This window comes from Streptomyces pseudovenezuelae, from assembly GCF_029892565.1.
In the GTDB taxonomy this organism is placed as follows: Bacteria; Actinomycetota; Actinomycetes; order Streptomycetales; family Streptomycetaceae; genus Streptomyces; species Streptomyces pseudovenezuelae_A.
In genome coordinates this window covers 226111-282273 of record NZ_JARXVH010000003.1, presented here as the reverse complement: position 1 = coordinate 282273, position 56163 = coordinate 226111, and the positions used below count along the sequence as shown (strand labels likewise).

Genomic DNA, 56163 nt, shown 5'->3' with positions numbered 1-56163 from the left:
CCGCACGAAGGGCGCGCCCGCCTCCCGGTGGTCGTAGAAGACCGCGTTCGGGATGGCGACGACGCCGGCCCGTTCCGGCAGCGCGCGGCAGAAGGCGAAGCCGTCGCTCTCGCCGAGGGGGCGGATGTCGGTGGTGATGAAGTAGGTGCCCGCCGGCCGGAACACCTCGAAGCCCGCGTCCGCGAGGCCCGCCGCCAGCAGGTCCCGCTTGGCCAGCATGTCCGCGCGGAAGGCGGCGAAGTACGAGTCCGGGAGCGCCAGTGCCTCGGCGACCGCGTACTGGAAGGGTCCGGACGCCACGTACGTCAGGAACTGCTTCGCCGAGCGGACCGCCGTGACCAGTTCCGGTGCGGCCGTCACCCAGCCCACCTTCCAGCCCGTGAAGGAGAAGGTCTTGCCGGCCGAGCCGATGGTCACCGTGCGCTCCCGCATGCCCGGGAAGGTCGCGAGCGGCACGTGCTCGGCGTCGTCGAAGACCAGGTGCTCGTAGACCTCGTCCGTGACGACGAGCAGGTCGCGCTCGACGGCCAGTTCGGCGATCGCGGTGAGTTCCTCGCGGGTGAGGACCGTGCCGGTGGGGTTGTGCGGGGTGTTGATCAGGAGGAGGCGGGTGCGGTCGGTGACGGCGGCGCGCAGTTCGCCGAGGTCGAGCCGGAAGGCGCCGTCCTGCGGGCGCAGGGTGACCGGCACGCGTGTGCCGCCCGCCATCGCGATGCACGCCGCGTAGGAGTCGTAGTACGGCTCGAAGGCGATCACCTCGTCGCCGGGTTCCAGCAGCGCCAGCAGGGCGGCGGCGATGGCCTCGGTGGCGCCGGCCGTGACCAGGACCTCGGTGTCGGGATCGTGGGCAAGGCCGTAGAGCCGCTGCTGGTGCGCGGCGATCGCGGTGCGCAGTTCGGGGACGCCGGGGCCCGGCGGGTACTGGTTGCCGCGGCCGTCGCGCAGCGCCCGTACGGCCGCCTCCCGGACCTCCTCCGGGCCGTCGGTGTCCGGGAAACCCTGGCCCAGGTTGATCGCGCCCGTCCGCACGGCGAGCGCGGACATCTCGGCGAAGATCGTCGTCCCGAACTCGGCGAGACGGCGGTTGAGGAGCGGGCGGCTGCTGGAGGTCATGCCGGTCATCCTGCGCCGAAGCTCTGGAGTTCCTCAACTCTGCTTTGGCCGACGACGTGCGAGGGCATCCCCCGATCACGCAACGAGCGAGGCGCCCACGGGGGGCTGCTTCAGGCGAATCAGAAGGGCGGTGGCGCCATGGCAATCGGCATCATCGTGGCAGCGGTTGTGATCGCGTTCGTGCTGGTCGTCGTGTCGAAGGCGCGCCGGACCAGGAGCACCATTCTGGCCAACCGCGGCGGCCGGCGCCGCGGCTCCGACAACAGCTGGTGGGCCGGCGGGGCGGCCGGGAGCAGCAGCGGGGCGGTGTCCTGCGGCTCGTCCTCGGGCGGTCACTCCGGCGGTCACTCGGGCGGCCACTCCTGCGGCGGCGGTTCGTCCTGCGGGGGCGGGTCTTCCTGCGGTGGCGGTGGCGGGGGCGGATGCGGGGGAGGCAGCTGACACGGGGCAGCTGAGCTCCACCCGGGAGTACGTCACTTCCCTTGCTCCCAGCACTCCCGTCACTCCAGGAGAGCGCCCGCCGGGTACCACGCCCCGCGGGCGCTTTGGCGCTCCGGCGTGCGCCATGGCCGCCGTGGCGCACGCCGTGGTTGAACAGTTGAGCTGTGGAGCCCTCTGAGGGATGGAAACCCCACGAAGTTGGGTAAAAACGCTGTGGTGGCGCCACCGTTCATGATTCCCTCTAAAACACCAACGCAGCCCCTCGGACGTCCTGCACACACACCTTCCGATGATCCGACTGGGTTGACCGGGCCGATCTCCCGGTACCGACCGGGGTGCGCCGGACCCCACCTCCCCACCTCCCTTTTCTTTGCGTGCTAGCGGAGCCGATCCATGCTCACGACCCTGAACACCTCGTACACAGACACGCGCGCGGCCGACCTCGCCTGGGCCCTGGGGCGGGAGCCGCTCCCCGCCCTCGCCACGCTCGACCTCGAACTGGCCGGGGCGAAGCTGCAGTTGAGACTCCTGGGCGCATCCCACCAGGTGCTCCTTGAGGAGGAGCGGGGCAGTTGTTCGGAGACGGTGGCGTGCATCCCCGGCAGCAGCACCCCGCTGCCGCTGGGCGTCGCCAAGCGGGTCGGCGACTGGGAGTACGAGTTCGCGGCCCGCGTCGAACTGCTCTCGCCGGGCTCCTTCGCGGGCCGCGCACAGGAGTTGCTCGCCCTGGTCGCCGACCATCCCAACGGCCTGGCCGGCGTCTTCCCCGGCAGCCCGCACGCGTTCACGGCCCTGCTGGCCCAGCGCCAGGAGGGCCAGGTGCACTGGCGGACCTGGCACGCCTACCCGCAGGACGGGCAGTTGGTGGCGACCCGGACCCGGGTCGGCGTACGGATTCCGGTGCCTCGGCTCAGTCCGTCCGGCGTTTGAGGCATTTCCGCCTCGTGTCGGGCGTTTAGGGCGTCAGATCCACACGTGTGGGTGACGAAGGGTGACCTCAGTGTGACGTAACGTCGCAGTCGTGATCGAACCGCACGCACCGGCCCCGCCCGGCTCCCCGCCCCCCTGGCCCGGCCCCGCGCCGCTGCCGGTGCGGCCGGGCACCGGACGGTTCCTGGTCCTCGCGTGCGTCTTCGTCTGCGCGGCCTGCGGACTCGTCTACGAGCTCGAACTGGTCGCGCTTGCCTCGTACTTGATCGGCGACTCGGTCACCCAGGCGTCCGTCGTGCTGTCCGTCATGGTCTTCGCCATGGGCATCGGCTCGCTCGCCGCGAAGAAGCTGCGCTGGCACGCGGCGGCCGGCTTCGGCGCGATCGAGGCGACGCTCGCGCTGGTCGGCGGGTGCAGTGCGATGGCTTTGTACGCCGTCTTCGCGTGGACCGGCGGTTGGGGCGGGCTGTGGGCGAGCGGGCCGCGCTGGCTGCTGGTCGCCTTCTCGCTCGCCATAGGCCTGTTGATCGGCGCCGAGGTCCCGCTGCTGATGGAGCTGATCCAGCGCATCCGGCGCCAGGACGCGGGCGGCGCGGTGGCGGACCTGTTCGCCGCGGACTACGTCGGCGCGCTCGTCGGCGGCCTCGCCTTTCCCTTCCTTCTCCTGCCCCTGCTGGGCCAGTTGACCGGCGTACTGATCACCGGCACGGTCAACGCGTTCGCCGGCGGCGCGCTGGTCCTCGGCCTGTTCCGCCGCGATCTCACGCGCCGCGCCCGGTGGTTGCTGCTGATCGCCAACGTCGCCGTGCTCGGTCTGCTCGCCTCCGCCGCCGTCCTGGTCGACGACTTCGAACGGGCCGCGCGGGAGGCGGTGTACGGCAAGGACGTCCGCGTGGCGGTGCAGACCGGCACCCAGGAGGTCGTCCTCACCGGCGGCACCCACGGCCGCCCCCTCGACCTCTTCCTCGACGGACGCCTGCGGGTCAGCGGGCGCGACGAGCGCCGCTACCACGAGGCGCTGGTCCACCCCGCGATGAACGGCTCCCACGCGCGCGTGCTCATCCTCGGCGGCGGCGACGGACTGGCCGCCCGCGAGGTGCTGGAACATTCGGGCGTACGGCGCGTCGACATCGTCGAACTCGACGCCGGAGTCGTCCGGTTGGCCCGCACCGACCCGGCCCTCGCCCGTCTCAACGACCACGTCTACGACGACCTCCGCGTCCACGAGACCACCCAGGACGCCTTCCGCTGGCTGCGAGTTGCTCCGCCGGGGGCCTTCGACGTGGTGATCTGCGATCTGCCCGATCCGGGGATCACCGCGAGCACGAAGCTGTACTCGCAGGAGTTCTACGGCCTCGCCCGCCGTGCGCTTGCCCCCGGCGGACGGCTGGTCGTGCACGCCGGGCCGGTCGCCAGCCGTCCCCGGGTCTTCTGGACGGCCGACGCGACGGTGCGCTCCGCGGGTCTGCGGACGGTTCCTTATCGGGTTGGCGGCCGGGACTCGGGGTTCGCGGCGGGGCCCGATCGGGCGAGCGGTGCGTTTCGGGCGCCGCGGGACTGGGGGTTCATTCTGGCGGGGGTGGGGGTGCAGCGGCTCGGGCTGGATCCCGGGGCGCCGCGTCCTCGGACGTTGACGGCGACGGGGTTGGCGGCGGATGCGCGGGCGGTGGGGCGTACGAGGGTCACGGGGATGCGGGCTTCGACGTTGGTCGATCCCCGGTACGCGGACTGAGGTCGCCTCGGACGGGCCCCTTCAACGCGGGTCCTCATCCTTCGGCCAGGCGGTACTTCTGGACGCCGGTCCGCACATTCCAGCCCGTCCGGCGATTGAGGGCGAGGCCGTCCAGGCCGAAGCGGGGTTCTGGGAGCGGCAGCCCCCGGACGACGGCGACACGAGCGCGGGCAACTTTTCGGGCAACGGGGGTGCACCTTCCGCCCACCCCGGTACCCTCGGCCCACATGGAGCATGAGGTGTTCGTTCCGGTTCCCCCCGCCCACCTGCGGGACGCCCTCGCCGACCCCGCACGCGTGGCCCGCGCGGTTCCCGGACTTCAGCAGGACGCCGGCGCGGCCCCCGTCACCGGCCGGCTGAAGGTGCGCGTCGGCAGCCACTCCGTCACCTACCGCGGGACCGTACGCGTCACCGCGCAGGACGACGGTACGTACACCGCCGAGGGCGACGCCTCCGAGGCGCGCGGCACGGGCTCGGTCAAACTCGCCCTCACCCTCCGGGTGTTGGACGCCGACGGCGGCTCCACCCTCGCCGTCGAGGGCACCGCCTCGGCCGACGGCCGCGTCGTGGAACTGCCCGCCGGCTCGGTCGCCGCGGCCGTGACCCGCCTGCTGGACCGCTTCGCGGAGAACCTGGGTACGACGACGGCGGCCGAGGAAGCGGCCCCCGAACCGTCCGTCGTCGACACCGAGATCCCCCCACCGGCCCTCGCGCCCGCGCCGGAAGATGAAGCCACCGAAAACGTAGCCACCGACGGCGAAGTCACCGACGGCGAAGTCACCGACGAAGACATCGCCCAACTCACCGAAGACGTAGTCACCGAAGACGAAGACGTAGTCACCGAAGACGAGGAAGAGGAACCCACCCCGATCGCCACCCCGGTGACCGAGTCCTTCGTCGACCCCTCCGAACCCCCCGCCGAAGCCGCGCACGCCCGCCGCACGATGATCGGGCGCAGCGCGGAGGAGGTCGACCACGCCCCGCCGCGCGGTCGCTACGCCCCCGTACCGGCCCCGCAGGCCATCTCCCCCGGCTCCTCCCTCCGCTGGGCGGCCCCGGCGGCGGCGCTCGCGCTTGCGTCGGCGATCGTCGTCACCCGTGCCCTGCGGAAGCGGCGTTGAGCCACAGAACACGCTGATCGGGCCGAAAGGCCCGACAGTCCGAGAGGTCTGCACCACTGCCTTCGGTCTCCGCGATCACCCCAGTACTGTCATCCCGTGAGCAACGAAGACATCACGCTGACCGCGGGCGACGCGGAGGTGACCGTGCAGCCGGGCAACGGCGGCCGGGTGGGCGGGCTTCGCGTCGGCGGCGTCGAACTGCTGCGCCAGGGCGAGCGGTTCGGCTGTTTCCCGATGGTTCCCTGGTGCGGCCGCACCAGGGACGGCCGGTTCCGCAACGGCGGCACCGTCCACCAGATGCCCCTCAACTCCCCACCGCACGCCATCCACGGCACCGTCCGCGACGGCGCCTGGCGCGTGGCCCGCACGAGCGCCGACGCGGCGGTGATCACGTACGACCTGGTGGAGCCCTGGCCCTGGCCCGGTCGCGTCACCCACCAGCTGGACCTCACGCCGGACTCCCTCACGCTGACCATGGCCGTGGAGGCGCACGACTCCTCCTTCCCGGCGCAGATCGGCTGGCACCCGTGGTTCAACCGGAACCTCGGCGGCGAGGACGTGCGGGTCGACTTCGCGCCCACCTGGCAGGAGGAGCGCGGCGAGGACCATCTGCCCACCGGCAACCGGATCGAGCCGCGGCCCGGGCCCTGGGACGACTGCTTCGGGATGCCCGACGGCGTCGACGTCACGCTCACCTGGCCGGGTCAGCTGGAGCTGAAGGTGGGCAGCCCGGAGGAGTGGGTCGTCGTGTACGACGAGCAGGAGGCCGCCGTCTGTGTGGAGCCGCAGACCGGGCCGCCCGACGGGCTGAACAGCCGGCCCCGTCTCGTCACACCGCTGGAGCCGCTCGAAGCCACCATGACCTGGGCCTGGCGCCGCCTCTAAGCTGGCCGGTATGACGGACGTACGTGGCGCGCTGCTGCAGCAGATCAAGGACAAGGCCGTGGTGCACGGCAAGGTGACCCTGTCGTCGGGGCTGGAGGCGGACTACTACGTCGACCTGCGCCGCGTCACCCTCGACGGCGAGGCCGCCCCGCTGGTGGGCCAGGTGCTGCTGGACCTGACCGCCGACCTCGAATTCGACGCGGTGGGCGGGCTGACCATGGGCGCCGACCCGGTCGCGGGTGCCGTCCTGCACGCGGCCGCCGCCCGCGGGAAGAAGGTCGACGCCTTCGTCGTACGCAAGGCGGCGAAGGCGCACGGCATGCAGCGGCGGGTCGAGGGGCCTGACATCGCGGGCCGTCGGGTGGTGGTCGTCGAGGACACCTCCACCACCGGCGACTCCCCGCTGACCGCCGTCGAGGCGGTACGTGAGGCGGGCGCCGAGGTCGTCGCGGTGGTGACGATCGTGGACCGCGCGACCGGCGCCGCGGAGAAGATCGAGCAGGGCGCGGGGGTGCCGTACTTGTACGCGTACTCCAAGGACGACCTGGGCCTGGACTGACCGGGCCGGACGTCTGGAAAGATGGGGACGACGATGACGTCACTCCCGAGGTCTAGGGCCTGTCCGGCGGATCAGGTGGCTACGAGGAGCGTCGACAACCGACGACAACGCGGCAGATGTGCGTGCCAGACCCCGCGACGCCGACATGATCCGCCGGACAGGCCCTGGGTCAGGGCCGTAGGACGCACCCAGTACGCCAACCCGCACATACCAAGGAGCGGACAGATGCCCATCGCAACCCCCGAGGTCTACAACGAGATGCTCGACCGGGCGAAGGCAGGCAAGTTCGCCTACCCGGCCATCAACGTCACCTCGACCCAGACCCTGCACGCGGCGCTGCGCGGCTTCGCGGAGGCCGAGAGCGACGGCATCGTCCAGATCTCCACGGGTGGCGCCGAGTTCCTGGGCGGCCAGTACAGCAAGGAGATGGTCCTGGGTTCCGTGGCCCTGGCCGAGTTCGCGCACATCGTCGCCGAGAAGTACCCGGTCACGGTCGCGCTGCACACGGACCACTGCCCCAAGGACAAGCTCGACGGGTACGTCCGTCCGCTGCTCGCCGTCTCCGAGGAGCGCGTGAAGGCCGGCGGCAACCCGCTGTTCCAGTCGCACATGTGGGACGGCTCGGCGGAGACCCTCGCCGACAACCTGTCCATCGCGCAGGAGCTGCTGGCCCGCGCCGCCGCCGCGAAGATCATCCTTGAGGTCGAGATCACCCCGACCGGCGGCGAGGAGGACGGCGTCTCGCACGAGATCAACGACAACCTCTACACCACGGTCGAGGACGCGATCCGTACGGTCGAGGCGCTGGGCCTGGGCGAGAAGGGCCGCTACCTGCTGGCCGCGTCGTTCGGCAACGTGCACGGCGTGTACAAGCCGGGCAACGTCGTCCTGCGCCCCGAGCTGCTCAAGGAGCTGAACGAGGGCGTGGCCGCTAAGTACGGTCAGCCGGCCGGCAGCAAGCCGTTCAACTTCGTCTTCCACGGCGGCTCCGGCTCCACGGCGGAGGAGATCGCCACCGCGCTGGAGAACGGCGTGGTGAAGATGAACCTCGACACGGACACCCAGTACGCGTTCACGCGCCCGGTCGCGGACCACATGTTCCGCAACTACGACGGTGTCCTGAAGGTCGACGGCGAGGTCGGCTCCAAGAAGACCTACGACCCGCGCACCTGGGGCAAGCTCGCCGAGGCGTCGATGGCCAAGCGCGTCACCGAGGCCTGCGGGAACCTGCGTTCCACGGGTACGAAGATCAAGTAACCCGGCGTTTCGCGACGAGCCCGGCGCTGTCTACGGCGCCGGGCTCGCTGTATACCTAGGGCATGTCCGATGTGCGGCTGGCCTCGCCCCAAGGCAAGTGGATCCTGCTCACCACCGTGCTCGGCTCCAGCATGGCCATGGTGGACTCGACCGTCGTCAATGTCGCCCTGCCCCGCATCGGCCGCGATCTGGACGCCGATCTGGCGGCGCTGCAGTGGACGGTCAACGCGTACATGCTCACGCTGGCCGGCCTGATCCTGCTCGGCGGCTCGCTCGGCGACCACTACGGGCGCCGCAAGATCTTCGTGATCGGTGTCGTCTGGTTCGCGACCGCCTCCCTGCTGTGCGGTCTGGCCCCGAACGTCGGCATCCTGGTCGCCGCGCGTGCCCTGCAGGGCATCGGCGGCGCACTCCTCACCCCCGGCTCGCTGGCCCTCATCCAGGCCTCCTTCCACCCCGACGACCGGGCCCGGGCGGTCGGCCTGTGGTCAGGTTTCGGCGGTGTCGGCGCCGCCGTGGGTCCGTTCCTGGGCGGCTGGCTGGTGGACGGGCCCGGCTGGCGCTGGGTGTTCCTGATCAACGTGCCGCTGGCGCTGCTCTGTGCGCCGATCGCGGTCCGCCATGTGCCGGAGTCGATGGACGGCCGCAGCCACGGGCGCTTCGACGTGCTCGGCGCGGCCCTGGGAGCCATCGCCCTGGCGCTGGTGACGTACGCGCTGATCGAGGCCCGCGAGGGGTCGCTCGTCGTGGCCGTCACTGCGGTCGCCGGGGTGGCGGCGGGCGTCGCCTTCGTCCTGGTGGAGAAGCGCAGACCGGATCCGATGATGCCGCTGGACATCTTCGGCTCCCGCCAGTTCACGGCGGTCAACCTGGTCACCCTGTGCGTGTACGCGGGCTTCAGCGGCTTCTTCTTCCTGGCCGCCCTCGAACTCCAGGTCGCGGTCGGCTGGTCGGCCCTGGCCGCCGGTACGGCGCTGCTGCCCACGACCGTCCTGATGCTGCTGCTCTCCGCCCGCTCGGGCGCCCTCGCCGACCGCATCGGCCCCCGCATCCCGCTCACGGTCGGCCCGCTGCTGTGCGGGGCGGGCATGCTGCTGATGCTGCGGGTGGGGCCGGACGCCTCCTACCTCGCCGACGTCCTGCCGGCCCTGCTGGTCCTGGGCCTCGGCATGGTCACCCTGGTCGCCCCGCTGACCGCGACGGTGCTGGCCTCCGTCGACGTCGCGCGGGCGGGCCTGGCCAGCGGCATCAACAACGCGGCGGCCCGCGCGGCCGGCCTGATCTCGGTCGCCGCGCTGCCGCTGCTGGCCGGCATGGGCCCGGAGGCCTACCGCTCGGCGACCGCCTTCGACGACGCCTTCCACCACGCGATGATCCTTTGCACGGCGATCCTGGCGGTCGGCGCGGTGATCGCCTTCACGACCGTCCGCCGCCCACCGCCGGACTGCCGCCGCCCGGAATGCCGTACGCACGGCAATGTGCTGGCTCCGCCGCTGGAGGCGGACCGGAACGCGGGGAGGATTTCCTGACCCGCGGACCGGTGGACCCGCTCGTTCAGCCCAGCAGTTCCGTGAAGGCCTGCGGGTCGCTGTCGCGCAGGAACTGGCGGCAGCGCTCCGACTCCTCCTTCTCGTCGATCGACTCGGCGGCACGGGCGAGGGCGGCGAGGCAGCGCAGGAAGCCCTGGTTGGGGCGGTGGGTCCAGGGGATCGGGCCGTGGCCCTTCCAGCCGCTGCGGCGCAGGGCGTCGAGACCGCGGTGGTAGCCGGTACGGGCGTACGCGTAGGACTCGATCACCCGGCCGCCCGTGAACGCGTCCTCGGCCAGCAGCGCCCAGGCGAGCGAGAAGGTGGGGTGCTGCGCGGCGACCTCGGCGGGGGCGAGGGACTCCTCGTCCAGCAGGCGGTAGGCCGCCTCGTCGGCGGGCAGGAGCGTGGGGTCGGGGCCGCCGAGCAGGTTCGTGTGGGTGGTCATGGGGGAAGTCTGCCACCGCCGCCGGCCGGGGTTGCCGTGACGGGGGGCGATTGTGGAGGATGCGGGTGGGGACCGGGGCCCCCGTGTCGGCATCGGCAGGGGCGGACCGCTACCCGGAGCACAACAGGAGACAGCGATGTCCCACGAGGCTCAGGACACCCAAGAGCCCGAGACTCCGCATCTCGACTTCCAGAACACCACTCCGTACGAGGACTACGTCAAGGCGGACGTGCTCACCCACCTCCAGCACACCCTCTCCGACGATCCCGGTGAGATGGTCTTCCTGGTCACCACCCAGGTGATGGAGCTGTGGTTCACGGTGATCGTCCACGAGTGGGAGACGGCGGCGAAGGCGCTGCGCGAGGACCGGGTGCCGGTCGCCATCGACGCGCTGAAGCGTTCCGTGCGGGAGCTGGAGGCGCTGAACGCCTCCTGGAAGCCGCTCGGCCAGCTGACCCCGGCCCAGTTCAACTCCTACCGCGCCGCCCTCGGCGAGGGCTCCGGCTTCCAGTCGGCGATGTACCGCCGCATGGAGTTCCTGCTCGGCGACAAGTCCGCCTCCATGCTGGTCCCGCACCGGGGCGCTCCGCGGGTCCACGCGGAACTGGAGAAGGCGCTGCACGAGCCGAGCCTGTACGACGAGGTCGTACGGCTGCTCGCGCGGCGCGGGCACGACCTGCCCGCCGCCGTCCTCGAACGTGACGTCTCCCTGCGCTACGAGCCCTCGGACGCCGTCGAGGCCGCCTGGGCCGCCGTCTACTCCGGCGACGCGGGCGACGAGGTGGCCCGCCTCGGCGAGGCGCTGACCGACGTGGGCGAGCTGGTGTGGCGATGGCGCAACGACCACCTGGTCGCCACCCGCCGCGCGATGGGCTCCAAGATGGGCACCGGCGGCTCGGCCGGCGTCGCCTGGCTGGAGAAGCGCGCCCGCAAGAACGTGTTCCCCGAGCTGTGGACGGCGAGGTCCCATGTCTGAGTTCGCGGTGCGGGCGGAGAAGGCCGCGAAGGCCGAGAAGCTGGACGCCGGTGACGAACTCGCGGGCGTGCGCGGCCAGTTCGTCCTCGACGAGGTGGTGTACCTGGACGGGAACTCCCTCGGCGCGCTGCCGTCCGCGGTCCCCGGTCGGGTCGAGGACGTCGTGCGCCGGCAGTGGGGCGAGCTGCGCATCCGGTCCTGGGACGAGAGCGGCTGGTGGACCGCGCCCGAGCGGATCGGCGACCGGATCGCTCCGCTGGTCGGGGCGGCGGCCGGCCAGATCGTCGTGGGCGACTCGACAAGTGTCAATGTTTTCAAGGCGCTTGTGGCGGCCGTCCGGATGGCGGGGGAGGGCCGGGACGAGATCCTGGTCGACGCGACCACCTTCCCGACCGACGGCTACATCGCCGAGTCGGCGGCCCGGATGACGGGTCGCACGCTGCGTCCGGTGACTCCGGCGCAAGTGCCGGACGCGCTGTCCGGCCGTACCGCCGCCGTGCTGCTCAACCACGTCGACTACCGCACCGGGCGACTGCACGACCTGCCCGCGCTGACGGCCGCGGTGCACGCGGCGGGCGCGGTCTCGGTCTGGGACCTGTGCCACAGCGCGGGCGCGCTGCCGGTGGGGCTGGACGAGTACGGGGTCGATCTCGCGGTCGGCTGCACCTACAAGTACCTGAACGGCGGCCCGGGTTCACCCGCGTACCTGTATGTGCGCGGTGACCTCCAGGACCGCTTCGACTCACCGCTGCCCGGCTGGAACTCCCACGTCGAGCCCTTCGGCATGCGCAGCGACTTCACGCCGGCCGACGGCGCCCTTCGCGGTCGGGTCGGCACCCCGGACATCCTCTCCATGCTCGCCCTGGAGGCGGCCCTTGAGGTCTGGGACGGGGTCTCGATCGAGGCGGTGCGGGCCAAGTCCCTTGCCCTGACGGACTTCTTCCTGGAGTGCGTGGCCGCGTACGCGCCGGACGGGCGGGTGGAGTCCTTGACGCCGGTCGCGCACGGGGAGCGCGGAAGTCAGGTGGCGCTGCGGTGCGCGGATGCCGGTGACGTGATGAAGCGGCTGATCGAGCGGGGTGTGGTGGGCGACTTCCGGCATCCCGACGTACTCCGTTTCGGTTTCACGCCGTTGTACGTCGGGTTCGCCGATGTCGAGCGGGCGGCAAGGGTGTTGGGGGAGGTGCTCAGGTAACGGGCGCTCCACCTCTCGGCGACCCGGCGGGGGTCCGGTACAGAACCGTTTATCCCTCACCGAGCGTGACATCCGCGTGTCCACGCACGTCACGGGCCTGATAGCGTCCCCGCCAACGGCCTGTTTCACACCTGGTCCGCCACGTAAACCCCCTTCGTCGCTGAGAGGTTGGAGCATGCCGGACGACGCCGCAGCATCCCGGTCCGCCGCGGAGGAGGAGTCGGCCTTCTCGCATCCGGCGGTCGACCCCGACTCGACCGGGACGTACGGCGACCACCCCGATCAGGTGATCGACTTCTACGCCCCGCGCGCCGAGCAGATCGTCGGCGTACCCGCCCCGCTGGTCGTCGTGCTGCACGGCGGCGCCTGGCGGGCCCCGTACGACCGCCGGCACCTCTCGCCCTTCGCGGACTTCCTGGCCCGCCGGGGCTTCGCGGTGGCGAGTGTCGAGTACCGGCGGGGGAGCGTGCTCCCCGCGCAGGGCGGTGCGGGGCCGGTCGCCGGGCGCTGGCCGGACACCTTCGACGACATCGCCGCCGCGCTGGACGCGCTGCCCGGCCTGGTCCGCGAGGCGCTGCCGCAGGCCGACCCGCGCCGTACCGTGCTGGCCGGCCACTCGGCGGGCGGTCACCTGGCGCTGTGGGCCGCGTCCCGGCACGTCCTGCCGGCCGACGCCCCCTGGCGCACCGGCGCCTCCGCCACGCTGCGCGGAGTCGTCGCCCTCGCCCCGATCGCCGACTTCGAGGTCGCCGAGAAGCTCGACGTCTGCGGCAACGCCTCGCTCCAACTCCTCGGCGGCGCGGAGCACTTCGCGGAACGCCGGCCGTACGCCGACCCGGCTCTCCTGCTCCCCACCGGCATCGCGACCACGCTGGTCCAGGGCCGCAGCGACCTCGTCGTCCCGCAGGCGGTCGCCGAGGCGTACGCCGACGCGGCGGCGAAGGCCGGCGAGGTGGTGGGCATCACGCTCCTGGAGGACGTCGGCCACTTCCCGCTCATCGACCCGGTGGCGGACGCGTGCGCGGTGGTGGCGGAGGAGATCGCGCAGCTGGCGTTCTGAGCCGGCCCGCACACCGGGGGTGGCGTGCGGTACCCGCGTACAGGATGAGCCCGTAGTACCTGAGACGGAGGTCGCAGGACCCTCCTCGCTGGTGACGACCGGGACGCCGGGCACGCTTACGTTTGTTCCCGTGACCGAGACGACCCAGACGCAGACGAAGATGCCGGGCGGGGCGGCGGCGCGCAGCCCCGAGTTCCGGCTGGCCGCGGACGCCCTGCGGGGGCTGCGGCAGGACCTGTTCCACGACGCCTTCATCTTCCGCCCGCTGCCCCGCTCCGCCGCCTACGGCCCGGTGACCCGGCGCCTGAGGGGCCGGGCGCGGGAGTACGCGGCCTGGAGCCCGCACGCCCTGATCATCGCGGCCGGCCTGCTCGCGATGTTCATCGCGACGAACGACGAGGCCCGCCCCGCGGGCAGCAACGTGGTCCTCGGCCTGCTCACCCTGGTGCCGGTGCTGCTGACCATGGTGCGGCCGGTCGGCGCGTTCTGGCTGTCCATGGCCGCGACCCCGGTCGCCACCGCCCTGGCGACCGAGTTCAACGACGACTGGCCGTGGCGGGGCGGCAGCTTCGCCTGCCACCTGTTCGTGCTCACGATCGTGGCGATACGCACCCGTCCGCGCACGGCCGCCTGGATGTGGGCGCTCACAGCCGTCTACGGCATCGGCGCCGGCACCTTGGCAGGCGGCCATGCCTTCGGCTCGAACACCGCGCAGATGCTGTTCCTCTCCGCCGTGGTCCTGCTCGGTGTCGCCGTCTGGCAGATCCGCCGCGAGGCCTGGCAGGAGGTGACCGCGCAGCAGACGGTGACCGCGCACGAGCGCTCCCGGCGCACGCTGCTGGAGGAGCGCACGACGATCGCCCGCGAGCTGCACGACGTGGTCGCGCATCACATGTCGGTGGTCGCCATCCAGGCCGAGGCCGCGCCCTACCGGGTGGAGAACCCGCCGCCGGAACTGGAGCGCGCGTTCATCACGATCAGGGAGAACGCGGTGGCGGCTCTGACCGAACTCCGCCGGGTCCTGGGCGTCGTACGCGCCGAGGACTACGAGGCCCCGGACGCCCCGCAGCCCACCCTCGCCGACCTGGACGGCCTGCTCGCCAACGTGCGCGACGCCGGGCTGTCCGTCGAGAAGGTCGTCACCGGAGCCGTGCGCGAACTCCCGCAGGGCGTCGAGCTGTCGGCGTACCGCATCGTCCAGGAGGCGCTGAGCAACAGCCTCCGACACGCGCCGGGCGCGAGCGCGCGGGTGGAGATCGGATACGTCCTCGGCGGGCTCGGCGTGCGGATCGTCAACGCGGCGCCGCCCGCGCCCTCCCTGGTCAAGCCCTCGCCCGGCGCCGGCCACGGCATCACCGGCATGCGTGAGCGCGTCTCCATGCTGAACGGCGAGATGACGGCGGGCGCGACGGCCGACGGGGGCTACGAGGTGGCGGTGTTCCTGCCGGTGCCGGTCGCCGCGCTGGGCGAGGGCGAGGGGGAGGCATGACCATCCGCGTCCTGATCGCGGACGACCAGATGATGGTGCGCGAGGGCTTCTCGGTCCTGTTGAACGCCATGCCCGACATCGAGGTCGTCGGGGAGGCGGTGAACGGCCGCGAGGCGGTGCAGCGGGTGCGTGAACTCGCCCCGGACGTCGTCCTGATGGACATCCGCATGCCCGAACTGAACGGCATCGAGGCGACGAAGGAGATCGTGGCGGCGGACGCGACCGCGAAGGTCCTCGTCCTGACCACCTTCGACCTCGACGAGTACGTCTACCAGGCGCTGCGCGCGGGTGCCTCCGGCTTCCTCCTCAAGGACGCCTCGGCCCACCAACTCGCCGAGGGCGTAAGGGTGGTGGCCTCCGGCGAGGCCCTCCTCGCCCCCTCGGTCACCCGCCGCCTGATCACCGAGTTCTCCAAACTCTCCGACACCCCGCGCCTGATGCCGTCCGCTCACGCGGCCTACGGCGACCTCACCGACCGCGAGACGGAGGTCCTGGTCCTCATCGCCCAGGGCCTGTCCAACTCCGAGATCGCCGGGCGCCTGGTGGTGGCCGAGTCGACGATCAAGACCCATGTCAGCCGGGTGCTGGTGAAGCTGGGGCTGCGGGACCGGACGCAGGCGGCGGTGTTCGCTTATGAGGCGCGGTTGGTTACGCCGGGGTAGGGACCTCAGGCCGTCGCCAGTTCGCACCACACGTACTTGCCGCGGTTGCCGAACCTGGACAGGGGCTGCCAGCCCCAGAGGTCGGCGCAGGTGCGGACCAGGAGGAGGCCTCGGCCGTTCTCCATCTCGGCGAGGTCCGCGGGCTCTGCCAACTGGCGTGGGGGCGGAGGCGGTTCGGGATCCGCGTCCCATGCGCCGACCTGAAGGACACCGGGCGCCCAGCGCACCCGTAGCGCGGCGGGGCCCTTGGTATGGCGTACGGCATTGGAGACCAACTCGGCTGCGAGCAGCTCCGCTGTGTCGACCAAGGCGATCAGGCCGTGCAGGGTGAGGACCAGACGGACGGTACGGCGGCAGACGGTGACGGCGCGGGTGTCGTTGGGGATGTAGAGGGAGTACTCCCAGGGGTCGGATCCGGGTTCGGTTTCGGACTCGGGCATGGCTGACTCCTGTGGGGGAGGGGGGAGTTGAGAGGGGTGGCCGGTGGCATTGCCGCGCTCGTCATGGCATGACGGTGCGGTGCGCTTCCGGTGCCCCGGGGTTTCGCAGAGTGTGCGTCGCGTCACCGACGGTAGAGCAATAATTATTCCTGTCGCAACTGGTTGGCGTAACCTGACGCCCGAACGAGGCATCGCGGCAGGGTTGTTGAGGAGGGCGAATGGCGCCGAGGAGTCACGCCACGGCTCGGCAGGTGCGGCTGGGCACCGAGCTGCGTCGACTGCGTGAGGCGGCCGGGCTGAAGGCTCGCGAGTTGGCCGAGTTGCTGAGTTCGACCTCTGCCCAGATAAGCCAGGTGGAGCTGGGCTTCGCCGGCGTCAGCGAGGAACGGGTACGGCGTCTCGCGGCTCACTGCGCCTGCACGGACGAGGCGTTGATCGACATCCTCGTGGCGATGGCGACCGACCGTACGCGAGGGTGGTGGGAGGAGTACCGGGGAGTGTTGCCGCCGGTGTTCCTGGACACCGCCGAGGCCGAGCACCATGCGACGTTCCTGCGTGAGGTCGTGATCACGCTCGTTCCCGGGCTGCTACAGACCGCCGACTACGCCCGCGCGGTCTACGCGTACATGCGCCCCGAACTTCCCGAGAGCGAGGTGGAGATCCGTGTGGAGCACCGGCTGAACCGGCGCGTTGTCATCGAAGGTGACAACCCCACCCCGTACGAGACGGTCATCCACGAGTTCGCCCTGCGTGTCCTGGTGGCGGATCGCGGCGTTGCGCTTGCTCAACTCCGCCGCATCCTGGAGCAGGTCGAGGAGGGGCATGCCGTCGTGCGTGTCATCCCCGTCGACCAGGTGGGTTTCGCCGGTGCCGGAGCATCGATGATGTACCTCGGCGGTCCGGTGCCCCGGCTGGACACCGGGTTGCGTGACTCGCCCACCGGCGTCGGTTTCGACCATGCGGAAGCGCAGTTGGAAAAGCTCCGCACCCTGTTCCTTAAGGTGAAGAGCGCGTCGCTGGAACCGGTGGCGTCGCGGGACTTCATTCACCGACTGGCGAAGGAACTCTGATGAACTGGCAGAAGTCGACGTACTCCAGCGGCGGCGACGGTGACACCTGCGTCGAGATAGCCACCCTCCCCGCGCGCACAGCCGTCCGCGACAGCAAGGCCCCGAACCGAGCCACCCTCTCCTTCCCGACCGCCTCCTTCACCGCGCTCGTCGACCATCTCAAGGCCGGTCACTCGTCGAAGTAGGCCTTCGCGACCGCGTACGTGTCCTCGTACAGGTGGTAGCGGGTGATCCGGCCGTCCTGGACCGTGGTGTGGAGGGCGAACGCGGTGTCGATGTCCCGGCCCGTCTTCTTGATCTCGGAGACCATGCGGCCGATGAGGACCACGTCGTCGCCGTCGGTGATGACCTGGCGGAGGTCGAACTCCTTGGCCTGCACGTGGGTCCGGAGCAGGTCGAAGAACGTTCGCATGTCGTCGGCCGAGTCGACCTCAGGGACCCACGGAATGCCCGGCGGGTGCGGGATCGAGAAGGACACGGAGTCGGCGAACAGGGCCGCCGCCTCCGTGCTCTTGCCCTCGGCGAGCAGTGGGAACAGGCGTTGTACGGTCTGGGCCGGTGATTCCGTCGTCATGGAGCAGACGCTACCGTCGGCCCGGCCGTTCCGTCAGAAACCGTTCAACGGCACCGAGAACAGCACCCGTTCCGGAATCGGGTCATCGATCCAGTGCGAGTTGGCGTCCGCCGCCCACTCGGTCTGGGACCACATCTGCTGGGTGCTCCACCACAGGGACGCACCCTCGGCATGCTGGGCCCAGCAGGCCTTTTCCGAGTCGGTGCCGCTGCAACCCCGCCACGTCGTCGTGCTGTTCCTCAGTTGCCACAGGATGCCGTGCTGGCCCCGGCCGCCGCGCGCGTCGTCGGCGTAGAAGACGTTGTCGTGCGCGAGTACCGACTGCAACCCCACCGCCTTGGTCTTGAAGGCCTCCGACACGGTCGCCTTGCCGCCGGAGGTGACCAGCGGCATCTCACCGCCGGGCGCGGCGAGCTTGTAGCGGAAGATCCGGGCGGGCGTGCTGCCGCCGGACGAGAACCACTCGTTGGCCACGATGGTGAACGGGCTGGTGCTGCGATCCAGCGTGATCGAGGCGACGCACGGCAGGTTGTCGGAGGAACTCGAGTCGCAGTCCGCGTCCAGGCTGTAGGAGCCGATCGCGGGCATTATGTACTGGTAGCCGTGCGCCGAGTAGCCGCCGCTGACCTTGCCGATCTCGTGGGCGTTCACCGAAGCCTGGAGGATGTGCGCCATCGAGAAGACGTACAGCGCGTTGTGGCTGCCGTCGGTGTTGTACGCCGTGACGAGGAGCTTGTCGCCGAACCAGACGGCCCCGCCCACGTGCGAGCCGAACTTGGCGAAGTTGTCCCCGCCCTCGGTCGGGATCACCGGCAGCACCCAGCGGTACTTGAACGCGCTGGAGTTGTTCGCGTCGATGAACGCGAACCGCGCCAGGTGCCCGTCCTCTTCCGGCCAGGAGTAGTCGGTGCTGTCGTTGTGCGCCCACGCCGAGATGATCACCTTGTTGGTGCCCCACAGGCCGTCGTCGTCGGCGTCGCCGGACGAGGTCAGGCCCTGGGGCAGGAACTCCCTGGTGGTGTCGTCGCCGGTGTCCCAGCAGTAGGCGTTCGACGCGGCAGGCTGGACGGGCAGCGCGCCGGTCTCCGTGGCCCGGCACGACGACCTGTTCCGCATCGGGTGGTTGGCACTCTTGAGGACCTCGTCCACACCAACGCTGTCAAGGTGAGTGCCGAGCTTGCTGATCGTCGTATCCAGCACCTGGTGCTGGGTCAACGTCAGCTTCGCCAGGTCGCTCGCCGAGGTGATGGTGGTGATCGGCCCGGGATCGTCCCCCGGAGCGGCCTGCGCCGGCGTGCCCGCGGCCAGCATGGCCAAGAGGGCAACTGCCACCGTGCCGACACTTGTTCGCCACTTTCTCAACGGATCCCCCGCATGTCTCTCTGATCAAACGAAGGGCTCATGGTGCCATGTACATGGCGTATTTCGGGTAGTCCGGACACAAAGGTTGGGGCAAGAGGGAGTCAGGCGACGCCACCCCGCACACCTCGACCCCCCTGGTCAGGATGGGTGCCGTCGATCTAATGTCCGCGTATGGCAGCCTTCGATCCCTGGGCCCCGGCGTTCCTCGCCGACCCCTACCCCGCCTACGCCGAACTGCGTTCCCGGGGCCGCGTGCACTACTACGAGCCCACGGACCAGTGGCTGGTGCCCCGGCACGCGGACGTCTCGGCGCTGCTGCGCGACCGGCGCCTCGGGCGGACGTACCAACACCGTTTCACCCACGAGGACTTCGGCCGCACGGCACCCCCGGCGGCGCATGAGCCCTTCCACACCCTCAACGATCACGGCATGCTCGACCTGGAGCCCCCGGACCACACCCGGATCCGGCGCCTGGTGTCGAAGGCGTTCACCCCGCGCACGGTCGAGCAACTCAAGCCGTACGTGAGCCAGTTGGCCGGTGAACTGGTCGATGGGCTCGTGCAACGCGGCGGCGGTGATCTGCTCACCGATGTCGCCGAACCCCTCCCCGTCGCCGTGATCGCCGAGATGCTCGGCATCCCGGAGTCGGACCGCGCGCCCCTGCGCCCCTGGTCGGCCGACATCTGCGGGATGTACGAGCTGAGCCCGTCCGAGGAGACCGCGGCGAAGGCGGTCCGCGCGTCGGTCGAGTTCTCGGACTACCTGCTGGAACTGATCGCCGCCCGCCGCAAGGAACCCGGCGACGACCTCGTCTCCGGCCTCATCGCGGCCCACGACGAGGGCGACCGGCTCACCGAGCAGGAGATGATCTCCACCTGCGTGCTCCTGCTGAACGCGGGGCACGAGGCGACGGTGAACGCCACGGTGAATGGTTGGTGGGCGTTGTTCCGGCACCCGGAGCAGTTGGCCGCTCTCCGCGCCGACCACTCCCTGATCCCGTCCGCCGTCGAGGAGTTGATGCGCTACGACACCCCGCTCCAGCTCTTCGAGCGGTGGGTGCTCGACGACATCGAGATCGACGGCACGACGGTGCCCCGGGGCGCGGAGATCGCGATGCTCTTCGGTTCGGCGAACCACGACCCGGACGTCTTCACGGACCCGGACCGCCTCGACCTGACCCGCAAGGACAACCCGCACATCTCCTTCTCCGCCGGCATCCACTACTGCATCGGCGCACCCCTGGCCCGCATCGAACTGGCGGCTTCGATGGGGGCGTTGCTGGAGAGGGCCCCGACGCTGAGCCTGGCGGCGGAGCCGGTCCGTAAGCCGAACTTCGTGATCCGGGGGTTGGAGGGGCTCAGCGTCGAGGTTCGGTGATCACCCGCTCTCGCGCCCTGCGTCAGGTCGTCATGTCCCGCCGCCGCAACCCCGCCAGCCCTCCGCCCACCAGCACCACGGCAACACCCAGCAGCACCAGCACCGGCCCCCACTCCATCTCCCCACCCGGCAACTTCGGCAGATGCCCGAAGGGGGAGACGTCCAGGACTGCCTGCGGGATGTCCAGTGCCGGGCCCACCCAGCCGATCAGCAGGACCGCTCCGGCGACTCCCCACGCCGCCGGGGCGAGGCGCGGGGTCAGGCCATAGAGCAGGACCGTCAGGCCGCCGATCACCCACACACCCGCCACCTGGACGACGCACGCGCCCAGGATCGGCCCCACCTCCTTGCCGTAGCCCGCCGCGAAGCCCAGGCCCGCCAGCAGCATGATCAGTACGGAGCCGGCGAAGGCCACCGTCAAGTGGCCGGAGGCCCACCGCACGCGGCCCACCGCGTTCGCCAGGAGGGGTTCCGCGCGGCCGGAGGTCTCCTCGCCGTGCAGGCGCAGGACGGAGGCGACGACGTAGAGGGCGGCGACCAGGCCCAGCATGCCGGTCATCGAGGCGAGGAACGCGTCCGTGATGCCGCTCTGGCCACCCATCCGCTCGAAGATCTCGCGGGCCTGCTTGTTGTCGCCGACCAGGTCGGCCGCGCCGTCGGTGAGGCCGCCGTAGATCACCCCGGCCAGGAAGAAGCCGATCGACCAGCCGAGGACGCTGCCGCGTTGCAGGCGCCAGGCCAGGGCGGCCGCCGTGCCGAGAGAGCCGGTCGGCGGGCCCGGGCGGGTGGGCAGGAAGCTCATGCCCACGTCCCTGCGGCCCGCCAACACGTAGGCCACCGTGCCCTGTAGCGCGACCGCCGTCGCGAACAGGCCCAGTACCCACCAGCGTTCGGCCGCAAAGGGGCGCAGGTTCTCCAGCCAGCCGAGTGGGGAGAGCCAGGTGAGGACCGACGAGCCGTCCGTCGACGCCGCGTCGCCCGCCGCGCGCAGTACGAAGGCCCCGCCCAGGACCCCCGCCGTCAGTCCCCGGGTCAGGCGCGCGCTCTCCGTCAGCTGCGCGACGATCGCGGCCATCGTGGCGAAGAGCATGCCCACCGCCGCCAGGCCAAGACCGAAGGCCACCGCACCGGTGGCGCCCTGACCGGCCAGGCCCGCCGCAACCAGCAGTCCCAGTACGGCACTTGCGACCGCCGCCGCCAGCAGTGCCGCCGTCAGCGAGGCCCTGCGCCCCACCGCGCCGGAGGCGATCAGCTCCTGCCGGCCGCTCTCCTCCTCGTCACGGGTGTGGCGTACGACGACCAGGAGGGCGGTGACGGCGCCGAGCGCACCCGCGTAGACGCCGACGCGCCAGGCCGTGAGGGCGCCGAGGGAGTCGTCGAAGACGGGCCCGATCAGCGCGCGGAAGGAGGAGTTGGTGGCGACCTGGTGGACGAGGTCGGTGCGCTCGGCCTCGGTGCCGTACGTGCTCTTCAGGGTGTTGGGGATGGAGAGCACCATGAGGGTGTTCACCGCCACCCACACCGGGATCATCACCCGGTCCCGGCGCAGGGAGAAGCGGAGAAGGACCCCGGTGCCGGTGAACGTCGTCATCGGGCCGCCACCTCACCGGTATCGGCGTCGGCGTCGGCATCCTGGTAGTGCCGCAGGAACAGCTCCTCCAGCGTCGGCGGCGTCGAGGTCAGCGAGCGGACGCCCGATGTGGTCAACGACCGCAGGACGGCGTCCAGTTCGTTGTTGTCGACCTGGAGCCGGACCCGCTTGCCCTGGCTGTTCTGAATTCGCTGGATGGCCAGGTCGTGCACGCCGGGCAGGGACGCCAACCCGTTGGGCTCGCCCGCCAGTTCGGCCGTCACGCTGGTGCGGGTGAGGTGGCGCAGGTCGGCCAGCGAGCCCGTCTCGACCGTGCGGCCGCTGCGGATGATGCTCACCCGGTCGCACAACTCCTCGACCTCGCTGAGGATGTGGGACGAGAGGAGGATCGTGCGGCCTCGGTCCCGCTCCTCCTCCACGCAGCGCTGGAAGACCTCCTCCATCAACGGGTCCAGGCCCGACGTCGGCTCGTCCAGGATCAGCAGGTCCACGTCCGACGCGAACGCGGCGACCAGGGCGACCTTCTGCCGGTTGCCCTTGGAGTAGGTGCGGCCCTTCTTGGTGGGGTCCAGCTCGAAGCGGTCGATCAGTTCGGCGCGGCGCCCGGTGTCGAGTCCGCCGCGCAGACGGCCGTAGAGGTCGATGACCTCGCCGCCGGAGAGGTTGCGCCACAGGGTCACGTCGCCGGGGACGTACGCGATACGGCGGTGGATCTCCACGGCGTCCGCCCACGGGTCGCGGCCGAGGACCTGCGCGGCGCCGGAGTCGGCGTGCAGCAGGCCGAGCAGGACCCGGATGGTGGTGGACTTGCCGGCGCCGTTGGGGCCGAGGAAGCCGTGCACCTCGCCGGTGTCGACGTCCAGGTCGAGGCCGGTGAGGGCGTGCGTCCTGCCGAACGACTTGTGCAGTCCGGAGACGGTGATTGCCTTCGTCATGGTTCAGAACGTACGCTTCTTTCAGAAATTTGTGAAGTTAAGGAAGCGTATGAAGCCCGGATAGGGTGGTGGGTATGACGGATCAGGCAGGGAGGGACCGGGAGGCGGTCTCGAAGTTCGTGGAGGGCTTCGCGGCACAGCTCGTCGAGGCCGGGATGCAGCGGATGCCGGCCCGGGTCTTCGCCGCGCTCCTGGCCTCCGACGACGGCGTGCTGACCTCGGCCGAGCTGGGCGAGCAGCTGCGGATCAGCCCGGCGGCGGTCTCCGGGGCGGTGCGCTACCTGTCCCAGACGCACATGGTCTCGCGCGAGCGGGAACCCGGCTCACGGCGCGAGCGCTACCGCGTGCACAGCGACCAGTGGTACGAGGCGCTGACCAACCGCGAGGCGATTCTCAAGCGGTGGGCGTACGCGCTGCGCGAGGGCGTCGAGAACCTCGGCGCCGACACGCCCGCGGGCCGCCGGCTCGCCGAGACCCAGGCCTTCTTCGAGTTCATCGACGGTGAGATCTCGCTGATGATGGACCGTTGGCGCGTCCACCGCGATCAGGTCTTCGGCGAGGGACGACGCCCCGCCGAAGACCCCTGATCTGCTGACGAGTTGCTGCTTGGAAGTTCCTGCCTACGGCTTCATGCTCGTCGAGTTCCTGCGCCTGGCGAGGACGACCAGCCCGCCGCCGAGCAACAGCGCGCCCGCGCCCCAGGCGGCGGCCACGCGCACGGCGTCGCTGCTGCCGGTGGAGGCGAGGGGGCCGGTGCCGGTGTCGTCGGCGGAGGAGACGGTCTGCGTGCTGGGATTGTTGCCGCCGGTCCCGGTCCCGGACACGGGGGACGCCGAGGCGCTCGGCGACGGGGTGCCGCCGCCCTTGACCTCGACCGTGACCGCCGCGGTGTCGTTGCCGTGATTGTGGTCGAACGCCATGATGCTGCCGTATGCCGTGGTCGCCTTGGCCTCACCGGTGGTGGTCTTGGCGTGCGCGCGGATCCGCAGACCGAACTCGAAGCTGCGGCTGTCCCCGACGGTGAACTCGCTCGGACTCGACTGGCAGATGTACTTCGGTGCGCCCGGCGTCTGTTCGCCGGAGGGGCCGTCGATGTTCCACACGCTGCAGTGCTCGGGGATCTCCACGGCCTTGGCGCCGGTGGGGACGGTGAACATGAGCGCCGGCTGGTCGTCGCTGGCGTTGTAACCGACCCAGCCCGGGCCCTCGTTGGTGAGGGAGACGGTCACGTGCACCAGGTCGCCATGCTCGCCCTTGGCGGTGTCGCCGCCCGCGACCATGTCGGCGGTGCTGTCGGCGTCGATGTGCTGCCGGTCGATCTCGGTGCCGTCGGTGGCGGCGGCTCCGTCGGCGACGAGGGAGAGCACGGGACCGTTCCCCGACCGCGCGGTGGAGCCGGGCCCGGACAGGGGCAGGGCCTCGTGGCTGAAGTACTCGAACAGGGCCTGCTCGGTCACGTCCAGCCCGACCGGCTGGTCAAGGCGGTACTTCTTGCCGGGCTCGACGACCGTGTCGAACGTGCACACCGCCTGCTCGGTCAGGCCGTAGGGGTCCGGACTCTCCTTGGAGTACACGCAGTTGGAGAAGTGCTCCGCGTACGCGAGCCCGATGGTGGTGCGCATCCGCAGCTGGACCCCGTCGGAGGGCAGGGTGCCGACGTTGCTGATCGTGATCGGGGTGTCGATCGTGGATCCGGGCTTGTCGCCCTTGCGGGTGGGCAGCTGATTGACCGTCAGGTCGTTGGTGCCCACGGTCACCTTCGCGGTGACGGGCACCACGGTGCCGTTGGTGGACGTACCGCTGAGGGTGACCGTGCCGGTGGTGCCGAGCGGGGTGCCGGGCTTGGCGCTCAGGCCGATGAGCGAGCCGTCCCCCGGGCCTTCGGAGACGTCACGGGTGGGCCAGGTGTAGATGTGGTCGGCGGGCACGGTCGCGTCCGGGGTGACCCAGTCGATGACGTTGCTCAGGTCCGCACGGATGGTGACGTCCTTCGCGGTGCCCGGACCGTCGTTGTCCAGGCCCCAGTTCACCTGCGGCGGGTCGTACGTGTTCGGCGGCAGAGGCAGTCCCAGGTTGTCGTCCTGGAGATGGATGCGTACGACCGGGCCGTCGGCCTCGGCGGCCTGGGCGGACGTGGCGGGCAGCCATGCGGCGACCGCGGCCGCGAAGACTGCCAGCACGGCCCCTAGTCGGTACCGGCGGTTGGTCATTGGTGGCTCCCCTCGGCGGAGCGACGATCGCTCCCGCCACGCCACTTGAGACACCCGAGGCACACCAATGGTTGTCCGGGAGTTCACCCGCCCGCCGAACCGCACCGGTCACCGGCCCCCACGCCCACCGGTGACCGGCCCCAACGCCTACCGTTCCTTCGTCTCCTCCAGCACCGTCCGCCCCAGCAGCGCGTACCGCTCGGGCGCCCGCCGCTTCAGGTACTGCGCGTAGCCGATGCCCGTCGCCGCGACCAGCGCCACCAGCCACGGCGTCGCCTTCAGCACCAGCGAACCGGACTCCGCGCCCGCCGCGACCCCCATGTTGGAGACCAGCAGCACGACCACCGCGAGCATCGCGATGCCGCCGACGAGCGGGGCGGTGAAGGTCCTGAACCAGTGCCGGCTCTCGGGGTGGTTCTTGCGGAAGTAGGCCAGGACGGCGAACGAGCACACGGCCTGCACCACCAGGATCGCCATCGTGCCGAGGATGGCCAGCAGGACGTAGAGCGCGTTGTACGGGTCCTTGCCCGCGACCCAGAACGCCCCGATCAGTACGGCGGAGACGATCGTCTGCACCAGGCCCGCGATGTGCGGGGAGCCGTGCCGGGCGTGGGTGCGGCCGACGGTGTTCTTCAGGGCGGGGATCACACCCTCGCGGCCGAGCGCGTACATGTAGCGGCTGGCGCAGTTGTGGAAGGCCATGCCGCAGGCGAGCGAGCCGGTGATCATCAGCCACTGCATGACGTCGACCGCCCAGTGGCCGACGTAGCGCTCGGTGGGGTTGAAGAACAGGGCGAGGGGGTTGTCGGTGGCGACCTTCACGGCGTTCGACTCGCCCGTGCCGGAGATGGCCATCCAGGAGACGAGGACGTAGAAGACGCCGACGCCCAGGACGGAGATCATCGTCGCCTTGGGGATGATCTTCTTCGGGTTGCGGGACTCCTCGCCGTACATGGCGGTCGACTCGAAGCCGACCCACGACCAGAAGGCGAAGAAGAGGCCGAGGCCCGCGCTGGTGCCCTTGAACGCGTTGACCGGGTTGACCGGGTCGAAGCTGAAGCCGTTCGGGCCGCCGCCGTGCAGGGCGACCGAGATCGCCATCGCCGCCAGGACCGTCACCTCGGTCGCGAGGAGCACGATCAGCAGCTTCTCGGCGACCGAGACACCGAACCACGTGCCCGTCGCGTTCACGGCCAGCATCACGATCGCGAAGACCCACCAGGGGATGTCAAGTCCCGTCTGGTCATTGAGGGTTCCGGTGGCGAAGGTCGAGAAGATGCCGATGAGGGCCGGCTCGAACACGACGTACGCGAAGGTCGCCAGGAGGCCTGAGGCGAGTCCGACGGTGCGGCCGAGGCCGTAGGAGATGAAGCCGTAGAACGCGCCCGTCGACGTGATGTGCTTCGCCATCGAGGTGAAGCCGACGGAAAAGATTGCCAGGACGACCATTGCGACGAGGTAGCTCGCCGGGGCGCCTATGCCGTTGCCGGACGAGACCATGAAGGGCACGTTGCCCGTCATCGCGGTGATCGGCGCGGCGGTCGCGACGGCCATGAAGACCACGCCCAGCAGGCCGATCGCGTTCGGCTTGAGCCGGTGAACGGCCTCTTCCTCGCCCGTTTTCGCCGCCGGGGCGACTCCCTCGTCCACTGCCATCGGGGTGGCCCCTCTCCTGCTCGTCCGCTGGTGTACCGGAGCGGAACTCTGTCGCCCGAATGAGTCGCCCAAGGGTGTCGGGACGTTAAATGCTTGTCAACCAGACCTTTAGAAATCTGGCCGCAACACGCGGCTCGTACGGTCACCGGCATGAGCGCCTACACCTCCACCCTCGGCGGCGAGCGCCACCGTTTCGACTCGCTCGCCCGCCTCCTCGCCGCCGCGAGCCCCGAGCGCTCCGGCGACCGGCTCGCCGGACTCGCCGCCGGCAGCGCCCGCGAACGGGTCGCCGCCCGCTGGGCGCTGGCCGAGGTGCCGCTCGCGGCCTTCCTGACCGAGCCGTTGATCCCGTACGAGACCGACGACGTCACCCGGCTCATCCTCGACACCCACGACACGGCCGCCTTCGCGCCGGTGGCCGGGCTGACGGTCGGGGAGTTCCGGGAGTGGCTGCTGTCGGAGGCGGCGGACGCGGCGACGCTGGCCGCCGTCTCGCCCGGGCTGACGCCGGAGATGGTCGCGGCGGTGTCGAAGCTGATGGGCAACGCGGACCTGGTCGCGGTCGCGCGCAAGGTGCGGGTGGTGACGGCCTTCCGCTCGACGATCGGTCTGCCGGGGCGGCTCGCCACCCGCCTCCAGCCCAACCACCCCACCGACGACCCGGCGGGCGTGGCCGCGGCCCTGCTCGACGGCCTGCTGCTGGGCTCGGGCGACGCGGTGATCGGCATCAACCCGGCGACGGACAGCCCCAAGGCGGTACGGGACCTGCTGCAACTCCTGGACGGAGTGATCCAGCGCTACGCGATCCCCACCCAGTCCTGCGTCCTGTGCCATGTCACGACGAGCGTGGACCTCATGGAACGCGGCGCCCCCGTCGACCTCGTCTTCCAGTCCATCGCCGGTACGCAGGCGGCGAACGCGTCCTTCGGCGTGACGCTGGGCCTGCTCGACGAGGCGTACGAGGCGGCGCGGGCGCTGGGCCGGGGCACGGTCGGCGACAACGTCATGTACTTCGAGACGGGCCAGGGCAGCGCGCTGTCCGCCGACGCGCACCACGGAGTGGACCAACAGACGGTGGAGGCAAGGGCGTACGCGGTCGCTCGTCGCTATGACCCGCTCCTGGTGAACACGGTGGTGGGCTTCATAGGCCCGGAGTACCTGTACGACGGCCGCCAGATCCTCCGCGCCGCCCTGGAGGACCACTTCTGCGGCAAGCTGCTGGGCCTGCCGATGGGCCTGGACATCTGCTACACCAACCACGCGGACGCCGATGACGACGACATCGCCACGATGCTCACCATGCTGGGCGTGGCCGGCGCGTCCTTCGTGATCTGCACGCCGGGCGGCGACGACATCATGCTGAACTACCAATCGGCCTCGTACCACGACGCGTTGTACCTGCGCGAGGTGCTGGGGCTGCGCCCGGCACCGGAGTTCGAGGCGTGGCTGGGGTCGATCGGGCTGCTGGACGAGCGGGGCGCGATCGCTGCCGCGCCGGGGGCGCACCCACTGACCGCCATCGGACGGGAGCTGGCGGCATGACGGACAGTCAAGTGTCCTTGGGTACGGAGGACTTGGCACTGTGGTCGGCCCTGCGCCGGCACACCCAGGCCCGCATCGGCCTCGGCCGCGCGGGCTCCGCCCTCCCCACCCGGCACCGCCTGGAGTTGCAGACCGCACACGCCGCCGCCCGGGACGCGGTGCACTCGCCGTTCGACCCGGACCTGGTCGCCGCGGGGCTGACCGGGATGCCGACGGTGCGGGTGCGCAGTGCGGCCGGTGACCGGCTGACGTATCTCCAACGCCCCGACCTGGGACGCCGGTTGCACCCCACCGACCGCGCCCATCTGCCCACCGGCGACTGGGACGTGGTGTTCGTGATCGCGGACGGCCTCTCCAGCCGGGCGGTGCACGAGCACGCGGCGGCGATGGTCCGGGAGACGGTGGCGCGGCTGGGGTCGTGGCGGATCGCGCCCGTGGTGTTGGCCGAACAGTCCCGCGTGGCCCTCGGCGACGACATCGCGTCCACGATGCGCGCCACCACGGCGGTCGTCCTGATCGGCGAACGCCCCGGCATGTCCGCGGCGGACTCCCTGGGCGCGTACCTGACGTACCGCCCGACCCCCGGAGTGACGACGGACGCCGACCGGAACTGCCTGAGCAACATCAGGCCGCCGCTGGGGCTGACGTACGAGGTGGCGGCGGGGAAGTTGGCGGGGTTGATGGGAAGGGCACGGGAGTTGGGGGCGACGGGGGTAGGGCTGAAGGACGATGCGGACGTGCCGCTCCTTGAGCACTAGGGTCCGCCAATTCAGCCCCTCCGGCGTTTGAGGAGCGGGGGCCCGGGGGGCAGCCCCCCGGAGACGGGGGTCGAAGGGGGCAGCGCCCCCTGGGGATGGGACGGGTAGGGGCGGCGGGGGCGAGATAACCCCCCGACTCACGCCGGCAACGTAAGCCCCCAAGCCCCCTCCCGAACCACCCACGTCCGAGTCCGCACCGGCCCCCACACCCCCGCATCCGCCCGGTACCGGAAATCCGCCCCCGACACCGTCACCGTCCGCCCCCGCGCCACCAGCGAAGACGCCTCCGCGCCCACCGACACCGGCCGGACCTCCACCTCCGCGAGACCCGAAGCGCACGGGGTCACCGAGATGCCCTCCACCGGCTGGTCGAGGTCCACCAGCGTCACCCCGTCGACCTCGATTCGCAGCCGCGCCGGGCGGGGCCGGGGGAGGACAGCGAGGGGGTCGCGGACCGGGCGGGCCGGTACCAGGGTTCGTACCAGGGACTGGCAGGTGCGCAGCCAGGAGGCGTGCCCGTGGCCGTCGGACGTCGACGGCAGCGGTTCCTCCAGCGGAGCCTCCCGCAGGGAGACCGGCGGGATGCGCAGGGCGCCGAGCACCACCCCGTCGCTGTCGTCCACCAGCAGATCCATCCGCCGTGCGACCCCGTCGAGCACCGCCCGCGCCGCGGCCACCGCCCCGGTGGGCACCCCCAGGGCTCCGGCGAGGGACAGCGCACTGCCCACCGGCACCACCGACAGCACACATCCGGCCAGCTCCCGCTGCCGGTGCAGCAGGGCCACCGTGCGGATCAGCGCCCGGTCGTCGCCGATCACCACCGGCCGCCGCGCTCCCCGGCGCGCCAGTGCCCGGGCGAATTCCTCCGGTCCGTCGGGCAGGCACACCTTCGTGGTGGCACCCGCGCTGAGCACGTCTTTCGCGATGCGTACCGACTCCCCGTCCGTCTGCCGGGCGACCGGATCGATCACCACCAGCAGCTGTTCGGAAGTCGCGGAAGTCGCCACCTCGGTCCTGCCTCGCTTCCTCGGGTAGCATCTTTGTGCAAGAGCCCCTTGCGCTATTGCGCCAGGGGCTTGGTCTATTCCGGGGCATCCGGGTCCGACAGTTCGCGGTCGAAGACGACCGCGGCGCACACGGCGGTGAACCGTACGCGTGCGCCCCTGACCTTGGACATGCCCCGCCCGGAAGGGGTGTACGCGCGTGCCCGCACTTGTGCTGCTCGGTGCTCAGTGGGGTGACGAAGGCAAGGGGAAGGCGACGGACCTGCTCGGCGGATCCGTCGACTACGTGGTCCGCTACCAAGGCGGCAACAACGCCGGCCACACGGTAGTCGTGGGCGATCAGAAGTACGCCCTCCACCTTCTCCCTTCCGGAATCCTGTCGCCCGGATGTACTCCTGTCATCGGCAACGGAGTCGTCGTCGACCCGTCGGTCCTGTTCTCCGAGCTGAACGGACTGAACGACCGCGGCGTCGACACCTCCAAGCTCCTCATCAGCGGAAACGCGCACATCATCACGCCGTACAACGTGACGGTGGACAAGGTGACGGAACGCTTCCTCGGCAAGCGGAAGATCGGTACCACCGGCCGCGGCATCGGCCCGACCTACGCCGACAAGATCAACCGCGTCGGCATCCGGGTCCAGGACCTCTACGACGAGTCGATCCTCACCCAGAAGGTGGAGGCGGCCCTCGACGGCAAGAACCAGCTCCTCACCAAGGTCTTCAACCGCCGCGCCATCGAGGTCGGCCAGGTCGTCGAGGAACTGCTGGGCTACGCGGACCGGCTGAAGCCCTACGTCGCCGACACGGTCCTGGTGCTCAACCAGGCCCTGGAGGAGGACAAGGTCGTCCTGTTCGAGGGCGGCCAGGGCACGCTCCTCGACATCGACCACGGCACGTACCCCTTCGTCACCTCCTCGAACCCGACCGCGGGCGGCGCCTGCACCGGCGCCGGCGTGGGCCCGACGAAGATCAGCCGGGTCATCGGCATCCTCAAGGCGTACACCACCCGCGTCGGCTCGGGCCCGTTCCCGACGGAGCTGTTCGACGAGGACGGCGAGGCGCTGCGCCGCATCGGCGGCGAGCGGGGCGTCACCACCGGCCGCGACCGGCGCTGCGGCTGGTTCGACGCGGTGATCGCACGCTACGCGACCCGGGTCAACGGCCTCACGGACTTCTTCCTGACCAAGCTCGACGTCCTCACCGGCTGGGAGCAGATCCCGGTCTGCGTCGCCTACGAGATCGACGGCAAGCGCGTCGAGGAACTCCCGTACTCCCAGACCGACTTCCACCACGCGAAGCCGATCTACGAGAACCTGCCCGGCTGGAGCGAGGACATCACGAAGGCCAAGACCTTCGCCGACCTCCCCAAGAACGCGCAGGCGTACGTGAAGGCGCTGGAGGAGATGTCCGGGGCGCCGATCTCGGCGATCGGGGTCGGCCCGGGCCGCACCGAGACGATCGAGGTCAACTCGTTCCTGTAGGCGGCACTCGCTGTCGGCGGCACTCCTGTGAGCGGTATCGCGCCCGCCTCTTCGACAACCTGTCGAAGCGGCGGGCGTGACCGCAGACAGGACGCCGATGTCGCTTCCGTATCGCGGACATTTACGCTCACCGGCATGACCCCTCAGCCAAATCCCGAGGTCGGCGCCGCCGTGAAGGCCGCGGACCGCGCGCATGTGTTCCACTCCTGGTCCGCGCAGGAGCTCATCGACCCGCTCGCCGTCGCCGGCGCGGAGGGGTCGTACTTCTGGGACTACGACGGCCGGCGGTATCTGGACCTCACCAGCGGGCTCGTCTACACCAACATCGGCTACCAGCACCCGAAGGTCGTCGCCGCGATCCAGGAACAGGCCGCGACCCTGTCCACCTTCGCGCCCGCCTTCGCGATCGAGGCCCGGTCGGAGGCGGCCCGGCTGATCGCCGAGCGGACGCCGGGGGACCTGGACAAGATCTTCTTCACCAACGGTGGCGCGGACGCGATCGAGCACGCGGTGCGGATGGCGCGGCTGCACACTGAGCGCCCGAAGGTGCTGTCGGCGTACCGCTCGTACCACGGTGGTACCCAGCAGGCGATCAACCTCACCGGTGATCCCCGGCGCTGGGCCTCCGACGGGGCCGCCGCCGGTGTCGTGCACTTCTGGGCGCCCTTCCTGTACCGCTCCCGCTTCTACGCGGAGACCGAGGAGCAGGAGTGCGCGCGGGCCCTTGAGCACCTGGAGACGACGATCGCCTTCGAGGGGCCGGCCACCGTCGCCGCGATCGTCCTGGAGACCATTCCGGGGACCGCCGGGATCATGGTGCCGCCGCCCGGCTATCTCGCCGGGGTCAGGGAGATCTGCGACAAGTACGGGATCGTCCTCGTCCTGGACGAGGTGATGGCCGGGTTCGGGCGCACCGGTGAGTGGTTCGCGGCCGACCTGTTCGACGTCACCCCCGACCTGCTGACCTTCGCCAAGGGCGTGAACAGCGGTTATGTGCCACTGGGCGGGGTCGCCATCTCCGGCGCGATCGCCGAGACCTTCGCTAAGCGGCCCTACCCCGGCGGTCTGACGTACTCCGGGCACCCGCTGGCCTGCGCCGCCGCCGTCGCGACGATCAACGTCATGGCGGAGGAGGGCGTCGTCGAGAACGCCAGGACCTTGGGTACGTCCGTCGTCGAGCCCGCCCTGCGCGAGCTGGCCGAGCGGCACCCGAGCGTCGGCGAGGTGCGGGGCGTCGGCATGTTCTGGGCGCTGGAGCTGGTCAAGGACCGCCGGACGCGCGAGCCGCTGGTGCCGTACAACGCGGCCGGTGAGGCGAACGCGCCGATGACCGCCTTCGGGGCCGCCGCCAAGCAGCACGGCATCTGGCCGTTCATCAACATGAACCGCACCCATGTCGTGCCGCCGTGCAACGTGACCGAGGCCGAGCTGAAGGAAGGCTTCGCGGCGCTGGACGCGGCGCTCGGGGTGGCGGACGAGTACACGAAGTAGTCGCGGCCCACGCATCGGCGGCGACACCGATCGTCCGCTGTTACGCGGGTCAACACGGAGAATCCGAACGCGTAGGGTGGCTTGCTCGTAGAGATGTGTACGAGCACGCCATCCGACGCGACGAGGAGACGTCCGACACATGCCCGGCAGCAGCGGCGCCGTCACCCGCAGCACCCTGCGACAGCAGATCGCCGACGCCCTTCGCGACGAGGTGCTGGCGGGGCGATTGCAGCCGGGACAGGAGTTCACGGTCAAGGAGATCGCCGAGCAGTACGGCGTCTCCGCGACGCCCGTGCGCGAGGCGCTGGTCGACCTGTCCGCGCAGGGGCTCCTGGACGCGGACCAGCACCGCGGCTTCCACGTGCACGAGTACTCCTTCGCCGACTACCGGGGCATCGTCGAGGCCCGCAGCCTGGTCACCGACGGCATGTTCCACGCCCTGCACGCCGGCCACGAGCTGATGCGGCCGGGCGACGATCCGCGCAGGGCCGTCGCCCTCGCCGGGGTGCGCCGGCGCGGCGAGGAGGCGCAGCGGTCCGCGCTCGCCGGTGACGTCACCGTGCTGATCGGCTACGACCTGCGGTTCTGGCGCGAGCTGGGGTTCCTCTTCGGCAATCCGTACCTGACGGACTTCCTGCACCGGCTGCGGGTCCAGTCCTGGGTGTGCGTGGTGCAGCACCTGCGCCGGATGACCGAGTTGCGCGGCCGGCTGTGGTCCGACCACACCGACCTGGTCGACGCCCTGGCGCTGCTGGACATCTCCGCGGCCCACTCGATCGTCGCCGCGTACAACACGCACTCGCTCGCGCTCATCGAGCGCCTGGCCGACGACTGACCCGGCGCTCGTCCGGCGACCGACTCGGTGGGTCCGAGGAGGGGATCCGGCCAGTGGAGAGGGAAGAACAGTCAGGAGGGGACCGGGTGAGCCCGGCACCCATTACCCTTCCCTGACTGACCGATCCACGCTAGGAGCGACCTTTGGCCTGTGACCTGTGGCTGGTCCCACTCGTCGACGTGTTGTGCCACACCCCCGACAATCCGTTCGCCGAGGAACTCGCGCAGTTCAACAAGGCGCTGGCCGACGCCGGGCTCCCGCCGGTCCCGGTGTACCAGTACATGCCCGGCCTGTCCGGCGACGTCGCCCCGGTGGCCGGCTTCGACTACGACGCGCTGCACTTCCTGCGCCGCGTGTACCTGTTGCAGCTGTGCCAGCTCCCCGTGACACCGGTCGACGAACTGGGCGGCGACTACGAGCAGTTGCTGGAGATGTTCGAGACGACGGCCCAGCAGTCGCACCTGGTCTGGCACTACGACCACGCGGGTGCGTACGTCCCCGTGGACTTCCCCCATCCGCTCTCCAACGACGAACTCCTCGCCGGCGGCGGCCCGCTGGGCTCCGCACAGGCCCTGCTGCGCGAGCTGGAATTCGTCGCTCCGTCGATCGGCATCGATCCCGCCAACCCGCCGACGCCCCCCGAACCGCCGCGGGCGCCCACCGGGTTGGAGGAGCCTGCGGTAGCGCCTCCGTACGACCCCAGCCCCTTCGCCCGGGAGCGCCACGTCTGGCTCGGCCTGCACGCGGCGGCGACGCGGAGTCTGGCGCAGGGGTCGATGATCGTCTTCAGCTGACAACTGGCTACTGACAACGGCTAGCGCAGTTGGGAGAGCCCCTTCTGCAGGTCCTCGCCGTTCATCACGGGCGTCAACTCGATCTTGGCGTCCATGTCCAGGAAGAAGGGCTCACCGAGCACGGGCATCTGCGAGCTGTCCTGCATGTCGAAGAACAGATAGGCCGTACGGACACCGCCGTCGACGGTGAAGTAGGCCGCTTCGGGCTTGATGTTGTCCAGGGCTTCCTGCATCAGCTGGGGCATCTTGCCGGTTCGGATGACTTCGTTGGTCTTCTCGGTGTTGAGCGAGGCTTTCAACAACACGCGCATAGCACTCACCTTCTTCTGCCGGCGCTCGCACGCGTACGGTCCCAGCCTATGCCTGAAATGCCGGTCTTGTTCCGCCGATGCCCTGCCGGTACCCCGCGGGTACTCCGCCGGGAGACCCCGGGATGCCTCCCACCGTCCGATGCCCTGGCCCGCCGCCCCGAGCACGCTGAGGGAAAGCGGCGAGCGAGTCGGTGAGCGAAGGAGACGGCGATGATCCTGGTGACCGGAGCGACGGGCCATGTCGGGGGCGAGCTGGTACGGCGGCTGACGGCCGCGGGCGAGCCGGTAGTGGCGATGACGCGCCGACCGGCCGAGGCCCGGCTGCCCGAGGGTGCGACGGCGGTGTACGGCGACGCGGACGACCCGGCGAGCCTGGACACGGCGTTCGCGGGCGTGACCGGGGCCTTCCTGATGTCGGCGCAGGGTGTCGGCGCGGCCGACGGCCCGACCCACGACCGCGCGCTCGCCGAGGCGGCGGCCCGGGCGGGCGTACGGCGGGTGGTGAAGCTGTCGGTACTGGACGGCGGCGCCGGATCCGACGTGATCGCCCGCTGGCACGCGGCGGCGGAGGCGGCGATCACCCAGGGGGACTTCGCCTGGACCCTCCTGCGCCCCGGCCGCTTCATGTCCAACGCCCTCCAGTGGTCGGGCCAAGTCCGCGCCGGCGACGAGGTCGCCACCCCCTTCGCCGACCGCCCCGCGGCGAGCGTCGACCCGGCCGACCTGGCGGAGATCGCGGCGCTCGCCCTGAACACCGACGAACACGCGGGCGCGACCCACGAGTTGAGCGGCCCGCAGACCCTGACCCCCGCCGAGGAACTCCGGATCCTCGGCGAGACCCTGGGCCGCACCCTGCGCCTGCGGGCCCTCCCGGACGACGTGGCCCGCACCGGCATGTCCCGCTACGGCTTTCCGCCCGAGGTCGTCGACGCGATCATGGACCGCACGCTGAACAGCGACCGGGGCGCGGAGGTGCTCCCCACGGTGGAGAAGCTACTGGGGCGCCCGGCACGGACGTTCGCGCAGTGGGCGACGGCGCATGCGGAAGCCTTCACCCCTCGGGGATGAGCCCGGCGGGCTCCACCTCACCTCACCTCATCTCACCTCGGCGGCCAGAACTCCCGCGTCACGGCGTAGGGGTCCTCGACCCCCGGCCTCGTGCACATCACCGTCTCGACCTCCAACTCGAAGAGCACGAACCGGTCGAGCACCGGATAGTCCGCGGCTAACCCCACCGCCGCGCGGGTCCCGGCGTCCTCAACTGCCTTTCCCCGCCCGGCGAAATACACCTGGGCGACGGTGGGTATCGGCGCGTCGACGGGAGCGTGCAGCGCGAACCGGCCGTCTCTGCGCAGGTCGTGGCCCTTGGGGGAGCCGGGCTCCATGAACAGGTAGAGACCGTGGTCCGTGAGGATCGGCGTCACCGGATGCACCCTCGGCGCACCGGCGCGCGAGGTGGTCGCCAAGTAGGCGATGAGCAGGGCCTGCAGACGCTCGCGCGCGACTGCTTCGAGTGCGGGCGCTTCTTTCGCGAAGGTGGACCAGGACGGCACGACGCCTCCAACGGTTCGGGGCAGCCCCTCGGACTGCCGGGTCAAAGAGGCTGCCCCGATGCGCCGTCACTGGAACACCTCGGCTAGAAGACCGCCGTCCCGGCCTGCGTCAGCTTCCAGTTGGTGACCGCGAAGTCGGCCGGGTTCAACGCGCCCTTGCCGACGACGTAGTCGATCATCAGCTGGCGGATCTCGTTGGTGGAGCTGTACGCGATGTCGGCGGCGGCGATGTGCGGGTAGCCGGAGCCGCCGTTGGCGCGGTAGTTGTTGACGGCGACGACGAAGACCTGGTCGTCGGTGACGGCAGTGCCGTTGTAGGCGAGGTTCTTGATCCGGGAGCCCTCCGCCTGCGCGATGTCGATGTCGTACGAGACACCGGCGGCCGTGTCGTACATGTAGTCCCAGAAGCTGTTGGCGTTGGTCAGGGTCGCGGTGTCGACCTTCGTGCCGGCGGCCACCTGGTAGTAGTACTTCGCCGCGTACTCCAGGTAGTCCTTGAGCTGGGCGCCCGTGAGCTTCTTGCCGTACAGGGTGTTGTCGTAGATGTAGAGGCCGGCGATGTCCTTGATGGTGACATTGCCGGCCGGGATGTCGGCCGTGCGGGAGAAGGGCGCGGCGACCGAGATCAGCGGGAGGGCCGCGTCCGCGGTGGACAGGCCCGCCTTCACCGTCTGCATCTGGACCTCGTGGATGAAGTCCATGATCGGGACGTCCTTCCAGCACGAGTCCGCCGCCGAGAGGTCCTCGGTACAGGTGCCGACGGTCGTGTTGACGTACTTCACCACCAGCTCGTGGTCGGCCTCCAGGAGCTTCCTGATCTCCGGGTCCTCGTCCACGGTGTTGGGGTTGAGGGTCTGCGCGGTCTTGCTCGTGACCTTCCAACGGCCGTGCTCCAGCTCGACCTCGAAGTCGAAGACGCTCAGCCGGTAGCCCCAGCAGTACGGCTCGGAGAGCAGGACGTCCTCGCCGGTCTTCTCGTTCTTCACGAGGTACGACGGGACTTCCACGTGGGTGTGGCCGACGAGGATCGCGTCGATGCCGGGGACCTGCTCGGCGACGAGGTTCGATGCGTTCTCGACGTAGGGGAGTTGGTCACCGTACGAGGAGGAGCCGTCGAGGCCGGAGTGGTCGGTGAGGAAGACGACGTCGCAGCCGAGGGCGCGCAGGCGGGGCACGTACTTCTTCGCCTGCTCGACCAGGCCAGGGAAGACCATCTTGCCGCTGACGTTGTCCTTGTCCCAGATCGCGATACCGGGGTTGGTGAGACCGAGGATGCCGACCTTGATGTCGGGGGCGCCGGGCACGCGGATCTTCTTCACGGTGTACGGCGCGAAGGCGGGGCGCAGGGTCTTGGCGTCCAGCGCGTTGGCGCCGAGCAGCGGGAAGCGGCACTGGCTCTCGAACTTGCGCAGCACGTCGATGCCGTAGTTGAACTCGTGGTTGCCGAGGGCGGCGGCGTCGTAGCGCATGTGGTTCATGGCCGTGGCCATCGGGTGCTTCGGGCCCTTCTTGCCGTCCGTCCCGGTGATCGGGTCGACGCGGGCGAAGTAGTAGGCCAGCGAGGTGCCTTGGATGATGTCGCCGGCGTCGACGAGCAGCACGTGCTCCTCGCCCTTCGCCGCGCGCTGCTGCTTGACGAGGGTGGCGACCCGGGCGACGCCGACGGAGTTGCCCTTGGCGTCCGAGTAGGCCTTGTCCAGGTAGTAGTCCCAGTCGAAGACGTGGCTGTGCAGGTCGGTGGTGCCCAGGATCGAGAACGACCAGGTCTTCGGCGCCTTGTGGGGCTTGTGCGGCTTGTGGTCGGCCGCCTCGGCCGGCGCCGCGGCCACGGCTCCGGTGGCCGCGACGGCCGCCCCGGTGACGGCCGACTTCTTCACGAACTCCCGGCGGTTCATGGGACTGACGGGCATGGAAGGGCTCCTGGTGATGGGTGACGGAGTCAACGGGGGCGAAGCATCTACGGGATCTGCCGTGCGGGGGCACTACACGCGTAGATGCTTCTCGGTGGGCCGCGCCCCAGGAACCAGGAACAGGCCATGGCCGGGTCAATTTCCGGACGGGGGGAGGGAAAGGAGTGGTCAATGGGGCGGGGACCCATGTGAGGCCGCTGCGTCGGCACCTCACTTTCCCGACCTCACTTTCCCGACCTCACATTCCGGGGGGCTGTGGAGTCGAACCGGTGAGAGGGGCATACCCGGTCCCGCGAACAGGGAGTTCACAGACGCCATGACCACCCCCATGCCGGCGACATCGTTCACCGACCCCGCGCCCGCGCAGCGCCTGGAGCGGGCGGCCACCGCGCTGACCGCGCACGGTTTCACCGTGGAGATCCTCGACGACGTCCTCGCCGCGCGGAGCCGTATCAAGGATCTGATTCCGGAGGGCGCCCGCGTGTTCACCGGTGCCAGCGAGACCCTCCGGCTGTCCGGCATCGACGAGGACATCAACGGCGGTGGCCGGTACGAGGCCATCAGGCCACGCGTGTTGGCCATGGACCGTGTCACCGGCGCCGACGACATCCGGCGCCTGACCGCCGGTCCCGACGTGATCGTGGGCAGTGTCGCCGCGGTCACCGAGACCGGCTCCCTCGTGGTCGCCTCGGGCAGCGGAAGCCAGTTGCCCGGCTACGCGGGCGGCGCCGCCCGCGCGATCTGGATCGTCGGGGCGCAGAAGGTCGTACCCGACCTGGAGACCGCGCTGCGGCGCGTCGAGGACCACTGCCTCCCGCTGGAGAGCGCCCGCACGAAGGAGGCGTACGGGTGGCCCAGCGCCGTCAACCGCCTGCTCGTCCTCAACGCGGAACACCAACCCGGACGCGGCACCGTCCTGTTGCTCCGCGAAGCCGTCGGATTCTGAACCGCCCGCACCTCGGTGGTACGGAACCGTGGATCGCCCGCTGTTACGGAACCCCGCTGTTACGGAACCGTAGACACCGCTCCCGCCATCTCCCCCCGCGCCCGCACTATTCTCGATCTGTCGCACAGGGGCGTAATGGGGTATTTCGGGGGAGGCGGCGCACGGATGGACGAACTGGGGGCCGGGGATCCACAGCGGATCGGGGCGTACCGGCTGCTCGCCCGGCTGGGGGCCGGCGGGATGGGGCACGTGTATCTCGCGCGCTCGGAGCGCGGCCGTACCGTCGCGGTGAAGCTGGTGCGGGGCGACCTGGCCGAACAGGAGGAGTTCCGGGCGCGGTTCCGGCAGGAGGTGCAGGCCGCGCGGCAGGTCGGCGGGTACTGGACGGCGCCCGTGCTGGACGCCGACACCGAGGCCGCCGTGCCGTGGGTGGCCACCGGGTATGTCGCCGGGCCGAGCCTGGAGCAGGTCGTCGGGCACGACCACGGGGCGCTGCCCGAGCGGTCGGTGCGGATCCTGGCCGCCGGGCTCGCGCACGCGCTCCAGGACATCCACGCCGCCGGGATCATCCACCGGGACCTGAAGCCGTCCAACGTGCTGGTGACCATCGACGGGCCCCGCGTCATCGACTTCGGGATCGCCCGGGCGCTGGAGACCGTGGCCGAGGCGGGGCTCACCCGCACCGGCGCGCTGGTCGGCTCGCCCGGCTTCATGGCGCCCGAGCAGGTGCGCGGCGACCGGATCACGCCCGCGTGCGACGTCTTCTGCCTCGGCTCGGTGCTGGCGTACGCCGCCACCGGGCACCTGCCGTTCGGCAGCGCGGGCAGCGGTGTGCACGCGCTGATGTTCCGCATCGCGCAGGAGGAACCCGACCTCACGGGCGTGCCCGAGGGCATCGCCGACCTCGTACGGGACTGTCTGAAGAAGGACCCGGCCGCCCGCCCGTCGCTGGAGCGGATCCTGGAGCGCACCGGCGCCGAGGACACCGTCTCCGACGGGCGCTCCCGTGACCCGTGGCTGCCGAGCGCACTGGTGGCCCAACTCGGGCGGCACGCCGTGCAGTTGCTGGACGCGGAGAATCCGACGGGGCCGGAGGGTGCCGTCCTGGAGAAGCCGGCTCCCGAGGCCGAGGCCGGTGCGGGTGAGGCCGGTGCGCCCGAGGCCCCGCCCGAGCACGCCTCCGCGGCGGAACCGGGCGGTCCGCCCGAGGGCCCGCCGCCGCCCGGACAGCCGGGGAACGGGCCGTCGCTGAACCATCTGCCCACCATGGCGGTCGGGCAGGGCGAGGGCCGGCCGCCGACACCCGCTCCGGGTGCGGGCCCGCCGGCCGGTGCCTTCGGCGCTCCCGCGGTCCCCGAGTACGGCCGCCCCCAGCCGCACCCGCACACCCCGGCCCAGGGCCACCCCCAACAGCCCGCCGCCTACGGCTTTCCGCAACAGCCCCAGGGCTACGGCTATCCGCCGCCACCTCCGGGCTACGGCTACCCGCAGGGTTCCCTCGGGGCCACCCCGCCCTACGGACCCACTCCGCCCTACGATCCCGCCGCGCCGTACGGCCCCGGCGGGTCGACCCCGCCCTTCGCCCCGCCGCCGTTCCTGCCGGCCGAGCCGTCGCAGCGCCGCAGCGGCCGGTCCACGGCGGCGCTCGTCGCGGTCGCGCTGGTCGTCGCGCTGGGCGCCGGCGCCTCGGTCTACGCCCTCATGAACGGCGACGGCGGCGACCAGGCGGACGACAAGTCCAGCGCCGCTCCGAGCACCGGTGCGCCCGAGGTCCCCGGGTCGACCACGCCGGACCCGTCCCAGGCGAGCAGCTCCCCGACCGCCTCCGCCCCCTCCGACGGTGCCGTCCCGACCGGCTACTTGGGCACCTGGACGACGACGATCACCAACGCCGACGGCGAGAACACCCGCACCCTCACCATCCGGCAGGGCGAGGTCGGCGACTCGGTGCTGTCCCTGGTCGCCGACGGCCCCACCAGCAGCGGCAGCTACCACTGCGTCTTCGAGGCCACCCTGACCCAACAGCCGTCCACCGACGGCCCGTTGGAGATCGGGCCGTCCGAGGTGACCTCCGGCGAGTCGGGCGCGTGCGCGCCGGGCGACCCCACGGAGATCACACTGCTCGCGGACGGCAGCCTGGAGCGCGTCAACACCAGCAACGGGGAGAAGCTCACGTACAGCAGGCAGTGAGGCGTGCGGCCGAGGGCGAGCTGTGGCGCCGGCAGTGAGGTGAAGTGGCGTTTCCCGTGGGGTAGTTGAACGTACGGCGAACTTCGCCACCCGTATACGCACAGTGCGCCCGCCCAGTCGTACGGTGACGCCGGTGGAGTGGCCGAGCGCAGAGAACGTCGTGGCCGTGGGCACCGAGGTGCTCGGCATATTCGCGTCCGGGATCATGGTCTGGTACGAACGCCGGGTCACGCGCCGCTGGGGGCACCTCCCACGCCCTTAAGGCAGTGGGGGAGCATCGGCTACCGCGTCCAGATGGACAACCCGATAGGCGACGACGTCCGCCTGGGCCGGGCCAACGTCCGCCTCGGCCTCTTCGACGAGACCCCCGAGATGTCCGACGCCACCCTCGTGCTGATCCGCGTCGAGAACGACGGCTCGCAGGGCATCGACCGCGACGACTGCACCAGCCCCGAAGTCCACGGCCTGACCGCGGTGTTCACCGACCGCACCATCCGCGGCGTCTCGGTCACCCAGCCCTCCGACACCGACCACCTGATGGACCACTTCACCCCGGCCCGCGGCTTCGGCTACGACGGCAACACCCTGTGCATCCCGCGCGTCCCGCTCAACCACGGCGACCACTTCAAGCTGCTCGTGCTGCTGTCCGGCGGCGACGTGGGCCGCGAGATCCGGCTCTTCGGCGGCATCCGCGAGGGCGAGATGCACCCCAACCGCAGTGCCACACCGGACGAGCAGCCGCCGCTGTTCAGCCGGGCCGCGCGCCTGATCACCATCATGCTCACCGTCAGCGTGCTCACCCTGGCCACGATCATCGTCGTCCGCGACGACGACCCGCCCCCGATCGGCTGCGAGGCCGGCACCCTGCGGATCACCGGCTCGACGGCCTTCGAGCCGGTGGTGGAGGAACTGGCGAAGGCGTACGAGAAGAAGTGCCCGGACTCCGACATCTCCGTGGACGCGCGCGGCAGTTCGGCCGGCGTCAACGCACTCGCCGAGCTCGGCACCACGTCGAAGAACGGCGCGCGCTCGGTGATCGCCTTCTCCGACGGCCCCGCGGTCGGCGTCTCCGACCGGCTGATCGGCCGAAAGGTCGCCCTGTCCGCCTTCACGCTGGTCGTCAACGACGGCGTCAAGCCGGCCAAGGAGCTCACCATCGAGGACATCCGCCGCGTCTACCGCGGCGAGGTGACGCGCTGGAAGCAGCTCGACCCCGCTCTGCCGGACCTCCCCATCGTCCTGGTCAGCCGCAACGCCGACTCCGGGACCCGGCAGATCTTCCAGAGCCGGGTGCTCGGGTCCTGGGAGCGGGTGCCGAGCACGTCCCTGGACTGCCTCCACAAGGACGACACCTCCGCACCCGTCATGCGCTGCGAACTCGACTCCGCGGAGGACGCGTTGGCCAAGGTCGCCGCCATCCCCGGCGCGATCGGCTACAGCGAGGTCACCCTCGCGGCCGGCCGGCACGGCGTGCGGACCGTCTCGCTCGACGGCGCCGCCCCCTCCATCGAGGACATCGAGTTCGGCCGCAGCGCCTACCCGTACCGGGGCGTGGAGTACGCCTACGCCTACGACCGCCCCGGCGACGGCTCGTTGGCCGCCGCCTTCCTCTCCTACATCACCGAGGCCACCGGCGAGAACGCCATCCGCGCCCACGGCCACCTGCCGTGCTCGGCGGCGGCGGTGGTACGGCTGTGCGCGGAGGACCAGCGGGGGAAGTAGGGGTGGACAGCCGTGAGTTGAGGGCGGGACGGCAGGCACCCTTGTCCCTCGCTGGCGTGTCCATGACGATGGCCGGAGGCATTCGCGGCCACAGGAGGACACATGCGTCCCAGCCCCACCAGGAGAACCGTTCTGACGGCCACGGCGGCGAGCGCGGCGGCGACGCTGGGCACGGCCTCCGGCGCCGAGGCCGCGCCCTCGGGCGGTCGCCCGCCGGCCACCGCGCAGCCCCCGACGCGTGAACTCCGCGCCCTGCTGCGGGAGATCGACCCGGCCCGTATCGAGGCGACGGTCCGCAAGCTCGTCTCCTTCGGCACCCGCCACACCCTCTCCGTCCAGGACGACCCCGCCCGGGGCATCGGCGCCGCCCGCGACTGGCTGCTCGCCGAACTCCGCTCCTACACGGCGGTCTCCGGCGGCCGGATGACGGCCGAACTCCAGTCGTACGTCCAGGAACCGGCCTCCCGCATCCCCACCGCCACGAAGATCACGAACGTGCTCGCGACCCTGCGCGGCTCGGTGACGCCCGAGCGTGTCTACGTCGTCTCCGGGCACTACGACTCCCGCGTCACCGACGTCATGGACGCCACCTCCGACGCGCCCGGCGCGGACGACGACGCCTCCGGGGTGGCCGTGGTCCTGGAGCTGGCCCGGGTGATGGCGCGGCGCCGGCCGGCGGCGACGATCGTGTTCGCGGCGGTGGCGGGGGAGGAGCAGGGGCTGTACGGATCGACGTACCTGGCCCAGCAGTTGAAGGCGGCCGGCACCGACGTGCAGGGCATGTTCACGAACGACATCGTGGGCAGTCCGACCGCCGACGACGGTACGAGGGACCCGCACACGATCCGGCTGTTCACCGAGGGCGTGCCCTCCTCGGAGACGCCCGCGCAGGCCGCGCTGCGCCGCTCGGTCGGCGGCGAGAACGACTCGGCGACCCGCCAACTCGCCCGGTTCGTCAGGGACGTCGCCGACAACGACGCCACCGGCATGCACGTCCGCGTCGTCTACCGCCGGGACCGCTACCTCCGGGGCGGCGACCAGATCCCCTTCCTCGAACGCGGCTACCCGGCCTCCCGCTTCACCGAACCGGCCGAGGACTTCGCCCACCAGCACCAGGACGTACGCGTCGACGAGACCGGCAAGCAGTACGGCGACCTGCCCGAGTTCTGCGACTTCGGCTACGTCGGCCGGGTGGCCCGGGTCAACGGCGCGGCCCTGTGGACCCTGGCGCAGGCGCCGGGCACCCCGCGCGGCGCGAAGATCGTCACCAGCGCGCTCACCAACTCCACGACGCTGGTGTGGACTCGGGGCACCGAGCCGGATCTCGCCGGCTACGAGATCGTCTGGCGTGAGACGACGGCCCCGGAGTGGACGCATGTGCTGCACGCCGGTGACGTGACGACGTACGAGGTGGATCTGTCGAAGGACAACGTGTTCTTCGGGGTGCGGGCGGTGAACCGGCAGGGGCTGCGCAGCCCGGTGGCGTTCCCGGACCCACAGTCCTGAGGCTGGGGCGGCGCGGGGTCAGATCCAGCCCTGCTGCCAGGCATGGTGGGCGGCCGCGTGCCGGGTGGGCGCGTTCAACTTCGCCATGGCGGCGGACAGGTAGTTGCGGACCGTGCCCGGGGCGAGGTGCACCACGACGGCGATCTCGGCGACCGACGCCCCGGTGCGGGCCGCCGTCAGCACCTCCAACTCCCGGTCGCTGAGCGGGCAGTCGTCCTCGGTCAGGGCGGACGCGGCGATCTCGGGATCGACGTAACGGCGGCCTGCGGCGACATCCCGGACGATCTCCGCGAGCCGCGCCGCGGAGGTCGTCTTGGGCACGAACCCGCTGACCCCGGCGGCCAGCGCCCGGCGCAGCACGGCGGGCCGGGCATGCCGGGTGACCAGCACGATCCGGGTGGGCAGCGCGGCCCGGATCTCCCCGGCGGCGAACAGCCCGTCGGCGGGCGGCATTTCGAGATCGAGCACGGCGATGTCGGGCCGGTGTTCGAGGGCGAGCCGCACCGCGTCGGTCGTGGTGGCCGCCTCCGCCACCACGACCAGGTCCTCCTCCAGCCCCAGCAGCGCGACCAGCGCACTGCGCAGCAGATCCTCGTCGTCGGCGATGAGCAGCCGGATCACCGCCGTCCCCTCCCCGGCCCACCCTTTTGCCGCTCGTCCCTTTGCAGCGGCAGCGCGGCCGTCACCGTGAAGCGGTCTCCGTCCCGGTCCCACGTCAACTCCCCGTCCACCGCCCGCAGTCGTTCGGCGAGCGTAGTGAGTCCGGTGCCGTCCGAACTGGCAGTGCTCTCCTCGGCCCCGTCGTTGCCGATCCGCAGCCGGGCGGTGCCGTCGGTGACGCGGTAGTCGACCTCGGCGTGCTGGGCGTTGCTGTGCCGCAGGACGTTGGTGGTGGCCTCGCGCATCACCAGACCGAGCAAGTGCCGGGCGGTGGCGGGCAGTTCCTCGGCGCCGGGTGCCTGGTCGGTGCGGGCGTCGATGCCGGCCGCGGCCAGCACCCGCGTGGCGTTGACGATCTCGTCGTCCAGCGTCGTACGCCGGTACCCCTGCACCACGGCCCGCGTATCGCGCAGCGCGTCCGCGCACAGCTGCCGTACCTCCTGCATCTCGGCGGACGCGCGCTCCGGGTCCGAACCGGTGAGCCGGGACGCCAACTCGGCCTTGAGGGCGATCACTTGGAGATGGTGTCCCTGGATGTCGTGCAGGTCCCCGGCGAACCGCAGCCGCTCGTCCTTCACCGCCAGCTCCGCCTCCAGCCGCCGCGCCCGGTCCAGCCGCCCCGCCACGTCCCACGCCCACAACGGCCCGAGCATCATCCACACGGTGAACACGACCAGCCCCGCCGGGAACAGCGCCGCGTACACCGGCTCCCCGTCCCCGGCGGCCAGACTCACCGCCGTGCCGGGCACCAGCGCGCCGGACGTGGCGCCCGCCACGAGCAACCGCCGTGCGGGCACCGGCAGATACGTCGCGCCGATCGCGACCGTCACCGCGGGGGCGATCGCCCACAGTCCGTAGTTGTGCCGGGCCAGCGGAAGGGCGGCCAGGACGAGGGCGGCACAGCCCGCGGCGAGCAGCCAGCCCCGGCGGGGTCGCGCGGGCGGGTCCGGTCGCGCGGTCAGCCGGTCGCCGAGCAGGACGACCGTCGCCGCGGCCTCGACGACGAGCGCGGGGGCGGACGGTGCGCGGGCCCACGGCGGCACGTCGCCGTCCAGGATCCAGGCGCCGTACGTGAGCACCAGCAGCAGGACGGTGGTGCCCGGCACGGCCCACCAGGTGTAGCGACGGAAGCTCGTCAGCCCCGCCCCGCGGTCCCTCGGCCCGTCCTCCACGCGGTCATTGTGACAGCGCCCGGCCCGTCCGGTCAGTGCCGAACGCCCTTGTCCCGTATGACAGATGTCATTCGGGGATGTGCGCATCCGGCACTACTGACGGTTCGACGAGAGGGCCAGGCTGAGGACGTCTATATACCCCTCCCCAGTATGCCGCATCTGATCGGGGTCCGTGCAGGAACGGAGACGTCATGAAGTTCGACCTCGCCCGCCGCTGGCCCACCGCCCTCGCCCTCCTCCTCGCGGCAGGCGTGATCGCGAGCGGCTCCGGAGACGACCTCGGCGACGCCGTGAGCGGTTACGCGGACGCCCTGCCCCTGCTCCCCCTCCTCTACGTGGTCGTCGCCCAGCTCGGCCGCCCCCGGGTGACCTGGCCGGTGCTCGGCGCGGGCGTGGTGCTCCTGTTCGGCCTCGGGGCGCAGGACGCGGTCCCGGCCGGCGGGGTCATGATCGTCGTAGCGCTGGGGGTGTTGCTGTGGGGCATGCTGCGCGGGTCCCCGCACGGTGGGACCGTCCTGGGCGTGCAGGTGGCCGGTGCGGTCGCGTTCGGTGTGCTGGCCGTGGCGGGACTGGTGGTCGACGCGGATCTCGGCCGGTACCTGGTGGCGGCCGGCTGGTTCGGGCACGGGGTGTGGGACCTCGCGCATCTGCGCCTGGCCCGGCTCAAGGGCGTGGTCGCGCCGTCGTTCGCGGAGTGGTGCGCGGTCGTGGACATCGCGGTCGCGGTGGAGCTGCTGTTTCTGCGGTGAGCGACCGCGTTGGTCACCTCGGCTCGGGCGGGCGCTGCCTGGGCATGTTCGGACGGGCGTTGGGGCCAGGGGGCAGCGGGAACCGGCCCTGGGGGGTGCCGGAGTCCGGGCGGGCGGCCGTGGAGAGCGCCGACTGGATGCCCATGGGGGCCGTGCCCGTGCGGAACTCCACCATCCAGTCCGCGGTCTCCGTACGCACCAGCTCGGCCACGTCCTCCGAGAACCGCCGCAGCACTCCCAGGCACCGCTCGGCCGCCTCGCTCGCCGTGCCGTCCGCGGGCCCCAGCATCTCCCGCACACTCTCCGTGGCCCACTCGAACTGGAGCACCTGCAGTCGGCGCTGCACCGCCTGCGCGGTCGCCACGTCCCGCACCCAGCCGGACGTCAGCCCGAAGAACCGGTCCACGGTCACGCAGGCCACCGCGAGCAGCAGCGCGAGATAGCCCCAGGGGGCGGCCCCGGCGAGCGCGCCGGTCAGGTCGAGCAGCGGCAGCGCGGCGGCCGTGACCGCCCCCGTCGCCGCCCCTGTCCGCAGCGCCCGCGCGCCCCGCCGCTTCCACACCCGGTCCGCGAGATACCAGGACGCCGTCTCCAGCGCTCCGCGCTCCACCCACCGGTACAGCTCGTGCAGCCGCTCGGCGGGCTCGCCCCAGTCCCCGAGCGGAAAGGCCCGCCCGGTCAGATCGCCCGGCCGCAGCCCGGCCGCGCCCTCGCCCCGCCCGTCCTGAGGCGGACCCTCGGGCTGCATCTCCGGCTGACCCACCCGGCGCTCCCTAAACTGATCGGTCACCCTGCGTGACGCCTGATGCTGATGTGCCGGACCCTTCCTACCGCCCAATGGGTGGCGAAGGGGGAGCTTTGACGGCTTTTCCGCCCGGAAGAGGCCCTTGATCAGGTATAGGCCTCGCGATCAAACCACTCGAAAGAGTGCCGGGGCGATGCCTGCGCGGAGCACGTAGGCTCGTGCCGAGCGGTAAGACCGCCCGAAGACCGTACGGACCAAGGAGCTGAATCGTGATCCCCGGTGGTGGCCAGCCCAACATGCAGCAGCTGCTGCAGCAGGCGCAGAAGATGCAGCAGGACCTGGCGCGCGCGCAGGAGGAACTCGCCCAGACCGAGGTCGAGGGTCAGGCGGGCGGCGGTCTGGTGAAGGCGACCGTCACCGGCGCCGGTGAGCTGCGGGCCCTGAAGATCGACCCCAAGGCGGTGGACCCGGACGACACCGAGACCCTCGCGGACCTGATCATCGCGGCGGTCCAGGCGGCGAACGAGAACGCGCAGAACCTCCAGCAGCAGAAGCTCGGCCCGCTGGCCCAGGGTCTGGGCGGCGGCGGCAGCGGCATCCCGGGCCTGCCGTTCTGATACCGGGCCTGCCGTTCTGAGACCGAGTCAGCCTTTCTAAGAGGGGCCGCGGCCAACTACCGTACGTACCGTGAAGAACCACCCCCAGGAAGGACGGCAGTCCGTTGTACGAAGGCGTGGTGCAGGACCTCATCGACGAACTGGGGCGGTTGCCCGGCGTCGGTCCCAAGAGCGCCCAGCGGATCGCCTTCCACATCCTGCAGGCGGAACCGACCGACGTACGGCGGCTCGCGCAGTGCCTTATGGAGGTCAAGGCGAAGGTCCGCTTCTGCGCGACCTGCGGCAATGTCGCGCAGGAGGAGCTGTGCAACATCTGCCGCGACACCCGCCGCGACCTCACCGTCATCTGCGTGGTCGAGGAGCCCAAGGACGTGGTCGCGGTCGAGCGGACCCGTGAGTTCCGCGGCCGGTACCACGTGCTCGGTGGCGCGATCAGCCCCATCGAGGGTGTGGGCCCCGACGACCTGCGTATACGAGAACTTCTCGCGAGGTTGGCCGACGGGACGGTTACGGAACTGATCCTTGCCACGGACCCGAATCTGGAAGGCGAGGCCACGGCCACGTACCTCGCCCGCATGATCAAGCCCATGGGCCTCAAGGTCACCCGCCTGGCCAGCGGCCTCCCGGTGGGTGGCGACCTGGAATACGCGGACGAGGTGACCCTCGGCCGCGCCTTCGAGGGGAGACGACTCCTAGATGTCTGACGCCAAGCTGTACGCCACAGCGCAGGACCCGGACGACTTCGCGGTCCAGATCGCGGACCAGGTCGAGAGCTTCCTGGTGGCCACCGCGGAGGTGGCGAAGGGCGACGAGCCGGGTGTGGCCGTGCCCTTCCTCCTCCTGGAGGTCTCCCAGCTGCTCCTGGCCGGCGGCCGCCTCGGCGCGCACGAGGACATCGTCCCCGACGAGCGCTACGAGCCCGACCTGGGCCCGGAGGCGGACGTGGACGAGCTCCGCGAGAACCTCGCGCGCCTGCTGGAGCCGATCGACGTCTACTCCGAGGTCTTCGACCCCTACGAGCCCCGTAAGTCGCGGGTCCCGGCCCGGATCTCCGACGACCTCGCCGACGTCATCGCCGACCTCCGTCACGGCATGGCCCACTACCGCGCCGGCCGGGTGACGGAGGCCCTGTGGTGGTGGCAGTTCTCCTACTTCTCCAACTGGGGCTCCACCGCCTCCGCGACCCTGCGCGCCCTGCACTCCGTCCTCGCCCACATCCGTCTCGACCAGCCCCTGGAGGAGCTGGACGGCCTCGACACGGACCAGGGCATGGGCGACGAGACCCTTGAGTTCGAGGCGGGCCAGGTGATGGTGGAGGAGATCGCGGAGCCGCTGGGGCTGCGGTCGGCGAAGTAGTCCACCGGGATCCGTGGGTCGGTCACAGTCCCCACAGTCCTTTCCCGACGGCGGTCACCCCGCCCGCCAGCGCCAGTGACAACACCAGCTGGCGGGCGCGTCGTTCGGGTATGCGGTCCGACAGGCCCCGGCCGATCGCGCCGCCCACCGCCATCGCCACGGCGACGGAGACCCACTTCGGTGTGCTCAGTGTCGGCACGCCGTTCGCCGCCACCGAGAAGGCGTTGACGATCACGCCGTAGAACTGCGCGTTCGGCACGAACTCCCGTACCGTCCAACCCGCGTTGAGCGCGTACAGGGAGATCGGCGGACCGCCGACGCCGGCCGCGGAATTCATGAAGCCGCCCGCCGCGCCGGCCGCGACCGCGCCCTTCGTGCCGCGCAGGGCCGGTACTCGGGCGCCGCGCATGACCAGCAGCACGGCGACCGTCACCAGGGCGCCCATCACCAACAGCAGGACGGGCGCGGGGAGTTGGCGGGTCAGCCAGGCGCCCGCCGGTACCGTGCACGCCGCCGCCGCGCACAGCGGCACCATCGCGCCCAGTCGCACCCGCCGCCAGCCGCCCGCGAGCCCGACCACGCTGATCACGCCGGCCGCGCAGTTGGCGAGCACGACACCCTCGGCGGGGCCCAGGAGCAGGATCAGGGCGGGTACGGCGACCAGGGCGAAGCCCATGCCGGTCAGCCACTGCACGGAGGATCCGAGCAACACGATCCCCGCCAGCAGTACGTCGCCCGTCCAGCCGCCGATCACCACAACCGGTCATCCTGCCCGAGCGTGCGCGGATCGACACCTTGCGTGAATTGGAGGTGTCCTGGACGTCCCTTGTACGTCGGCTGCACGGGCGCTAACCAGCGGAAAGCGAGTCTGGAGTCATCCCAAGAAGCACCAGTACAACTGGAGTTGAGATGACCCGCCGGTCCATGAGCAAGCGTGCAGCCATCGTCACCGTCACCTCCGTCCTGGCTCTCGGCACCGTCGGCACCGTCGCCGCGACCGCCGGTCCCCAGGGCGACGCCAAGCCCACCAAGAAGCAGATAGCCGCCCTCTTCGACGGCTGGAACGCCGCGCTGCAGACCGGCGATCCGAAGAAGGTCGCGAACAGATACGCGCCGGACGCCGTCCTGCTGCCCACCGTCTCCAACGAGATCCGCACCGACCGCGCCGAGATCGTCGACTACTTCGAGCACTTCCTGCCGAACAAGCCGGTCGCGAAGAAGGTCGAGACGTACATCAACGTCCTCGACGGCAACTCGGCCATCGACGCGGGTGCCTACGACATCACGCTCACCGACCCGAAGACCGGCGTCAAGCGTGTCGTCGAGGCCCGCTACACGTACGAGTACGAGAAGCGCGGCGGCAAGTGGCTGATCGTCAACCACCACTCCTCGGTGATGCCCGAAGGCTGATCACCACGGACAGCCCGCGCCCGGCCCCGCCTCCGGGCGCGTCCCGCAGGGCCACCGTCCCGCCGTCGTCGGTCACCAACTGCCGTACGACGGCGAGGCCCAGGCCCGAACCGGTGCGGCCGGTGAGGCCCTGACCGCGCCAGAAGCGGTCGAAGGCACGGGACTTGTCCGCGTCGGACATGCCGGGGCCCTCGTCCACCACCGACAACTCCACCTCGTCACCCCGTGATTCGGCCCGCACGGTGATCGTCGCCCCGTCCGGCGACACCTCCAGGGCGTTGGAGAGCACGTTGTCCAGGACCTGTTCGAGATGACCGGGACTGGCCAGCACGAGCGGCCGGCCGTCGACGATACTCCCCCCGAGCGCGATGCGGACTCCGCGCTCGTCGGCGGCCGGCCTCCACACCGAGAGGCGTTCGGCGACGATCTCCTTCAGCGGCAGCGGCTCGGCCGCGGTCACCTTGGCCTCGGCCCGCGCGAGCACCAGCAGGCCGTTGACGAGACGGCTCATGCGGACCACCTCGGCCGTCGCCTGCTCCACGTCCTCGCGCACGAACTCGTCGTCCGTCCCGTCCGCGATGTTGTCCAGCGACAGCCTGAGCGCTGTGAGCGGGGTGCGGAGCTGGTGGGAGGCGTCGGCCACGAAGATGCGCTGCGAGGCGATCAGGGTGTCGAGGCGTTCGGCGCCCTGGTTGAGGGTGCGCGCCAGGGTCTGTGTCTCGTGCGGGCCCGTCACGGGGGAGCGGGCCGTCAGGTCGCCGTCGCTGAACTTGCTGGCCATGTCGTTGAGCTGGCGCAGGGGTCGGGTCAGGCGGCGGGCCACGATCGCGCCCAGGCCGGCCGCCACCGCCAGCACGCCGAGTGCGAGGAACGCCCGGAAGCCCCAGATCTGCCACAGGCGCCGGGTCAGGTCGGAGGTCGGGTACGAGATGCGTACGGCGCCGACCGTGCGGCCGTCCCGCTTGGCCGGCTCGGTCACCTCCAACGCCCCGTCGCCCCAGTGCGTCGCGGTCTTCGCCCGTGCGGCGGGCAGCACCTCGGCGGTGCCGGGGGTCTCCTGCGCGTACGCCACCACCATGCGGTCCAGCGCGGCGCGCGAGGCGGCGTCGCCGCTCAGCAGCAGGGCCATCGTCCGGGCCTCGCGCCGCACGGACTGCTCGGTGTCTCCGCGCAGTTGGGCGGTCAGCGTGAAGGCGACGGGCACGGTGAACGCGGTCAGGGCCACGGCCACGAGCAGGACGTAGCTGACGATGAGCTGCCGGATCATGAGGGAGACGTTCCCTCGGCCGTTCCCCCGACGGTCGCGTCGGTGATCTCCAGGCGGAAACCGACGCCCCGTACCGCCTCGATGGTGATCGCGCCCGCCAACTTCCGCCGCAGGGCGGCCACATGGACATCCAGCGTCTTCGTCGGGCCGAACCAGTTCGCGTCCCAGACGGCTTCCATGATCTGCTCGCGCGACATCAGCGCGCCGGGCTCCTCGGTGAGGAAGGCCAGCAGGTCGTACTCCTTGGGGGCGAGGGCGACCTCCGTGCCGTCGAGGCGGACCCGGGCGGCCTTGCGGTCGAGGGTGAGGCGAGGGCCGTACCGGTCGGGACCGGCGGCCTCCGCCCGTGGCTGCACGCGTCGCATCACCGCTCTTATCCGCGCGATGACCTCCCGTACCCCGAACGGCTTGGAGACGTAGTCGTCCGCGCCGATCTCCAGGCCCACCACCCGGTCCGTCTCGTCGCTGCGTGCGCTGATCACGATGATCGGCACGCTCCCGCGCTCGCGCAGCGCCTTGCAGACGTCGAGCCCGTCGGTGTCGGGCAGCCCGAGGTCGAGGAGGACGACGTCGTAGGGGGCGGAGTGGGCCAGGGCGGCGGCTCCCGTGGTGACCCAGTCGACCTCGAAGCCGTAGCGGATCAGTCCGCGTCGCAGGGATTCGGCGACCGGCTCATCGTCTTCCACCAGGAGTACACGCACAGCCGCACCCTAATACTTGAAACTTAATTCACAGCTCTCACTTGTGACGCTCGGCACTTTTCCCGCACCCCGTGAGTGGGCAGGCGCTGACCTGGGCGTCCGAATCTCACGATGCGATACCGCGGAAGCGAAATTCGGGTGCTCGTTAGACTGAGCCGACATATACGGGACTGAGCGAGGAGCGCACGTGGGCCTTGTCGTGCAGAAGTACGGAGGCTCCTCCGTAGCCGATGCCGAGGGCATCAAGCGCGTCGCCAAGCGAATCGTGGAAGCCAAGAAGAACGGCAACCAGGTGGTTGTCGTGGTTTCCGCGATGGGCGACACGACGGACGAGCTGATCGATCTCGCCGAACAGGTATCCCCGATGCCTGCCGGGCGTGAGTTCGACATGCTGCTGACCGCCGGAGAGCGTATCTCCATGGCACTGCTGGCCATGGCGATCAAGAACCTGGGTCACGAGGCCCAGTCGTTCACCGGCAGCCAGGCAGGCGTCATCACCGACTCGGTCCACAACAAAGCCCGGATCATCGACGTCACGCCGGGCCGGATCCGCACCGCGTTGGACGAGGGCAACATCGCCATCGTCGCCGGGTTCCAGGGCGTCAGCCAGGACAAGAAGGACATCACGACGCTGGGGCGCGGTGGGTCGGACACGACCGCCGTCGCCCTTGCCGCCGCCCTCGACGCCGAGGTCTGCGAGATCTACACCGACGTCGACGGCGTGTTCACCGCCGACCCGCGCGTGGTGAAGAAGGCGCAGAAGATCGACTGGATCGCCTTCGAGGACATGCTGGAGCTCGCCGCCTCCGGCTCGAAGGTGCTGCTCCACCGCTGTGTGGAGTACGCCCGCCGCTACGACATCCCGATCCACGTCCGGTCCAGCTTCAGCGGACTGCAGGGCACCTGGGTCAGCAGCGCACCACTCACGAAGCAGCAAGGGGACCAGAAGGTGGAGCAGGCCATCATCTCCGGTGTCGCGCACGACACCTCCGAGGCCAAGGTCACGGTCGTCGGCGTACCGGACAAGCCGGGTGAGGCCGCCGCGATCTTCCGCACGATCGCGGACGCCGAGATCAACATCGACATGGTCGTGCAGAACGTGTCGGCCGCCTCCACCGGGCTGACCGACATCTCCTTCACGCTGCCGAAGACCGAGGGCCGCAAGGCCATCGACGCCCTGGAGCGCAACAAGGGCGGCATCGGCTTCGACTCCCTGCGCTACGACGACCAGATCGGCAAGATCTCCCTGGTCGGCGCCGGCATGAAGACCAACCCGGGCGTCACGGCGTCCTTCTTCGAGGCGCTCAGCGACGCCGGGGTCAACATCGAGCTGATCTCGACCTCTGAGATCCGTATCTCGGTCGTCACCCGCGCCGACGACGTCCCCGAGGCCGTCCGCGCCGTCCACTCAGCCTTCGGGCTCGACTCCGACACCGTCGAAGCCGTCGTCTACGGAGGCACCGGACGCTGATGTCCGGTACTGGACGACCCACGCTCGCGGTCGTGGGCGCGACCGGAGCCGTCGGCACGGTCATGCTCCAGATCCTGTCCCAGCACGCGGACATCTGGGGCGAGATCCGCCTGATCGCCTCACCGCGCTCGGCCGGCCGCAAGCTGGCCGTGCGCGGCGAGCAGGTCGAGGTGGTGGCGCTCACCGAGGAGGCCTTCGACGGGGTCGACGTCGCCATGTTCGACGTACCCGACGAACTGGCCGCCCAGTGGGCGCCCGTCGCCGCCGCCAAGGGCGCGGTGGTGGTGGACAACTCCGGCGCGTTCCGGATGGACCCGGACGTGCCGCTGGTCGTCCCCGAGGTCAATCCGCACGCGGCCCGGCTGCGGCCGCGCGGGATCATCGCCAACCCCAACTGCACGACCCTGTCCATGATCGTCGCCCTGGGCGCGCTGCACGCCGAGTTCGGGCTGCGCGAGCTGGTCGTCTCCTCGTACCAGGCCGTGAGCGGTGCGGGCCGGGAGGGCATCGACACCCTGCGCCGGCAGCTGAAGCTGGTCGCCGGCACGGAGCTGGGGACGCATCCCGGGGACGTGCGGCGGGCCGTCGGTGACGACACCGGGCCGTTCCCGGAGCCGGTCGCGCTGAACGTCGTACCGTGGGCCGGGTCGCTGCGCGAGGACGGCTGGTCCTCGGAGGAGATGAAGGTGCGGGACGAGACCCGCAAGATCCTCGGTCTGGCCAAGCTGCCCGTCGCCGTGACATGCGTAAGGGTCCCGGTCGTGACCACGCACTCCCTGACCGTGCACGCCCGCTTCCAGGCCGAGGTCACCGTCGACGGGGCCCGCGAGATCCTCGCCACGGCCCCCGGGGTCGTCCTCTTCGACAATCCGGCCGCGGGGGAGTTCCCGACCCCCGCCGACGTGGTGGGCACCGACCCCACGTGGGTGGGCCGGGTGCGGCGGGCGCTCGACGACCCCACGGCGCTCGAACTCTTCGTTTGCGGCGACAACCTGCGCAAGGGCGCCGCCCTCAACACCGCACAGATCGCGGAGCTCATCGCGACCGAGTTCGTCTGACCCCTGCCGTGCCGGCCGGGACCGTATCGCTTCGGGCATACCCAAAACGTCCTGGCCAGCACAGGAATCATTTGTAGGATTCACGTGAAGTGTGAGCCGATCGATGGTTCAGACCACTTGAACTGGGCCTCTTCGGCGTCCGAAGATTCTCTCCCCGCTCTTCGCAACCGCGCGAAGGGCGGGGAGCGTCTTTGCGAACGCCCTTCGGGGGGCGCGGGGATGCGGTACGGGGCGTGGGGACGCCCCGATCATTCAGGACACAGGGGAAGAGCGGGTAGGCATGAGGGCGCTTGACGCACGGTC

General features: G+C 70.9%; 53 protein-coding genes and 1 pseudogene (1 of these 54 only partly in view). 35 read left to right on the top strand and 19 right to left on the bottom strand.

Features of this window, described 5'->3' with window-relative positions; translation table 11 throughout:
• Positions 1–1122: the 5' portion of a pyridoxal phosphate-dependent aminotransferase gene (locus M2283_RS10265; protein ID WP_280875822.1), read on the bottom strand. Its footprint begins 66 nt before the window's first position; only the first 1122 of its 1188 coding nucleotides appear in the window; the start codon lies at positions 1120–1122; the stop codon falls past the left edge of the window.
• Between the two features lie 129 nt (positions 1123–1251).
• Here M2283_RS10265 and M2283_RS10260 point away from each other — a divergent pair, with 129 nt between their 5' ends.
• The 8 genes from M2283_RS10260 (at position 1252) to M2283_RS10225 (ending at position 9567) form a co-directional block, all read left to right on the top strand.
• Positions 1252–1554, top strand: coding sequence for a hypothetical protein (locus tag M2283_RS10260; RefSeq protein WP_280875821.1), 303 nt, complete (start codon positions 1252–1254; stop codon positions 1552–1554).
• A 393-nt stretch (positions 1555–1947) separates the two neighbouring features.
• Entirely contained in the window at positions 1948–2484 is a 537-nt protein-coding gene (locus M2283_RS10255; RefSeq protein ID WP_280875820.1) for a DUF2617 family protein, read from the top strand.
• Between the two features lie 91 nt (positions 2485–2575).
• Positions 2576–4216 carry a polyamine aminopropyltransferase gene (locus M2283_RS10250; RefSeq protein ID WP_280875819.1) on the top strand — a complete coding sequence of 547 codons (1641 nt, stop codon included), beginning with the start codon at positions 2576–2578 and terminating at the stop codon, positions 4214–4216.
• 227 nt (positions 4217–4443) lie between these two features.
• Positions 4444–5337 carry an SRPBCC domain-containing protein gene (locus M2283_RS10245; protein ID WP_280875818.1) on the top strand — a complete coding sequence of 298 codons (894 nt, stop codon included), beginning with the start codon at positions 4444–4446 and terminating at the stop codon, positions 5335–5337.
• A 96-nt stretch (positions 5338–5433) separates the two neighbouring features.
• On the top strand, positions 5434–6222 hold the full coding sequence (locus M2283_RS10240; protein WP_280875817.1) for an aldose 1-epimerase: 789 nt from the start codon (positions 5434–5436) through the stop codon (positions 6220–6222).
• Between the two features lie 10 nt (positions 6223–6232).
• Positions 6233–6781, top strand: coding sequence for an orotate phosphoribosyltransferase (pyrE, locus tag M2283_RS10235; protein ID WP_280875816.1), 549 nt, complete (start codon positions 6233–6235; stop codon positions 6779–6781).
• Between the two features lie 225 nt (positions 6782–7006).
• A complete protein-coding gene (gene fbaA / locus M2283_RS10230; RefSeq protein ID WP_280875815.1) occupies positions 7007–8038 on the top strand; it encodes a class II fructose-bisphosphate aldolase in 1032 nt (343 codons plus the stop codon).
• Positions 8039–8100: 62 nt separating this feature from the next.
• Complete coding sequence (locus M2283_RS10225; RefSeq protein ID WP_280875814.1) at positions 8101–9567, top strand: MFS transporter; 1467 nt, start codon at positions 8101–8103, stop codon at positions 9565–9567.
• Positions 9568–9592: 25 nt separating this feature from the next.
• On the opposite strand, the gene M2283_RS10220 is transcribed toward M2283_RS10225, so the two are convergent.
• Positions 9593–10012: a DUF3151 domain-containing protein gene (locus M2283_RS10220; protein ID WP_280875813.1), complete on the bottom strand. Its 420-nt coding sequence runs from the start codon at positions 10010–10012 to the stop codon at positions 9593–9595.
• 136 nt (positions 10013–10148) lie between these two features.
• Here M2283_RS10220 and M2283_RS10215 point away from each other — a divergent pair, with 136 nt between their 5' ends.
• The 5 genes from M2283_RS10215 (at position 10149) to M2283_RS10195 (ending at position 15394) form a co-directional block, all read left to right on the top strand.
• Positions 10149–10988: a tryptophan 2,3-dioxygenase family protein gene (locus tag M2283_RS10215; protein ID WP_280875812.1), complete on the top strand. Its 840-nt coding sequence runs from the start codon at positions 10149–10151 to the stop codon at positions 10986–10988.
• Positions 10981–12183, top strand: coding sequence for a kynureninase (gene kynU / locus M2283_RS10210; RefSeq protein ID WP_280875811.1), 1203 nt, complete (start codon positions 10981–10983; stop codon positions 12181–12183). The genes M2283_RS10215 and kynU overlap by 8 nt, the downstream gene beginning before the upstream one ends.
• 175 nt (positions 12184–12358) lie before the next feature.
• Positions 12359–13243, top strand: a complete 885-nt coding sequence (locus M2283_RS10205; RefSeq protein ID WP_280875810.1) for an alpha/beta hydrolase — start codon at positions 12359–12361, stop codon at positions 13241–13243.
• A 130-nt stretch (positions 13244–13373) separates the two neighbouring features.
• Entirely contained in the window at positions 13374–14732 is a 1359-nt protein-coding gene (locus M2283_RS10200) for a sensor histidine kinase (protein WP_280875809.1), read from the top strand.
• The gene (locus M2283_RS10195) at positions 14729–15394 is read left to right on the top strand and encodes a response regulator transcription factor (protein ID WP_280875808.1); all 666 of its coding nucleotides are present in this window, start codon (positions 14729–14731) and stop codon (positions 15392–15394) included. Before M2283_RS10200 ends, M2283_RS10195 begins: the two co-directional genes overlap by 4 nt.
• A 5-nt stretch (positions 15395–15399) precedes the next feature.
• Here the strand turns inward: M2283_RS10195 and M2283_RS10190 are convergent, their stop codons facing one another.
• Entirely contained in the window at positions 15400–15834 is a 435-nt protein-coding gene (locus M2283_RS10190; protein ID WP_280875807.1) for an ATP-binding protein, read from the bottom strand.
• A gap of 218 nt (positions 15835–16052) precedes the next feature.
• On the opposite strand from M2283_RS10190, the gene M2283_RS10185 reads away from it, so the two are divergent.
• A complete protein-coding gene (locus M2283_RS10185) occupies positions 16053–16904 on the top strand; it encodes a helix-turn-helix domain-containing protein (protein ID WP_280875806.1) in 852 nt (283 codons plus the stop codon).
• Positions 16904–17089, top strand: coding sequence for a DUF397 domain-containing protein (locus M2283_RS10180; protein WP_280875805.1), 186 nt, complete (start codon positions 16904–16906; stop codon positions 17087–17089). Before M2283_RS10185 ends, M2283_RS10180 begins: the two co-directional genes overlap by 1 nt.
• Here the strand turns inward: M2283_RS10180 and M2283_RS10175 are convergent.
• Positions 17074–17478, bottom strand: coding sequence for a nuclear transport factor 2 family protein (locus M2283_RS10175; RefSeq protein WP_280875804.1), 405 nt, complete (start codon positions 17476–17478; stop codon positions 17074–17076). The genes M2283_RS10180 and M2283_RS10175 overlap by 16 nt on opposite strands.
• A gap of 33 nt (positions 17479–17511) precedes the next feature.
• A complete protein-coding gene (locus M2283_RS10170) occupies positions 17512–18810 on the bottom strand; it encodes a hypothetical protein (protein WP_280875803.1) in 1299 nt (432 codons plus the stop codon).
• Positions 18811–19011: 201 nt separating this feature from the next.
• Between M2283_RS10170 and M2283_RS10165 the strand changes: the two genes are divergently transcribed.
• Complete coding sequence (locus M2283_RS10165) at positions 19012–20217, top strand: cytochrome P450 (protein ID WP_280875802.1); 1206 nt, start codon at positions 19012–19014, stop codon at positions 20215–20217.
• A gap of 22 nt (positions 20218–20239) precedes the next feature.
• Here M2283_RS10165 and M2283_RS10160 read toward each other — a convergent pair whose 3' ends face one another.
• Together M2283_RS10160 and M2283_RS10155 are read right to left on the bottom strand one after the other, a co-directional pair.
• Positions 20240–21808, bottom strand: a complete 1569-nt coding sequence (locus M2283_RS10160) for an ABC transporter permease (RefSeq protein ID WP_280875801.1) — start codon at positions 21806–21808, stop codon at positions 20240–20242.
• Entirely contained in the window at positions 21805–22743 is a 939-nt protein-coding gene (locus M2283_RS10155) for an ABC transporter ATP-binding protein (RefSeq protein ID WP_280875800.1), read from the bottom strand. Before M2283_RS10155 ends, M2283_RS10160 begins: the two co-directional genes overlap by 4 nt.
• Positions 22744–22817: 74 nt before the next feature.
• Between M2283_RS10155 and M2283_RS10150 the strand changes: the two genes are divergently transcribed.
• Positions 22818–23330 (top strand): GbsR/MarR family transcriptional regulator, encoded by a 513-nt coding sequence (locus M2283_RS10150; protein ID WP_280875799.1) that lies wholly within the window; start codon positions 22818–22820, stop codon positions 23328–23330.
• Positions 23331–23363: 33 nt separating this feature from the next.
• Here M2283_RS10150 and M2283_RS10145 read toward each other — a convergent pair whose 3' ends face one another.
• Together M2283_RS10145 and M2283_RS10140 are read right to left on the bottom strand one after the other, a co-directional pair.
• Positions 23364–24953 (bottom strand): LPXTG cell wall anchor domain-containing protein, encoded by a 1590-nt coding sequence (locus tag M2283_RS10145; RefSeq protein ID WP_280875798.1) that lies wholly within the window; start codon positions 24951–24953, stop codon positions 23364–23366.
• 147 nt (positions 24954–25100) lie between these two features.
• A complete protein-coding gene (locus tag M2283_RS10140) occupies positions 25101–26609 on the bottom strand; it encodes an APC family permease (protein WP_280875797.1) in 1509 nt (502 codons plus the stop codon).
• Between the two features lie 150 nt (positions 26610–26759).
• On the opposite strand from M2283_RS10140, the gene M2283_RS10135 reads away from it, so the two are divergent.
• Positions 26760–28151 (top strand): ethanolamine ammonia-lyase subunit EutB, encoded by a 1392-nt coding sequence (locus tag M2283_RS10135; RefSeq protein ID WP_280875796.1) that lies wholly within the window; start codon positions 26760–26762, stop codon positions 28149–28151.
• Positions 28148–28909, top strand: a complete 762-nt coding sequence (gene eutC, locus M2283_RS10130) for an ethanolamine ammonia-lyase subunit EutC (RefSeq protein WP_280875795.1) — start codon at positions 28148–28150, stop codon at positions 28907–28909. Before M2283_RS10135 ends, eutC begins: the two co-directional genes overlap by 4 nt.
• Before the next feature lie 137 nt (positions 28910–29046).
• On the opposite strand, the gene M2283_RS10125 is transcribed toward eutC, so the two are convergent.
• On the bottom strand, positions 29047–29916 hold the full coding sequence (locus M2283_RS10125; RefSeq protein WP_280875794.1) for a diacylglycerol kinase family protein: 870 nt from the start codon (positions 29914–29916) through the stop codon (positions 29047–29049).
• Positions 29917–30112: 196 nt separating this feature from the next.
• On the opposite strand from M2283_RS10125, the gene M2283_RS10120 reads away from it, so the two are divergent.
• The 4 genes from M2283_RS10120 to M2283_RS10105 all read left to right on the top strand — a co-directional run bounded on the left by M2283_RS10120 (position 30113) and on the right by M2283_RS10105 (position 34516).
• Positions 30113–31396, top strand: a complete 1284-nt coding sequence (locus tag M2283_RS10120; RefSeq protein WP_280875793.1) for an adenylosuccinate synthase — start codon at positions 30113–30115, stop codon at positions 31394–31396.
• Between the two features lie 135 nt (positions 31397–31531).
• The gene (locus M2283_RS10115) at positions 31532–32887 is read left to right on the top strand and encodes an aspartate aminotransferase family protein (RefSeq protein WP_280875792.1); all 1356 of its coding nucleotides are present in this window, start codon (positions 31532–31534) and stop codon (positions 32885–32887) included.
• A gap of 139 nt (positions 32888–33026) precedes the next feature.
• Positions 33027–33722: a GntR family transcriptional regulator gene (locus M2283_RS10110; protein ID WP_280875791.1), complete on the top strand. Its 696-nt coding sequence runs from the start codon at positions 33027–33029 to the stop codon at positions 33720–33722.
• Positions 33723–33865: 143 nt separating this feature from the next.
• A complete protein-coding gene (locus tag M2283_RS10105) occupies positions 33866–34516 on the top strand; it encodes a hypothetical protein (protein WP_280875790.1) in 651 nt (216 codons plus the stop codon).
• 20 nt (positions 34517–34536) lie between these two features.
• Here the strand turns inward: M2283_RS10105 and M2283_RS10100 are convergent, their stop codons facing one another.
• Positions 34537–34827, bottom strand: a complete 291-nt coding sequence (locus tag M2283_RS10100; RefSeq protein WP_280875789.1) for a hypothetical protein — start codon at positions 34825–34827, stop codon at positions 34537–34539.
• Positions 34828–35037: 210 nt separating this feature from the next.
• On the opposite strand from M2283_RS10100, the gene M2283_RS10095 reads away from it, so the two are divergent.
• Complete coding sequence (locus tag M2283_RS10095) at positions 35038–35895, top strand: NAD(P)H-binding protein (RefSeq protein ID WP_280875788.1); 858 nt, start codon at positions 35038–35040, stop codon at positions 35893–35895.
• Between the two features lie 32 nt (positions 35896–35927).
• Here M2283_RS10095 and M2283_RS10090 read toward each other — a convergent pair whose 3' ends face one another.
• Positions 35928–36380, bottom strand: coding sequence for a pyridoxamine 5'-phosphate oxidase family protein (locus M2283_RS10090; RefSeq protein WP_280875787.1), 453 nt, complete (start codon positions 36378–36380; stop codon positions 35928–35930).
• An 83-nt stretch (positions 36381–36463) separates the two neighbouring features.
• Complete coding sequence (locus M2283_RS10085; protein ID WP_280875786.1) at positions 36464–38290, bottom strand: bifunctional metallophosphatase/5'-nucleotidase; 1827 nt, start codon at positions 38288–38290, stop codon at positions 36464–36466.
• A 316-nt stretch (positions 38291–38606) separates the two neighbouring features.
• Here M2283_RS10085 and M2283_RS10080 point away from each other — a divergent pair, with 316 nt between their 5' ends.
• The 4 genes and pseudogenes from M2283_RS10080 to M2283_RS10065 all read left to right on the top strand — a co-directional run bounded on the left by M2283_RS10080 (position 38607) and on the right by M2283_RS10065 (position 44654).
• On the top strand, positions 38607–39236 hold the full coding sequence (locus M2283_RS10080; RefSeq protein WP_280875785.1) for an LUD domain-containing protein: 630 nt from the start codon (positions 38607–38609) through the stop codon (positions 39234–39236).
• A gap of 165 nt (positions 39237–39401) precedes the next feature.
• Entirely contained in the window at positions 39402–41426 is a 2025-nt protein-coding gene (locus M2283_RS10075; RefSeq protein WP_280875784.1) for a serine/threonine-protein kinase, read from the top strand.
• 133 nt (positions 41427–41559) lie between these two features.
• A pseudogene (locus M2283_RS10070) lies at positions 41560–43148 on the top strand (PstS family phosphate ABC transporter substrate-binding protein).
• A gap of 102 nt (positions 43149–43250) precedes the next feature.
• Positions 43251–44654: a M20/M25/M40 family metallo-hydrolase gene (locus M2283_RS10065; protein WP_280875783.1), complete on the top strand. Its 1404-nt coding sequence runs from the start codon at positions 43251–43253 to the stop codon at positions 44652–44654.
• An 18-nt stretch (positions 44655–44672) separates the two neighbouring features.
• Here the strand turns inward: M2283_RS10065 and M2283_RS10060 are convergent, their stop codons facing one another.
• Both M2283_RS10060 and M2283_RS10055 read right to left on the bottom strand, forming a co-directional pair.
• A complete protein-coding gene (locus M2283_RS10060; protein ID WP_280875782.1) occupies positions 44673–45275 on the bottom strand; it encodes a response regulator transcription factor in 603 nt (200 codons plus the stop codon).
• Positions 45272–46486, bottom strand: a complete 1215-nt coding sequence (locus M2283_RS10055; protein ID WP_280875781.1) for a sensor histidine kinase — start codon at positions 46484–46486, stop codon at positions 45272–45274. Before M2283_RS10055 ends, M2283_RS10060 begins: the two co-directional genes overlap by 4 nt.
• A gap of 191 nt (positions 46487–46677) precedes the next feature.
• Between M2283_RS10055 and M2283_RS10050 the strand changes: the two genes are divergently transcribed.
• On the top strand, positions 46678–47235 hold the full coding sequence (locus M2283_RS10050) for a hypothetical protein (RefSeq protein WP_280875780.1): 558 nt from the start codon (positions 46678–46680) through the stop codon (positions 47233–47235).
• A 13-nt stretch (positions 47236–47248) separates the two neighbouring features.
• On the opposite strand, the gene M2283_RS10045 is transcribed toward M2283_RS10050, so the two are convergent.
• Positions 47249–47998, bottom strand: coding sequence for an SLATT domain-containing protein (locus tag M2283_RS10045; protein WP_280875779.1), 750 nt, complete (start codon positions 47996–47998; stop codon positions 47249–47251).
• Positions 47999–48249: 251 nt separating this feature from the next.
• On the opposite strand from M2283_RS10045, the gene M2283_RS10040 reads away from it, so the two are divergent.
• The 3 genes from M2283_RS10040 (at position 48250) to M2283_RS10030 (ending at position 49953) form a co-directional block, all read left to right on the top strand.
• Positions 48250–48597, top strand: coding sequence for a YbaB/EbfC family nucleoid-associated protein (locus M2283_RS10040; RefSeq protein WP_280875778.1), 348 nt, complete (start codon positions 48250–48252; stop codon positions 48595–48597).
• Positions 48598–48701: 104 nt separating this feature from the next.
• Entirely contained in the window at positions 48702–49301 is a 600-nt protein-coding gene (gene recR, locus M2283_RS10035) for a recombination mediator RecR (protein ID WP_280875777.1), read from the top strand.
• Positions 49294–49953, top strand: a complete 660-nt coding sequence (locus M2283_RS10030; protein WP_280875776.1) for a DUF5063 domain-containing protein — start codon at positions 49294–49296, stop codon at positions 49951–49953. Before recR ends, M2283_RS10030 begins: the two co-directional genes overlap by 8 nt.
• A gap of 22 nt (positions 49954–49975) precedes the next feature.
• Here the strand turns inward: M2283_RS10030 and M2283_RS10025 are convergent, their stop codons facing one another.
• A complete protein-coding gene (locus tag M2283_RS10025; protein WP_432423061.1) occupies positions 49976–50707 on the bottom strand; it encodes a sulfite exporter TauE/SafE family protein in 732 nt (243 codons plus the stop codon).
• A gap of 155 nt (positions 50708–50862) precedes the next feature.
• Here M2283_RS10025 and M2283_RS10020 point away from each other — a divergent pair, with 155 nt between their 5' ends.
• A complete protein-coding gene (locus M2283_RS10020) occupies positions 50863–51363 on the top strand; it encodes an SgcJ/EcaC family oxidoreductase (RefSeq protein ID WP_280875774.1) in 501 nt (166 codons plus the stop codon).
• Here M2283_RS10020 and M2283_RS10015 read toward each other — a convergent pair.
• Both M2283_RS10015 and M2283_RS10010 read right to left on the bottom strand, forming a co-directional pair.
• A complete protein-coding gene (locus M2283_RS10015) occupies positions 51329–52630 on the bottom strand; it encodes a HAMP domain-containing sensor histidine kinase (RefSeq protein WP_280875773.1) in 1302 nt (433 codons plus the stop codon). The two genes, M2283_RS10020 and M2283_RS10015, sit on opposite strands and share 35 nt — an antisense overlap.
• The gene (locus tag M2283_RS10010; protein WP_280875772.1) at positions 52627–53331 is read right to left on the bottom strand and encodes a response regulator transcription factor; all 705 of its coding nucleotides are present in this window, start codon (positions 53329–53331) and stop codon (positions 52627–52629) included. Before M2283_RS10010 ends, M2283_RS10015 begins: the two co-directional genes overlap by 4 nt.
• Positions 53332–53518: 187 nt before the next feature.
• On the opposite strand from M2283_RS10010, the gene M2283_RS10005 reads away from it, so the two are divergent.
• Both M2283_RS10005 and M2283_RS10000 read left to right on the top strand, forming a co-directional pair.
• On the top strand, positions 53519–54802 hold the full coding sequence (locus tag M2283_RS10005) for an aspartate kinase (RefSeq protein ID WP_280875771.1): 1284 nt from the start codon (positions 53519–53521) through the stop codon (positions 54800–54802).
• A complete protein-coding gene (locus M2283_RS10000) occupies positions 54802–55860 on the top strand; it encodes an aspartate-semialdehyde dehydrogenase (protein WP_280875770.1) in 1059 nt (352 codons plus the stop codon). The genes M2283_RS10005 and M2283_RS10000 overlap by 1 nt, the downstream gene beginning before the upstream one ends.
• The last annotated feature ends 303 nt before the right edge of the window (positions 55861–56163 follow it).

Excerpts from the sequence above, each read along its gene's own strand:
- M2283_RS10115 (WP_280875792.1), top strand. The coding sequence starts at position 31,532 with ATGACCCCTCAGCCAAATCCCGAGGTCGGCGCCGCCGTGAAGGCCGCG.
- M2283_RS10065 (WP_280875783.1), top strand. The coding sequence starts at position 43,251 with ATGCGTCCCAGCCCCACCAGGAGAACCGTTCTGACGGCCACGGCGGCG.
- M2283_RS10215 (WP_280875812.1), top strand. The coding sequence starts at position 10,149 with ATGTCCCACGAGGCTCAGGACACCCAAGAGCCCGAGACTCCGCATCTC.
- M2283_RS10225 (WP_280875814.1), top strand. The coding sequence starts at position 8,101 with ATGTCCGATGTGCGGCTGGCCTCGCCCCAAGGCAAGTGGATCCTGCTC.
- fbaA (WP_280875815.1), top strand. The coding sequence starts at position 7,007 with ATGCCCATCGCAACCCCCGAGGTCTACAACGAGATGCTCGACCGGGCG.
- pyrE (WP_280875816.1), top strand. The coding sequence starts at position 6,233 with ATGACGGACGTACGTGGCGCGCTGCTGCAGCAGATCAAGGACAAGGCC.
- M2283_RS10180 (WP_280875805.1), top strand. The coding sequence starts at position 16,904 with ATGAACTGGCAGAAGTCGACGTACTCCAGCGGCGGCGACGGTGACACC.
- M2283_RS10205 (WP_280875810.1), top strand. The coding sequence starts at position 12,359 with ATGCCGGACGACGCCGCAGCATCCCGGTCCGCCGCGGAGGAGGAGTCG.
- M2283_RS10260 (WP_280875821.1), top strand. The coding sequence starts at position 1,252 with ATGGCAATCGGCATCATCGTGGCAGCGGTTGTGATCGCGTTCGTGCTG.
- M2283_RS10030 (WP_280875776.1), top strand. The coding sequence starts at position 49,294 with ATGTCTGACGCCAAGCTGTACGCCACAGCGCAGGACCCGGACGACTTC.
- M2283_RS10175 (WP_280875804.1), bottom strand. The coding sequence starts at position 17,478 with ATGACGACGGAATCACCGGCCCAGACCGTACAACGCCTGTTCCCACTG.
- M2283_RS10155 (WP_280875800.1), bottom strand. The coding sequence starts at position 22,743 with ATGACGAAGGCAATCACCGTCTCCGGACTGCACAAGTCGTTCGGCAGG.
- M2283_RS10255 (WP_280875820.1), top strand. The coding sequence starts at position 1,948 with ATGCTCACGACCCTGAACACCTCGTACACAGACACGCGCGCGGCCGAC.
- M2283_RS10165 (WP_280875802.1), top strand. The coding sequence starts at position 19,012 with ATGGCAGCCTTCGATCCCTGGGCCCCGGCGTTCCTCGCCGACCCCTAC.
- M2283_RS10095 (WP_280875788.1), top strand. The coding sequence starts at position 35,038 with ATGATCCTGGTGACCGGAGCGACGGGCCATGTCGGGGGCGAGCTGGTA.
- M2283_RS10185 (WP_280875806.1), top strand. The coding sequence starts at position 16,053 with ATGGCGCCGAGGAGTCACGCCACGGCTCGGCAGGTGCGGCTGGGCACC.
- M2283_RS10110 (WP_280875791.1), top strand. The coding sequence starts at position 33,027 with ATGCCCGGCAGCAGCGGCGCCGTCACCCGCAGCACCCTGCGACAGCAG.
- M2283_RS10195 (WP_280875808.1), top strand. The coding sequence starts at position 14,729 with ATGACCATCCGCGTCCTGATCGCGGACGACCAGATGATGGTGCGCGAG.
- M2283_RS10145 (WP_280875798.1), bottom strand. The coding sequence starts at position 24,953 with ATGACCAACCGCCGGTACCGACTAGGGGCCGTGCTGGCAGTCTTCGCG.
- eutC (WP_280875795.1), top strand. The coding sequence starts at position 28,148 with ATGACGGACAGTCAAGTGTCCTTGGGTACGGAGGACTTGGCACTGTGG.
- M2283_RS10150 (WP_280875799.1), top strand. The coding sequence starts at position 22,818 with ATGACGGATCAGGCAGGGAGGGACCGGGAGGCGGTCTCGAAGTTCGTG.
- M2283_RS10140 (WP_280875797.1), bottom strand. The coding sequence starts at position 26,609 with ATGGCAGTGGACGAGGGAGTCGCCCCGGCGGCGAAAACGGGCGAGGAA.
- M2283_RS10020 (WP_280875774.1), top strand. The coding sequence starts at position 50,863 with ATGACCCGCCGGTCCATGAGCAAGCGTGCAGCCATCGTCACCGTCACC.
- M2283_RS10050 (WP_280875780.1), top strand. The coding sequence starts at position 46,678 with ATGAAGTTCGACCTCGCCCGCCGCTGGCCCACCGCCCTCGCCCTCCTC.
- M2283_RS10075 (WP_280875784.1), top strand. The coding sequence starts at position 39,402 with ATGGACGAACTGGGGGCCGGGGATCCACAGCGGATCGGGGCGTACCGG.
- M2283_RS10080 (WP_280875785.1), top strand. The coding sequence starts at position 38,607 with ATGACCACCCCCATGCCGGCGACATCGTTCACCGACCCCGCGCCCGCG.
- M2283_RS10245 (WP_280875818.1), top strand. The coding sequence starts at position 4,444 with ATGGAGCATGAGGTGTTCGTTCCGGTTCCCCCCGCCCACCTGCGGGAC.
- M2283_RS10190 (WP_280875807.1), bottom strand. The coding sequence starts at position 15,834 with ATGCCCGAGTCCGAAACCGAACCCGGATCCGACCCCTGGGAGTACTCC.
- M2283_RS10000 (WP_280875770.1), top strand. The coding sequence starts at position 54,802 with ATGTCCGGTACTGGACGACCCACGCTCGCGGTCGTGGGCGCGACCGGA.
- M2283_RS10160 (WP_280875801.1), bottom strand. The coding sequence starts at position 21,808 with ATGACGACGTTCACCGGCACCGGGGTCCTTCTCCGCTTCTCCCTGCGC.
- M2283_RS10220 (WP_280875813.1), bottom strand. The coding sequence starts at position 10,012 with ATGACCACCCACACGAACCTGCTCGGCGGCCCCGACCCCACGCTCCTG.
- M2283_RS10135 (WP_280875796.1), top strand. The coding sequence starts at position 26,760 with ATGAGCGCCTACACCTCCACCCTCGGCGGCGAGCGCCACCGTTTCGAC.
- M2283_RS10085 (WP_280875786.1), bottom strand. The coding sequence starts at position 38,290 with ATGCCCGTCAGTCCCATGAACCGCCGGGAGTTCGTGAAGAAGTCGGCC.
- kynU (WP_280875811.1), top strand. The coding sequence starts at position 10,981 with ATGTCTGAGTTCGCGGTGCGGGCGGAGAAGGCCGCGAAGGCCGAGAAG.
- M2283_RS10015 (WP_280875773.1), bottom strand. The coding sequence starts at position 52,630 with ATGATCCGGCAGCTCATCGTCAGCTACGTCCTGCTCGTGGCCGTGGCC.
- M2283_RS10100 (WP_280875789.1), bottom strand. The coding sequence starts at position 34,827 with ATGCGCGTGTTGTTGAAAGCCTCGCTCAACACCGAGAAGACCAACGAA.